Raw genomic sequence first — 56,845 nt, 5'->3', positions numbered from 1 at the left:
TCTCCTTATCCTCGGATTTCATCTGCTGAGAGATGGAAGGCAGAGGAAGTGGTGGGGGTATGTTTAGGGATCTTGAAATGATTGTCGCTTCGATCAAGGATGCACTCGTTATGGCTTGTAGTATTTGCGGAGATGGTGGGGATTTTCCCTTATATCCAGTCTCTATCTTTTTCAGTTCGTCCGGTTCACCCGAGATAAATGCTTGACCTTTCATGCTTATCTGAGCAATAGAAGGGGAATAGTTTATGGTCACTATAAAGGGGATTACCAAGTTTTCTCGTTTAAATTCAGCACCGATGATATTCACATTCGTGGAGATCTGTACCTGAGGCGGACCGGTCTCCCCGGGCTCCATCAATCTTTCCGCCGAGATGTATGTGAGATTTACTCTGATTTGCATTCCATTCACCCTGAAGAAATTGGGTGAAACTCCCATATATATGCAATTTATTTTTACCCCTACGGCGAATCATTGAAGCCGGCGGTATGGGGATTACTCTTAAAAGGTAATACTCTTAATGCTCCGCTTTCACTCTTTGTTTTGATGGGTTTATAGGGAAGAAATAAAAAGGCAGCCTTTGAAGGAGAAAAGATGAAGCGTCTTGACGTCATATGCTTGGGAGAACTTTTGGTGGATATGATTTCGAAGGATGGAGGTAAGACTTTCACCTGTTGTGCAGGAGGTGCCCCAGCAAACGTTGCCGTTGCGTGTGCAAGACTCGGACTAAAAACCGCATTCATCGGGAAGGTTGGAGATGACCAATTTGGAAGATTTTTGATAAAAACTATGAGCGAAGCTGGAGTCGATGTCGATGGAATCTTGAAAGATAAAATCGGGACTACTCTAGCATTCGTCTTCGTTGATGAAACGGGGGAGCGGAGGTTTGAGTTTAGAAGAGGCGCTGATGCGAATCTCAAACCATCGGAAATCGACAGAGAAAAGCTCGCGGGCTGCAGGATTTTCCATTTTGGCAGCATTTCTATGATTTGTGAACCCTCAAGGAGTGCAACTTTGAAAGCCATAGAAGTCGCAAGGAAAAACAGGGCGATAATTTCCTTTGACCCTAATCTCAGGCTGAACTTGTGGGATAGCGAAACTAAGGCAAAGAGGATGATCGTGCAAGGTCTTATGATGGCTGATATTGTCAAAATGAATGACGAAGAGTTACGCTTTCTTTTTGGGGAAGACATAGAGAGAGGGGTCAACAAGGTTTTAAGATACGCGAGGAGGGTTTTCCTCACACTGGGTCCAAAAGGATGTTACTACGCGGAGGGGGATCAAAGAGGATATCTGGGTGTGCCCGACGTTGAAGTGGTAGATAGAACTGGAGCAGGAGATGGATTTATGGGAGGCGCTATTTATGGAACTCTGAAAGGATGGGATGTGAGAAAAACTGCCATCTTCGCCAACGCGGTGGGAAGCTTGGTTGTGACAAAAATCGGAGCAATGCCCTCCATGCCAACACTCGAGGAGGTTCTGAAGTTCATAAAAAACCAGAAAATAAGACTTGATTTTTAAATGTTCGGATTATTTAACCTCCTCGTTTTAAAAGCCAGTTGATGTTTAGATACGGAGCTGTCTGCGATGTTGGGATTCTCTCTTCTTTCCAGAATTTCAGAAGGGTACGTCTTCTCCTAGATGGAGACCTTTTCATACCTTCAGTTACGTATTCTTGGCTGGCCAGAGATAAACTGATTCAAGTAAGAAAGCACGTCATAAAATATACATTTGTAAACCAGCTTTTGCGAAACGGCGAAATCTTCGCCCTTTATCTGCCAGAGATCTTGGACGAGCTGGCCAGAAGATTGCTTTTCCTCGAGGAACGAGAAATATCTCTTACGGATCTCAGAACGATTTTATTAGCTTCTCATTTAGGATTTCCGGTCGTTTCCATTGAGGAAGAGCTCTGCTCCGAAATTTTGGAGGGTCTAAATGCAAAACTCGTAGGGAAGGAATTCTTAAAAGGCGAACATCAATTACTCCGCAGAGCCGTTCAGCAGTATAGGCGTTTTCGGACAACCGGCTCCCTTCCTTGCACTCAAGAACCGATCGAGAGCTGCATCACTCTCAATTTCTTTCATGTCGATCTCTCACCGGTTCTGGACGAGTATGCGGAGGAACAGGTGCTTCCGTCAGATGTCATACTAAGGCTCGATGAGTGCTCTTCTTTCGCAGTTCTCTCAATTCCGACGGAAAGCGAAAGCTCGTAAAGTCTTGCTGCTTCTTCCAAGCTAAATTCAAAGGAGATGGGTGATGATACTCGCCTGATTCTAACGAAGATTGGAACGTTCACGGCTTCTCCAACGACAAGTGCTTCACCAACAGCTAAACTAGATATAGATTCTGCCACCTCCCCGGTCACCATTTCGGAAGATTTCTTTATGTGTTCAAGATCATATGGATTCGTTATCCTTAAGATTATATTCGTGTTCGTTTGCGAGAGCAACGTGGTCGAAAGCCTAACAGGTCGCTGGGAAATGACAACGAGCGAAATGTGGAATTTTCTTCCTTCCCTTGCGACCGTCTCCAGAACATGTTTAGAAATCGCTGCTTCCGTTGGGGCAAAAGTGTGTGCTTCTTCGATCACCAGAACTATCGGTGGGACTAGTCCTCTCCTCCGCAGATGGAAAATCCTGTTAACAATGTATGTCAGCAGAATCTGCTTCTTCGTCAGACTCGTCATCCTTTCCATGTTCACCACAACTGCGCGTCCTGGAAAAATCAGCGAGTCCCATCTAGGACAGTCTTCTCTGCCGAAAATACCAAGAGATTGTAAGTCAAAAAGCCATCCTTCCAACGCCCCTCTCAGATTCTTGTTTAATCCTTCCAACTCCCGTAGACGATTTATGATGTCCCAGATCTCGAAAAATCCTTTCTTCGATTTGAGATCATCGAGTATTTGAGCGAGCTCTCTGGCTTGGCTGCCAGTCATTTCTGGAATGAATTCTCGGAAATGCCAAACCGTCAGCTCAGAAGTATTTATTTTAATGTTCTCTGCCTTAACCTCAACAACCTGTCCGGGAAAACTTCGAACCAGATCAGAATATTCCCCGTGAACGTCAAATATCAGAACTGCTGGCCTCCCTCTCTCCGGGTTTCTCTTCAAAAGCTCCTCCACAATCACCTTTGCGCAGTTACTTTTTCCTGCACCGGACATCGCGAGCACGGCGAGATGTTTCTGTAAAAGACGAGTTGGGTTAAGTCTAACTAGGAGATTTTGCTCCTCGAGTTCCCCAATTTCTAATCCATCTTCGTCTAAACCGAGCACAAATCTAAGTTCTTCATCCGTTAAATCGAAAACAACTTTGCCTGGCGATGGTGGCAAGGAGGGTCTTCTGAGAAAACCCTCTTTCAAATATCCAAAAACCCAAACCTCTGCGATGGAATATTCCCACATGCTCGTCGGAAAAGCCGCGCTCAATCCTCCCCCTCTTTCATATTCCCACACAGCATCGGTCTTTTGGAAATACCTGTTCATTCTCACAACGTTCTTGACATAACCGTAAGCCCAGTTTCCGTCGACTTCTACTTTCACAAACTTGTTTAGTCCAACCACAACTCCTTCTTTTACCACAAAGCAGAATTTTCTGGGAGTGGGCCCATCGGGCGTAGCGATGACAGTACCTAGCTCCACCAGACCACCTCACAGAGGTCTCCGATCCCGCCTCGTCAAGAATCTTGGACCAATAACATCGAAAACCCTTTCTTGGATCCATTCCGCCTCCTCTCTTAATCTCGCTCTGAAATCTGCCTCCACCAGGACGGGTGGAATCGAAAACCCAAAACCGAAAGAAAAGAGGAATTCCAAGATCGAGGAGAGTTCATCCGCAACTTCTTCAGAATTCCTGGTTGCTAAAAACTCAACACGAAACGGCACATCAAACTGCGACATCCTCGCATAGAATACGTTAACTTTTCTACCGAAATCCTCAAGACCTCCCAAGGTTTGCGGAGGAAATTCCTCGGTGTAAGGGAAAGCGATCGTACGCTCTTTCTCGGATAAGATTTCATCGAGAATAGCGATATCGCGGTAGCTGAGAAGAAAGTCTTTATCTTCTCCGTCCAACTCTGCTAACTCTGCAAGCATTTGACAAAATCTCTTTCCCCTGCTATCCTTCACAAGGCCGGCCAACAAAACGCCCTTGCTTTCTGCTTCCTCGAAAAGCCTTCTATATGAGGTTATAAGCTCGTCATATTGCTCGGCGTACTCCCTGCAATCCTGAAATCTCTCTACATATTGCGGAAGAATCGATCCATCTAACAAAACGAGTTGCGCTGCCCCTTTCCCTATCACTTCTCTAGCCCTAGAAACTTCTAGTATTTGTCTTCTCATGCCTGCCAATGAGTCCGTCTTAACTTTGTCTAACGGCTCCTTGACCAAAAAGAAATGAATTGGGGCTGGACCTGAAGGAAAATATTCAACCGAAGCCAGTCTACCTGCTAGATAATGAAAAACGACGGCCACAGCTCTGATCGCGACAACATCTAAACCGTTCAACTGCAACTGCAACATTCCTCCGTCCACTCCACAAACAGAAATTTCGTCCATGGTCAACTTTTGTATCCTCATTTTCAGCTTGGAGAAAACATTTTTCTCCAGAATTTTCTTGATAAGCTTCATCCTTCTGATCTCGTAGAATCTTATTTCCTCGACGAGCTTCATAATAGAGTCTTCCAGAGTAATTTCGTTCATCGTCTGGTAGAAGCTCCGGGATAACTCTTAAGTTATTTGCGGGGAGAGAGGGGTGGGTGAACATATTCCGTCAAAAATCGAGAAACTATCTGCTGGCTTGAAGCTCATACGACCGCTGAACTGTCTGCTGGCGGGCATAGCTGTCATCATCGGAGCTTTTGTAGCCGGAGGTAAAGCAGACTGGTATTTCTACCTGCTCGCCTTTTTGACCGCGTTTATGATTTCGGGAGGCGGAAACGCCATCAACGATTTCTTCGACAGGAAGATCGACAAGATCAACAGGCCGGATAGACCAATACCTTCTGGAAAAATAAAGCCGGCTGAAGCTGTTAAAATCTCCAAGATTCTATTTCTCACTGGATTTGCGACCGCCACGCTCATGAGAAACATGCCATGCTTGCTTTTAGCCGGATTCAACGCTCTCATGCTTGTAGCATACTCGGCCCGACTCAAGCGAACCGGATTGCCAGGCAACATTACGATCGGATATCTCGTTGGATCCACATTTCTTTTCGGCGGGATTGCACTCTATCCTTTCAGACAAGAGTTTCTACCGGCGTCCTTGCTTTTGCTTGTTCTTCTATCTTTCTTCTCGACTGTTGGAAGGGAAATCATAAAATCCATCCAGGATTTCGAGGGAGATAAAAGACTGGGATTAGAAACATTTCCAATAAGATATGGTAAAAGAACTGGTGCGGCCGTTGCCAGTATATTTGTTCTTGTTGCCATCTGCTTGTCTCCCTTACCGCTTGTTTGCGGCATATTGAGAACAGGTTACGTTCTCTTTTTACCGATGTCGTTGTTCGCTTTCATCACGGCCATAGGTGAAATTGTGAAAGCCCAAACAAAGAAATCTGCAGCGATGGCCTCAAACTATTGTAAACTCGGGATGTTTTTCGGTCTGCTCTCTTTCATGGCAGGCACAATTTTTTAATCCTCTAGCCACTCCCATGGGTTGAACTCCGATGGTGGAATGAATAAAATTTCAGCAAAACCGTGCTTAAGCAGCTCCGCATTCGCGTTTATCCATTTTCCATCCACTAGCACATAGACGACCGCCAGAGTTCTGCCGTAGAAATCATGTGGTTTCATGTCGTCAACGTTCAGACCTACTGTTGACCCAGGAGGACACAGGTTTTCTAAGAATTCTTTAGCCTCTAACGCCCCGGGCTCAGGAGGATCGTGGTAAAGCTCTGGAGCGTTTATTCCGACAAGCCTTACCCTCTCACCGTTGTTTAATTCAATTGTGTCCCCGTCGATCACCCTTTTGACTATTACTATTCTTTCCACAAAGCTTGGGAAATTTTCGGAAGTTTTAGAGCGCCCAATCCTGAAAATGAAATAGCACAATAAGCCTGCCAAGACGAGGGCTACAAAAATCAAAAGATATTTTCGGTTTTCCAATTGATTCACCGATTAGACCCAATCTATTTCTTTTAAAACACTTTTTCTTTCGGTCGGAATAAGCTTGGGAAGCTTTCCTTTCATTCCAGCCATTTTTCCGCGAATTATTAGACACCCTCTTACTTCGTCTATCTCGTCGGCTTTTTCCAAGCCATTTTTTATAGATTGTTCGATGTCTTCTCCTGTCACCTCATTTGCTATTGCAGTTGCTGCCGCATCTGCAACCGAGGCTTCGTCTGCTACTACTACAACTGCGTCTGCCACACCAAAACTTATAGAATGACCAACGGTTCCGGAACTCGTGCATATGCCGATTGGGAGATCTCCACTTGTTATCCTGAAGCCGATGGTACCCGAAAGTGGAGAATCCCCGGCGAAGATTCCGACCGAAAAATCGAATTTTCCGGACGCCGAGATGTCTCCACCGTTCTCAACAATAGCCCCACCCACCTCGGAAGCTGCTACGGAAGCAACCTGAGCGATAGCTCCTGCTACCGCTGCAAAAGGTCCGACACCTGCGATTTCAGCTGCTCTCAACATAAGAGAAACCACCTTTGGCTTCTCAGGGTCCCTAATTTTCAGCGGATGGAGAGAATATCTGAACTCGGGATAACGCAGAACGTATCCTTCTATTTCGAATCTAGCTTGCTTAGCCGCCTCAATGGCTGCAAGAATCGCTTCTTTGGATTTAGCCTTAATGAGCAGAGTTGTTTCTCCTCGTCTCCATCTCGCCGTTAGAAAGGTTACCACCTCCCGATCTTGAGAGCTCTCATGGGGCATGTCGGAATGCATGCCTCACAATAAACGCACTTTTCTTCATCAAGCTTCAAGGAGAAATCATTTGTGAGACGTAAAGCTTGCGTCGGACATATCGAAACGCAAGCGCCACAATGAACGCAGCGCGACTCATCGAGCTTTATGACTCTTCTGATCTCTTCCACCTCAACACCCAAATCTCTGAGTTTCTGAAGGAGTCTTTCTAGCTCATGCTGAGGTGCGTCCACAGAAATCATTATTTCTCCACCGGAACTGTCGATGTCCGCGTAGAGGATGTTGACAAGGAGTCCAGTCTCTTTTATAGCTGAAGCCAGCACCGGTTCCGTTGCTTTCGTTGCTGAATATTTCAGAAGAATTTTCTTTTTCATGAAATCACCTCCTCTTCCCGATCAGCTTGGAGATGTCGTCGGTAGTGATTATTCCAACAACCCTGCGGAAGGCGTCAATAACTGGGACCCCCGAGATGCCATGCTCATCTAGTTTTCTGGCGACCGATTCGATAGGTTCATTCTCTACGGCCGTTATCACCTTTCTCGTCATTATCTCGGCAACCTTGTTTTTGCCAGAACCTATAGAGATGGCTAGATCCCAAGAAGTGACAATACCAACTAGGGTCCCTGAGTCGTCTACCACTGGTAAGTGATCGAAGCCTCCCCTAGCTAGAATTCTTGCAGCCTCCGCTATCGGGGTTTCCGGCTTGCAGGTTATAACCTCCCTCGTCATCAAATCTTTGGCCACAATAACCCTTTCCGGCTGACGCATTGGTTTGAATTCCCTCTCCGTCGAAAGTCTTGCGACGGGCTCGGAAAGCAAGAATTCTCCCTTTTCTATGAGCTCCTTAAGCTTCTCTGCAATCTCCCTCGAGATTTTTATGCTGCTAAGCGGGCTAACGGGAACATCCTTTCCGTAAATCTCCACTTTACCGGACTTTAACTCAGCATAGCTGACTTTCCTGATAATCGGCCTTTCCCGTCTCGGAACCCCATAGTCTAGAAGATCTATCATTATTTGCTCATCGCTGATTCCGGCAGATGCGGCAACTCGCTCACTGATAATCGGAATGGGTATTCCGATTCCCACAAAAAGCGACGTCCCGTACTTATGTACTGTCGCACCACGTAGATATTTTGCATCCATCTGCTTTAGATCTCCAGCAACCATTATCGTTCCACGTTGCTTTTTTGGATCGTGCTGCGTTCCTTCGCCTACTATATATCCCTGGGCACCGGCTAAGAAAATCCTAGTTCCGATTCCAATAGTTTCGTAGTTCGGATCTTTCGCGAGCGGACCAAGCTCACCCGTTCCCGCAAATGTCACGTTTCCGAATTTCGGAAGAAGCGTGCCCATATATGTGTAAAGCGTTTCGTCTGTTGAATTTGTCGCTGCGACGTATCGCTGGTAAGCATTTCTTGGGTTACAGAGGATCGCCTGGTTCAGATCGTGAATCGTGAACGTAAGCTTTATTTCTCGTCGCGGATAACAGTCGGTCCCATATGCTTTGGCCTCCAACTCTATCTCTCTCCCGCTGACTAAATCCTCGATGACGTGGCCGCCGCCGTACTCAATGCCCTTGCTCCTGGAGAGAGCCGTTGCACCTATGTACACATCGACTGCAGCTAGGCCAGCGTAGGCCGGAACGTCATTCAGGTAGACTTCTCCTCCTCCGAATTTTATCGGAGGATCCGAGTGACCGAAGTTTAGAAATGCTCCAGAACTACACATGAGGCCGAATGTTCCTGTGGTCACAACGTCAACTTCCTTTGCGGCTGCCTCGGCACCTTTTTCCCTGACCAATTCTACCATCTCTTCCGCCGTGAGAATTACGGCATCCCCTCGCTTGATTTTCTCGTTTATCTCCGCGATGGTCCTCTTTATTTCTATCACCTCCCTTTTACTTGGGATGAGTTATTTTATAAAGATGATTTATTCCTGCTGGTTATACACATCCTTCAAGCGATTTTTCGACGAACAAGATGGGTTCAAACATGTTCTGTAAGGTCGCTTGCCACTTCTTCTCACGAGAATGACCGGCCAACCACAGATCTTGCAAGGAGTATCTAGAATTTCTATGCTTCCCTGCTGAGGTAGTGGCAGAGAAAAGTCGCAGGATGGATAACCCTCACAGCCGACAAACCTCTTCCCGCTCTTTTGTGCAATCACCATTCTCAGATTTTTTCCACACTTTGGGCATTTTCCAAAGGATTTTCTCAAGGCAAGCTTGTAAGCCTCAATCAATCTCTCTCCGACCTCTTTCTCCCTCGCTTTCATTTCTTCCAGCAAAGTGGAGAGTTCTCGCTCAGCTTTTTTGACAACGTCTTCCCAATTTGCCTTTCCTTCCTGAATTTCCATCATCTCCCGCTCGAATCTGGCGGTGAGTTCCTCGCTCAGAATTGCCGGACATATCCTAAGACTTTCAACCACGGTTTCCCCCAGCCGTGTAACCGTTATCTGTCTACCCTGAATATACCCGCGCTGGTAAAGGGTTTGCACAATGGGGCCTCTGGTCGCCTCCGTCCCGAGACCGCGCGCCTCCATCTCTTTCACGAGCGATGCTGGGTTAAATCTGGGCGGCGGTTGTGTCCTTCTTTCCTCCAACAGAATGTTCTTGACTTTCAGCTCTTCGCCTTTCTCTATCTCCGGAATCATTTGTTCCTCGTAGGAAACATACTTTCCGTAGGATTCAAGCCATCCTGGATCGAGTATTCTTTGACCGCGGAGGAAGAACCTTTGACCGCCTATGTCCAAATCTGCATGCGTGCTTTCGAGCATAGCGGGCTTGCTGAAAACAGCGAGGAATCTGCGGACGATCATGTCATACAGCTTTTGATGGGTGCTTGGGAGCTCTTCAGGTGGCTCGCCCGTCGGAAATATGGCCGGATGCGCCGGGTCCGTTTTCTTACCTTCGACCGGGACTAATTTTTGCTGTCTCAGAAGATCTAGAGCGATTTCAGCGTAGTCTGGTGAGATTTTCGCAATTCTCTGTAGAATATCGCGGTAGCCTATCGAGCTGGGGAGCTTTTGGCTGCTCGTTCTTGGATAACTGATAAGCGCGGCTTGATAGAGATCTTGGGCGATCATCTGCGTCCTCATAGGTGTGAAACCAAAACATCTGTATGCCTCCGACTGGAGCGTTCCTAGATCAAACGGAGGTGGAGGATTTCTGTTTATTTTTCTGCGTTTGACTTCGACTACCCTCGCCGGTTGCCCAAGGCATGCCGAGTAGACTTCCTCAGCTTTTTCTTTCTCCCAAAATTTTTCTGTTTCATGTTCAGCGATGAACTCTTCCCCGCCGATTTCGATCACGGCTTTCAAAACCCAGAAGGGAACCGAAACAAAGTTCTTTATTTCTCTCTCGCGATCGAGAAGGATTTTAAGAGTGGGGGTTTGAACACGACCGGCCGATAACTTTACAAATCTATTTCCAGCCTTCTCGGCTGCAGAGCTTAGAAATCTTGAGACGTTCATCCCCCAATACCAGTCGAGATAATGTCTTGCGAGACCGGCATTTATAACTTCAAAGTCTAATGTGGGCAGCATATTCTCGAAAGATTTCTTTAACTCTTCGCGGGTGAGCGTGGAGAACTTCATCCTCCTCGCTTTGGATATGACATCACTCCCGCAGATGAAGCGGAGAACGTTGAAGGCAATAACGCTTCCTTCGACGTCAAAATCACAGGCACTTATAAACTCCTCTGCGTTCTTTGAGAGCTCTCTCAGGGCTTTTATGAATCTAGCCGCATTTTTTGCGTTTTTCTCGACCTCATGGATGGGCACCCATTTGAGGTCAAAAACCGGATAATCTTTGAGAGACTTTATACTTTTTAGAGTAAACAAATGTCCCATCGCCGGTGCGACGACGAAGAGCTTTCCGTCTCTTTCAAACTCGCAATATGGGATACCCATCAGCTCTTTCTGGGTAACCTTTCTCCCGGCTATCGCTTCAGCTATCTTAGGAACAGCTGACGGCTTTTCGCATATCACGAACACCTTCTTCATTACCGCACCCCTCGTGAGATAATAAACTTGGAAACGTTAAGTTAATACCCTTTGCGTGAGATATGGTTATTTGCGATGAGAGGGGAGTTCCGCGGCTACGAGGGCAGCGGGATTTTTTATGAACGCTGGGCAAGGCCGCGGAGACACTGGAGCTATGACCGCCGAGAAACCGCGCGGACGGGTCCTTCGGGGAGGAAGTGGCGAACCGTCTGCCCATGACCCGAAGACAACCCCTGTGCGGAACAGGCGATCAGGTCCCCGTGGAATCCCCGCCATGAGGGTTACCTGGCGGAGAGCGCCGAAAAGGCAAACGATGAAGCCGGGGGTTAGTGTGTCGGGGAACAGCGGGGGCCCTCCTATTTGGATTTTAGAAATCGATGCAGAAAGAAAAGGGATAATCTAGAAAGTCTTACTCTTTGCACCATTTGACCAAATCTTCGAACAACTTTGAACCATCACAAGGCTTGAGCTTAAATTCGTTTCCCCTTTTCCTATAGCGCTGAACGACAAGATCTGGATCTGCCTGCTTGGGTTCGAATTCCTCTAGCTCATCTAAACCCACTGGCATGGAAATGAGACCAGTTCGGTGATGCATGGAATAGGGAGCCCTGACGTCTCCCATCGGCTTTATTATGGAGGCGTCGAGGAGGACTTTGTCTTCCCTCTCTTCTTTTTTCGCCGTTTCCGAGGTTGTGAGATTCGGGAGTTTTTTCGCTACTCTGCTTTCGACAAATCTTATGATATCCGAGTAAAAGGTGAAAAAGTTTCGTTCCCTGCGTTCCGTTTTCAGCTTTTTTGGTTGGTAATCTGTCGGCAGATCGTGAGGCTCGAAAACCGCCCAAAGCTGGAAGCCACGGGAACCGCTGAACTTCAACGCAACCTCGATTCCGTAATTATGTAAAACTTCGGCGGCTGTCATGACAACCTTCTTCGTCTGCTCGAACTCTACTTTCTTTCCGGCGTCAAAATCTATGACGAGCCAGTCGGGCCTATCGCTTCCAATTCTGTGAATGTAGGGGATGAAATCGATGCCGTGAATGTCCAGCCAGTATTGTATGTCGTCCTCGCTCTTTATCGTTATCCAGCGGGGACCGAGTTTCCTTTGAAGCCAGGCACGGTCTGTAAAGAGCCTGAAAACTGAAACGTATCTGTCCTTGCAGAACTCTAGGATGGTTTTAGAAACATGGGGGTAATATCGCTTTGCCCGGTAGACCTTTAGATAGTCTTGATTCAGATGATCTTTAACTTCTCTCCATCTTTTCTCGAAAAAGTCGCGGCCCTTTTCCGTGAGAGCGTACTCCCCTCCTTTCTCCTGCACGAGACCCTTTCCGATCAATGAATCTAAAAGCATCTTCGTCTCTTCCAGAGAGAAATCCCTTCCTCCGTCCCTGCAGAGCTTTTCCCTTATGTGTTCGAGATCTACGAATTTTCCTATCCTTTTGATGGCTAGGGTCATCAGGATGTGATCTTGGGGAGTGACCGTCAAGGAGATCACCCCTTACCAGCGACCTTTGTCAGGATATCCTGCAGGACTTCGCCGAACTCCTTTTCAGCACACTTCCAGCAGATGAAGATTCCTTTGGCTTCGCCAGGTCTAACAAACTTCACGTAGGCCGAGTCCATACTCATTATCTGTATCTTCTCCCCACAGATCATGCACTTCGGTCCTTTCAGCCTCATCGGGATAAACTTGGAATTTGGAAGAATTAATATCTTCGCGATAGCTAAATACGCCCGAATGAGGATGTTTTTGAGATGTTACCGTTGCTCAAACCGAAGAGTCTAAATCTGGAGGAGCTAAAGCAGATACAGCTAAAGGTTGCCCAGCTCGTGAAAAGAGAAAACGATTTTTCTAAAATCGAGAGAATTGCAGGTTGCGACATCTCGTTCAGCAGAGGTGATAAGGCTTATGCGGCCTGCGTAGTGCTGGATTACAGGACGCTTGAAGATTTGGAGGAGAAAATCGCACCTGTCAAGCTAACATTTCCCTACATTCCGACATTCCTTGCATTCAGAGAACTCGAGGGACTTCTGAAAGTTTTGACTGGCAGGGAAGCGGATGTTTATATGGTTGGAGCACAGGGGCTCGCGCATCCGAGAAGAGCTGGGCTGGCCTGCCATCTTGGCGTTGTGATCGATAGGCCTACTCTCGGGGTGGCGAAAAGTAAGCTTGTTGGAGAGGGGAAGATTCCCGCAGATAAAGCCGGGGCTTGGGAACCTTTGATCGATGGGGATGAAGTCGTCGGCGCTATTGTTAGGACGCTGAAAGGGGAGAAACCGGTCTACGTGAGCATTGGACATAAAATTTCACTTGAGAGCGCCATCAAAATAACACTCGAAACATGTAGGGGGAGACGATTACCTGAGCCTATCATGCTTGCCCACGAGAGAGCGACCAAAGCCATGAAAGAAGATGAGAAATAGCCGGTGCCTTTTCCGGTATTTTATAATAACGTGGAAAACCAAACACTACCAGAAAAGCTGGGGAGGGAAAGAATGAAAATCGGATTATCCACACTCTTGTTCCCGAGGTATTCTCTGGAGAAAGCTGTGGAGGTCTGTGCTGAACTCGGAGCAGAGTGGGTGGAAATCATCTGGGATTTTCCGCACTTTGCGCCTGGATGTGAGAAACCCGACCTACAGAGAATCGGTCGAATAATTAGGGACGCCGGCTTGGAAATTTCTGTTCACGCCAGCTTTTGGGATATCAATCCGGCAAGCATTATTCCTGAGGTCAGGAAAACAGCGGTTAAAAGAATTAAGTCTGGGATTGAAGTCTGCGCAAAGCTGGACGGGGGTCCCGTTGTGCTTCACGCTGGAAAATGTCCAATCCCTGAAGTGGAGTGGATGTGGAGGAAAGCTGGAGAGATATACGAAAAGACCATGAGAGAAGTTTGTGCATTTGCAAAACGGCTAAATGTGAAGATTGCGGTTGAGAATGGAAGCTCGGCCTTTGGGCCTTACGCTGTGCTTGAGGAATTGCCTGAGCTTTTGAAAAAATTCGATGTGGGGATATGTTTGGATATTGGGCATGCATATTTGGTCGAGAGAAAAAGGTCGAAATCTCCGGAGAAAAAGATTGCTGAGAAAATCGAAAAACTTTGCGAAAAAATCGTTCACGTGCATGTCCACGATAATAGAGGGTTTAAGGACGATCATCTCGTACCGGGTGAGGGAGAAATCGATTTTAAACCTATTGTGGCTGCTTTCTGGAAAATCGATTATTCGGGAGCGTTGATAGTGGAGCTTTTTAATCCGGATGAACCTGAAAAAATAGGGAGGAAGGGAATTTCAGAGGTGAGAAAACTTTTCCGGAAATCATAGACGAAGAGGATTAAAGTGGAAGACGAGACCTCCCACGGCTACGGCGAGCATGAATGTGCCAAAAGCTGTTGAGAGTGCAATCTTCCAGCCCAGTTCTCTCCTTATGACGGCGACTGTTGCCACGCATGGAATGTATATGCTCAGAACGAGGACGTAGACGTAGAGCTGTAACGGTGTCATGAATTCCAGAAGGTTGCTTGTCCCGGCAACGGTCACCAAGAGAACAAGACCGCCTTCCTTTCTTAGGAAACCGTAGAGGAGGGGAATGATTGTAATGGCTGGGAGTCCGAGAAGACCTGTGGTGAGAGGAGAGAAAACCGGCACTATGGCATCGAGAATTCCTCCGACTTGCATGAGCCCGATGATGAAGCTTGAAACGAGGAGAAGAGGCATGGCGAGAAATAGGAAGTGTTTCATTCTTATCCACGTGTTTGCAAGGATGGGTTTCCAAGCTGGGGCACGGAGTGGCGGAACCTCCATGATCATTCCTGGGGTTTTTCCGGGAATCCAGCGATTGAGGAGAAATCCCACCAGAAAGATGAGGAAAAGGATTATGGCGTATATTGTTAGAGCGTAGAGAACGCCAAGATAGTTTCCGACCAAACCGAGGATGACCGCTGTTCTGGCTGAGCAGGGGATCATTGTGATAAGAATACTTGCGATAACTCTTTCACGCTTGGAAAGGAGGGTTCTCGTCGCCATGATGGCCGGAACGTTGCAGCCGAAACCGCCGAAGAGGGGAATCACAGCTCTTCCGTGAAGTCCTATCTTGTGCATAAGGGAATCGAGAAGAAAGGCGATTCTTGGAAGATAGCCGACGTCCTCGAGAATTCCCATAATGATGAAGAATGGAAGAATGTATGGTATGATGACTGCGAGGATTCCTTGGATTCCCCAGTTGAGTCCTATGTTCAGAGCCTCGCCTAGCTTGCCCATATGAGAGAAGGCTGAAGTGAGAGATGGGGAAATGTGATTTTCCCATCCATTTGTGAGAATGTCCTCGATCAAACCGCCGAAGTATATGAGAGTTAGAAGCACGAGAACGAAAACCATTGCAGCTATTGGTAACCCGGTCTTTGGAGATGTCAGAATTGAATCTAATCTTTCTAGCTTGGATTTCCTCGGCTTTTTTATTTCGGTGATGTTTTTTGCGATCATGGCGGCGAGGCTGTGTCTTTCGCGGGCGATGGTGATGGCAAGCGGCTCCTTGCGGATGTTTTCTATTTTTTTCACGAGTCTTTCCGCTTCTTCTAGGACATCCTCGCTTCCTTCGATTTCGGCGATCGTCTCTATGATGTGGGCATCTCCTTCAAGAATTCGGAGAGCAATGGTTTCTGGCGGAAGATTGTATGGGATTTCTCGGAATTTACGTTTTATCACGCGGGAAAGTTTGCCGACTGCGCCCTCGAGGTCTCCTGAAAGCTTGGGCTTCCATTCTGGTTTGGTGCTTTTTTGAGCGATTGTGATGGCGACATCGAAGACTTTAGAAATGTTTTTTCCGCGAGTCGCAACCGTTGGAATCACTGGGCTGCCGAGAATTTTGGAAAGTTTATCTGGGTTGGGATGAAGACCCTGCGATTCGGCTAGGTCGACCATGTTCAAAGCGATTACGAGGGGGATGTTTAGCTCAAGCAGTTGGAGCGTGAGATAGAGACTTCTTTCTAGATTGGAAGCGTCGAGGATATCGATTACGACGTCGGGGCGCTGTTCAAGTATGGCCTTTCTGGCAACGATCTCGTCCTCTGAGAGTGCACCAAGTGAGTATATTCCTGGCAGGTCAAAGAGCGATATTTCAAAGTCGTTTCTTTTCACCTTTGCTTCGTGAATTTCCACCGTTGTCCCAGGGTAGTTTGAGACGATCACGTCCGCGCCGGCGATTTGGTGGAAGAAAACGCTCTTACCTACGTTTGGTGTTCCAACCAGGGCTATCTTCAGGGTTTTCTTATCCCCCAGCGCCATCTGTGTCTGAACCTCCTCCAGACGGCTGGACTTGCGACTTCTATATTTCTCGAGAGATCTCCGCTCAGGGCGACGTTTGTTTTACCAACTTTTATGATCACGGAACCTCCTGGGGATTTCCTCTGCACCTCTACCTCGGCTCCGGGCAAAATGCAAAGGGATAGAAGCCTTTGAACGGCCAATCTGTCTTCTGGAATCCTGAAGATGATGGCTTTTTTCCCCTCACCCACCTCGCTGAGGGGGATGGTGCCTATGTCGGGCGTCTTCCCTTCTCTGTCGGGGATGGGGGCGCCGTGAGGGCATGAGGGGGCTCCAAGGACCTTCTCCAGTTTTTCTGCGAGTTCGTCGTCGATCACGTGCTCGAGCTCGCAGGCTTTCTCGTGGACGCTTGGAAGATCGCAGCCGAGAATGTCGCTCAAAAGTCGTTCTGCCAGTCTATGTCTCCTAACTATCTTCGCCGCGGAGGCTTCTCCCTTTTTTGTAAGTCGGACTCCTTCTTTCGTTTTGCTGGTCAGGCCGCGTCTGGAAAGTCTGTTTATCATCTGGACTACGCTTGGGGATTTTACCTTGAGCGATGAAGCCAGCTTGGAGATTTTTGCATCCTTGCCTGTGCGAGTTTCTCTGTAAATCGCCTCTAGATATTCTTCCTCGGACTGTGAGAGACGTTTTCTCATCGAGAAAATTAGGTGAGCCTAACATAAAAAGTTAGGTTTGCCTAATGTTTGAAGGTTTCTCTGTCTTTTTCATTCCAAATTTCTTGAGGTTTTTCGCTTTCCAATAAAACGAATATCTGGAAATTGGGAATCCATCGTGAAAAACCAGTATTCGAAAAGTTTTTTCTCCATCTCTTTGTAGTTTGGAAACTCCTCTCTGATTTTTTCCCAGAATTTTTTCGAATGACCTTTTTCAGCTAGGTGAAGAACCTCATGACAGACAACATACTTTAAAATATCATATGGTACGTGAACAAGCCGGAAGTTAAAGCTCAGGTTACCCGAGGAGGAACAACTTGCCCATTTTGTTTTCTGGTTTCTTATGTATATTCTTCCGAATCTCAGACCAAATTTTGATGAATAGTGGTTCACTAACTTCCTCAGCTCCTCTCTCAGAATCTTTTTTAGAAAGTTTCTTAGTTTAACCTGGTCTCTTTCTTTCATCAGGTCGAACTTTTTCTGTATCCCGTTCAGGAAAATGACGAGGGGTATGCCCGGCTCGACTTTATAGAAAGAGCCGAAGATGAGAATCCCATTTCCGCTCAAGGAGTTTGCTATGTTCTCCTTTGCCCTCTTGATTTCTTCATGCCTTTTAAGTATCCACTGGAGATTTCTTTCCAGAATGGGTGTTTCGTCCTTTACTCCTTTTGGAAGAATTATCTTTAGCTTCCCGGTTTTCAGTTCCAAACGCGGATATTTCACTTTCCTCCATTCGACAGTATAAGGTATGCTTTCTCCTTCTATCCTCAGCACTTTATGAAGTGGCCTTGAGTCCGTTGATGATCTCCTCACAGAGCTCTTCCCTCCTTTTAAGTGGGATACCTTTCTTTACCATGAACATTCTTATATCTCGCACGAGTTCCTTTAGGATACTCATTTTTCGAGTCCATCCTGGGAATATTTTTCCAGTCTTCTCCCATTTTCTCCAGAGACTCCGGACTTCTTGGACTAGATCCTCAGATTCTCCCAGTTCCTTTTCAAGAACTTTGAGAATGAAGTATTCTGGCTCTGAGAATCCGAGCGTTTTTATTCTCTCCTCGGTTTTTCTCGTTTCCTGCAAAATGGAAACTGCTTCGTTATAAGCCTCCTCGACCGAAATCTTTTTGTTTCGCCACCTTTCAACTAGTTTTTCCACGCGTTTGGCGATTGGTTCATAAATAGGACTGAACGGACGGTCTACGCGGATATATTTGTTTAGACCGAAAACCATGTTATAAACTTGGTCTTCTAAACCCAATCTGCCCAACCGTTCAAGATATTCTTTATCAAGCGTTAAACTTGGAAACTCTTCTTTCATTTCTATTTGGATGGCCTTGTGAACGCGCTCAACAACTCTTGGATAGAATTTTCTAAAGTTTTCTTCCATTTCCTCTGACTTCTCCTGCTCCACCCATTGGCGATGAAAGTTGTAGACTGCGGCCAGCCATTTGAATCTCTCCACAGTCTTCTTGTCCAGCCCGAAGGGGAGAAGAAACTCGTAAAGATTTCTAGCCTGTTTGTACGTTTGGGAGAATTTTCTCTGCTTTTCTGGATAATGAAAGAGCAGTTTTGCTGCGGCTTTAAGAGTTTCAAAATCGGTTTTTGTTTTATCCACACCCTCAAGGGTCTCCTCCGCATCGCTGATAAGCTTTCGAAGCTCATCTATCTTTTCTTCCGGCTTGAAGCCTACGTACTGAATATCCTGCTTTTCGTAAATGGCCACGGCTTTTTCGAATTCTTTGAGAATTCCGACATAGTCTATGATGAGACCCGCTGGTTTTAGTTCTTTGAATGGACGATTGGTTCTTGCTATTGCTTGAAGAAGCCTATGTTCCTTCAGCGGCTTGTCTAGATACATCACTTGGAGAATTGGAGCATCAAAACCTGTCAGAAGTTTGTCCGTGACGATTAAAATTTTCGGATATTCCCTTTCTTTGAACTTCTCGATTATCTCATCCCAGATTTCCTCAATCTCCTTGCCATGATATTTCTGCCTCAACTTTTCGTAATAGGATTTGATCGGTTCGGGGTCCGTGCGAGGATTGAACGTCATAACAATCTCGGAGTATTCCGGTCCCAGCAGCCGATCGAGAGCCTCCTTATAATAGATGCACGCTTTTCTTGAAGCCGCCACAACCATGCCTTTGAACTTTCCGTCCACGTTTTCCTTGAAATGAGTGGCGATATCGCTGGCAATCTTTTCTATTCTTTCTGGATTCTCAAAGAATACAACGATCTGGGTCAATCGTCTGCTGATTTTTCCTTCTAGGGCGAGGCGGAGGGATTCTTCGGTGATTTCCTCCAGCTCTTGCTCCAAAAACTCTTCCAGTAGTTCTTTTTCTAGGCCGACCTCTTTTTCCATCCTAGTCTGGAAAACAATGGGGAGGGTAAAACCGTCTTCAATTGATTCTCGGACAAAATATTTGTGAAGATAGAGTTCGCCCTCCTCGGGATAAGCAAAAGCGGCGAAGGTATCTCTCTTTTTCGTGGAGAAAGGAGTTCCCGTGAAAGCGAAGAAGAAAGCTTTCTTGAGTATGCCTCGCATACGGCCGGCATACTCTCCGTACTGCGTCCGATGTCCCTCGTCTATTAAAACGATGACGTTTCTCCTGTTTGAAATGTTTTTCATGTCCTTGTCCTCAAAAACGAGATCGGCAAGCTTTTCGCCGAACTTGTGAATGAGAGTGATGAACATCCCCCTCTTTCCTCTTCCCTCGTCATAGGTCAGAATCTGACGGAGGTGCTCGATCGAAGAAATGACCTCAGGTGAGGGTATGCCGAGGTCTAAGAAAGAAAATTCTTTAAACAGTTGCTCCTCAAGCTCCTCTCTGTCGACGACGAAGAAGATGGTGGGGTTTTCAAGCAGGGGGCAAAGGTAAAGTTTACGGGCGGCGTAAATCATCGTGAGGGTTTTTCCGGAACCCTGCCAATGCCAGATCAACCCCTTCTCTTTTTTTTCCTTCTCAGACAGGTTGTTAAGGACTCTTTGGTAGATTTGGTTGGCGCCTTCGTACTGGTAGTAGTAGGGCAAAACTTTTGTGAACTTTCCATGCTCTTCCCTCGCGAAAATGAAGTTTGCAACAAGATCGAGGAGAGCGTCTGGATTTAGGAGGAGGTCAAGTGTTCGATCCAGGGACTCGGGAGTATCTTTCCCTTTAGGGAAGTAGATTTTGACATCCTCGGCTCCTAAGACGTTCGGGAAATATCTGGTGGTCGCGGCGGCGGCTATGCTGAACTGGACATACTTGAAGAGTTCTGGGACAGCCTTTTCGTAAGATTTTATCTGTTTATAGGCAGTTTCCCAGTCTCTGGTCGGGTCGGTCGGGTTTTTGCACTCTATTGCTACAAGCGGGATTCCGTTTACGTAGAGGACTATGTCAAGTCTACATCTTTCTTTAGGCCCGTGGAAAGGTACTTGGTCGCTTACGATGAACTCGTTTTTCTCCTTTGGGTTTTCGTAATCGAGCAGAGAGACATATCTGAGTTCTCCTGTTTTTTCCAGTTCTATTGGGATTCCTTCTTTTAGGAACTTGAGCAGTCGCTTGGAACCATCAAATGTGGATGGAAGGCTCCTGAGTTCTAGCAGAATTCTGTCCAGATCCTTTTTTGTCAGGGTTAGGTGGGGGTTTATTCTGTGGATTGCTTCAAGAAGATGCCTCACCAAAAGCGGTTCGGAGTAGTCTTCTCGCTCTAATTCTTCTCCGGGAACATGCTTCCAGCCTTTTTCCTTCAGCTTTTCTATGATGTAGCTTTCAACAGTGGATTTTTCGGTAAAGATTGGCATTTTCACCCTCTCGCACAAATTTTTTCTAGACTTTTCATAATAGAACCGATAGAGATCAAAATATCATCGAGAGAATCTACTATACCCAGCCCTTCGTGATAGTCAGCAAATGTTATTTTGCCTCCAGGGTATCGACTGTAGGAGAAGTGCGGAAAGGTGATTATCGCCAGAGCATATAGTTGCGAAAACGTTAGAAGTTCATTGATTATTGAACCGATCTTCCTTTCTATCGCGTTAAATTTTTTCTTGATATCTTCAACTATCTCTGGTGAAACCGCAGATCTTAGTCTTGCAATAAACCCTACTTTGAGGCGTTTGAAATTTTCCCTTGTTTTCCTGATGTCAATTTTTCTAATGGCGTCTTGGATGTCTTCGCATCTTTTTATAAAATGGTTTATTTCATTTTTTGAGAGTTTTGCCAATTCATCCGTTTTTTGTAGTAATTTTTCGAATTTTTGAAGAACTTCTTTAACAGTTATTTTGGGAATTTCTGGACATGCAAGAAAAACCGTATCGACGAATTCTGCAGCGCCTCTTTTCTTCAACAACAAAATAAAAGCCTTAGGTGAGATATGACCAACAACTTCGGTCCCGACTTTATTTCCTCGTTTTTTATACGATTCTTCTTCTTTTATCAATCCCATGTGGAGCGCGTAAGCTTTAGTTATTTTTTCTACGGTCTGTTGTAAATGAAAAACGGCGAGGGAGGGAAATTTTTTACTCAATAACTTAGCGGCTTCATAATCTTGCTCTGCGCAAAGGTAGTACCCTCTAACGATGGCGCTTGGATTCAAAGTCAAGTTATACATTACTGTCATGAAAAATTCTAAAATTCGTCCTGCCTTTTCTTTTTCTATTTCTACTCCGAGATAACTCTTCATAACTTCACGAAAAATTTCGTATACTTTGGTCTCTTCATTTTGTTTTAATTTTTCGTCCACGATCACTCTTTCTTTTTCCAAATGTTGGTCAATCATATCTTCACCCTCTTTTTCCCGGTGAGCAAATCGTTCATCAGACCCCTCTTGATCCGCTCGAGTTTTTCCTTCCTTTTTCTTTCGAGTTCGAGCTTTTTGTCGACGATTGAGAAGATCTCGGCGATCTTGCGCTGCTCGGGGAGGGGTGGGAGGGGGATCTTGAGAGATTTTAACAAAGGCAGGTTTACGTTTTTTAAAGTACTTCCTTGAGCCTTTTGCAGGTGTTTCCAATAAAGTGAGGATTGGAAGAAATAGTGAACAAATTTTGGATGTATGCTTGGTTTTAGCTTCACTTTTATCAGATATGATCCGAAAATCACGTTGTCAAAATCTCTATCCACAAGAATAGAAACGCCCACAGTTCCAGCCCTTGCTACAATCAGGTCTCCTTTCTTCAGAAGATATCTAGTTAAGTTACCCCTCCTTTCAGTGATTTCACAAAAAGGAAGTTTTTCCCAGTCCACAGAATACTCTTTGATATCCGTAGTTCTCAACATTTTTACTCCAGTATCCTTATCGACAGCTTTAGCGGTTATACCGTAGAAAAGTTCTTCTGTAATTTTTTTGTCTCCAAGCCTGACAACCTCCCACTTCCTCGGAATCCTCCCTATCTCCGTGTCCTTGAACTCCCTGTGCCCTATACCCCGGGTGAGCAGCCTCTGCATCAGCCCACGCTTCAACCTCTCAGTCCGGGCTATGGCTTCGTCCACCTTCTGGATGGCTTGGTCGACTGTTGAGAGGATCTCGGCGATCTTACGTTGCTCGGGGAGGGGTGGGAGGGGGATTAAAAATGATTTAATGACTGAAAGATTGAGTGATGGCATTGTAGTTTTAGAAAGGTAACTACTTGTTCTGAGGCTTGACAAATAATAATATAAAAAGTTTGTATCTACGTTATTTGAAAAAACTTCGACAACAACTAAGTGGTTTACCACATAGGAATCCTCTCTTAGTATCGCCCTTTTTTCAAGCCTTATAGACTCCCCGCTTTTCGGAAATATTATAGAACCTTTCTTGAATTTTTTCAATTTGAGTTCCTCAACAGCCAAGTCATTTACAAAATCGCAAATAATAGGATATTTATTTTCTAGCAATGTACTAAGGTGCTGAACTCTTATGAAAGGATATTTCCCATTTTCAAAATATTTTTTATCTTGCGGTGCTGTATTCCCCGAAGATACCTTAGAAATATCCCCAAGCCTGACAACCTCCCACTCCTTCGGGATACTACCGATTGGCGTTTGTTTGTAACCGGTTTTCAAAACAATGCCCCCATTAATTTAACAACTCGCTCGAAAAACGAAGCTATGCCAGCAATAGTTGCAAGTGGCTTTAGTTTTTCCCAAGCTTGCTTTATTATGTTCTTGTCAGGTTCCGGTTTCATCAACTGGGATTTTATTGTTTCAATTTCCGCGATGTAGTTTAATTTGTCAACATCTTTGAGTTGATCACTTTTTCTTATGATCTCTGAAAGCATAGACAGTTCTTTGTATAAATCAACATAGTTTACATTTACAACTACATTTCCGTCCCCTAAGACTGTGACCCCACCTATATTAGTTATGTTTATACCAGCAAGCGATCTCTCTATCCTTTGGAATTTGGATTGTCCTTCAAAATAGTTGATACCCATATCTGAAATTTTGAAGATACCTTTCTCCTGTTTCTTTATAAACCCTCTTGGAGTTTTAAACTCGGATGTTTCTTTCTCTACCTTTACCCAACCGCATTGGATTAAAAAATCAAGATTGGGCACAATTTCTTTTTCACTTAGTCCATATTGCTTCTTAAGTTGGCGTTTCAACTCGCTTATGCTTTTTCCCGTGGCTTTTAGACTCCTAGCTTTTTTGTGAACTTCATATAATTCTCTTAGAATTAACTCGCGAATCTCATCATTTGATCTTTTCATTTGTTTAACCTCCAACCTCCCTCAAATATCCCTGAATCTTCTCCTCAACCTCTGTAATTTCCTTCTCAATCTTGCGGAGTTCCTCCCACTCCTTCGCCACGTCTATCTCCTCGACCTTCTCCTCCGGAAAGACGTACAGCGTGACGTTTAGATTGTAATCGTTCTCCCTCACCTCCCCCAGCGAAACCACTCTGGCGAAACCCTCAACATCCTTGAAGTTCCTGTAGGCCTCAGCGATCTTCCTTATGTTTGCCTCCCCAAGCCTGTTCAGCTTCCTCACCTCTGGATGCTTCTCATACTCCTGGCTCGCGTTAATGAACAGGATCTTCCCCTTCCTCTCGGCTGGCTTATGTTTACGGAAAATCAGAATGGCTCCCGGGGCTCCGGTGTTATAAAAGAGCTTCTCCGGCAGAAGGATCACGCACTCCAGCAGGTCATCTCTCAGCACCCTCTCCCTTATTGCCCGCTCCTTCCCTCCCCTGAACAGACAACCGTTGTCTATAACAACCCCAACCCTTCCGTTTTTCCCGTCGGCGGAAGCCAGCATATGCTGAATCCATGCCCAGTCCGCAGACTGTTTGGGCGGGAAACCGTAGACAAACCTCTCTCCCCAGAACTCTCCCTTCTTCAGAACCTCCTCGTGATAACCATCCTGATTCCAAGGTGGATTCGCCATCACAACGTCGAAAGTCTTTGGCCTGTTCCCCTCAATGAACTTTGGATAGAGAAGCGTATCACCCCACTCAATGTTGACATCCCTAATATCGTGGATGTACATATTCATTTTGCAGAGAGCGAAAATCTCCCGGTTTGCCTCCTGTCCGTACAAGGAGAGCTTTCGGGTTGCCTCCCTCCCCTCCTTTTCCTCCACATTCTTGAACGACAAAATGAGCATTCCACCCGATCCGCACGCTGGATCATAAACAGATTCTCCAGATTTCGGATTCAAAATCTCAACGAGCAGTTTTATGACCTCCCTTGGTGTGTAGATTTCTCCCTCTTTCGCCTTTTCCGGAGCAAAGTACCTCAAAACCCATTCATACGCGTCTCCGAGCACATCGGGAGAAACGTGGTGGAGCTTGCGAGAACTGAAGAGTTCAACAAGCTGCCTCAAAATCTCCGCATTTTCCGAACTTCTCGCAAACTGGAGAAAATCTCCCCTATCCACCACATCCTTCAACTCCGGGTTGCGTTCGGCGAGGGTTTTGAGACATTCAGCGAGTCTCTCCGGGAGTCTAGCCACATCTTTGCGAAGGTTTTCCCAAAGGAACTTCTCAGGCAAATCAAACTCGTGGTAGATGCTGCTCTTAGCTTCCTCCTCGGCTTCTTCCTCCGAAAGTCCATTCCGGAGAAGCTGCTCGTAAACCTGTTTAAACTCCATCTCCCACTTATCACTTATTCTCTTGAGAAAGAGCAGAATGAGAATGAACTTGTAATCAACACGAGTTCGTATGAGATCCGCGGCTCTTTTTAGGAGCGATTCTAGCTCATCCCTTGTCAGCTCCTCTGTTTCAGGCTTGAGAATCTTGACTTCTTTTAGGCAGTATATCGTTTTCCTGGCGTCAGTAGGATCCGGTCTCATCTCGAGATAACCAGCATGCTTTAACTCCGAGAGAACTGCAGCAACTGCTTTCTCATCATCACCAAATTTTTCTTTTAGGACATCTGTAGCTTCTCTACGGGTAAATTCTCTAGTCCCAAAAGTTTTCATGAGCAAAATTCGCCTATTTTCTAGCCATCTGTCGATTCTTTTTGCCAAATTAATCTTATAATTTTCTTCTTTCATGCATATAAACTTATCTGATAAGCAGCTTTAATTTCTGCTTATCTAATTGAAGGAGAAATTAGACCTTGCTGAAGGAAACTAAAGAATTTCCCATTCCCAATTATCAGGTGATCGAGTAGGTAAACGCCAACCATTTTTCCAGCCTTTGCAATTTTCCTCGTTACCTCTATATCCTCCTCGCTGGGTTCCACACAACCTTTCGGATGGTTATGAACAAGAACAATGAAAACCGTCGGATATCGAAGAGCCACGGCAAGCACTTGACGGGGATGGAGGGGAGCCGAGTTCTCGCTTCCCTCGGAAACAATTTCCTTTGCGAGAACGTTGCACATCGAATCTAGCATTACAAGCTCCACCTTTTCGCTATCATTCGAGAAATCTCCTTTTACGAGAGCAAATATGTCATGCGGCGATGATATCCGAACACCTGACAAAACAACCCACAAGCTGATTGAATGAAGCTCCTTTATAAACAACGAAATTTAAAAAACTACTCTCGTTTGTGGGATCTTGTTAACTGCCCAAGCGTATTTTATGACAAAACCCTAATTTAGTTTTGTGGGTTCCATGAAAAGGTGGAAACCGTTTAGAAGATTTATGTCATTGCTGGAGGAAGCAAAAGAGAGTAAAAAAAGGCTCCGCTTTGGACTACATTTTGTGAATGCCTCGGAGATAGCAGAACAGTTTTATTGCGAGAAAAAAGTGGAACTCAAATACACCTACGGGAAGATTCAGACCCAAGAAATGGAAAAGGGTGATGAAAAGCATGAACTGACTCTTTCCGGCATGATTCCTGTAAAAAGAGAGGATCTCTGGAGAGACATATTTCAAAAGCCAACGGTTGGGGCTTCTATGCTTCTACTCGGAAAGTACCGGGAATGCGTAATCGCAGGTAGACCGGACTATATACTCTTCAGGCGCAGAAAACCCACGCTGCTCATCGAATACAAGTTTTCCAGAAAGCCGAAGATTTTTCCGAGTTATCACGTTCAGGCTCTGGTTTACGGATATCTTCTCCATGACCTTGGCTTCGAAACTTCTGAGCTGAGATACGCCATCTCTGTAGCACCACACGATCTGAACAGAGAAAAGATCGAGAGTCTCAACCAGACAATATGCATGCTGAGCATACCTGAACTGTATAAAAAAGAACCGGTTGATCTCGACATTCCTGGACTAGTGGTCTGGATGTACCCCTTCTCGCTGGAAAGCGCAATCGAAAAGCTTGAATGGGCGATACCGTTTTGGGAGGAAAGAAGAAACGCCAAACCGACCAGAAAAGCTGAAAAATGTGGTGCGTGCGGATATCGGGAAAAGTGTACGAAAGCGGCCCCGATTCCAGTGTTCTCCAGTCATCCTTAAGCAGGCGATTGAAATGGACTCATGGTCCCGCGGGGGAGATTTGAACTCCCGACATGCCGGTTTCGGCCGACGGGTCTACAGCCGGCCGCTCTACCAAGCTGAGCTACCGCGGGCCCATTTCTACATCTATTCACCGATTTTTAGAATTTACGCACACGAAACTATGCACAGCTGTGCACTGCTGTGGTGGGATTTCCCGTGATCAGCGGGGGCGTTGTGCACAGCTGTGAACTCAAACCTGACGCACTATCTCGAACGAATACCACGTTAGTTCCGGTCCTTCAAACTTTTTGAGAAGCATTAGAAATCTCACAGAATATCGTTTTTCCACGAGATAGACCGAACCCCCAAGTTTACACCAGCTGTTTCGCGGAAGCTCATCCAGCAGTCGCCTGAGATTTGCGTAAAACCAACGCCGAGATTTTGAGCTCTCCTTAAGCTCCCACGTGAAAAGAATTACTCGACCGTGCACAGCTGTGCACTCCCACCGATCCATCAGTTGAAAGCGGTTTATAAGGGAATGCACAGCTGTGAACTCAACCCTAGTCAAATTTGTGAATGAAGCGAAATTATGCACAGCTGTGCACTACCCAACAAACTCGTGAAGTCTCCGAAGAGCTCGGATTTTCTCCTCCTTCCCAGCTTCCATTCCCTCTATCGCCTCTTCGAGAATCTCGATCGTCGTCTGATATGTTTTCCTATCAACAGGATACGGAATCCCGTCCTTCCCTCCATGCGCGAAGCTATACCTCACAGGATCCTTCCAAGATGGCGGCTTCCCATAGATAACCGCTGAGACAAGAGCAAGAGCCCTTATCGCCTTCGGACCAATTCCCTTTATTGCCACTAGCTCTTCATAATTCTCAGGCTGAATCTCGTAAGCCCTCTTAAGCGCCGCAATCGTCTTTTCCGTCAACTCCGATATCCTGTGCCCCGCAGGCATGAGAAGAACCTTAACCTCCGGCTTCTTCTCCAGATACTCATCCAAAAGCTTCTGCTCCGCACCCCTAACATAAGAGAGAAGTCTCCTCGGGTTCTCCCTCACCAAATCCACGCTCGTCTTCCTCGCCTCTTCGCTCTCCTCAGCCGTCATATCCAAAACAACATCCTCCTTTCTCTCTCCAGCTATCCCCGAATGCGGCTCCTCCACGAAGCTCTTCAAACCCTCCGATATCCAATGATACCGCCTAGCAAACTTCTCCCTCATCCCCTGCTGAACAACCGCCCAGTCCCCATCCTCACTCAAAACGAAAGTATGATGGTAAAGCTGATATCCATCCTGAACACAAGCATTGTCCACCTTCGCAACCATCCTACTCGCATACTTCAGCCTCTCCTTCTCCGCGGTCGAGAAAGAGAACTTCTCCGCAACCTTCTCTATCTCGTCCGGCGTCCTCCTTGAAACCAGACCCTTTCCGCCGCAGACGACTATCCCAAGATCCCTCTCAGCAAGTGCCTCTTTAAGAGCACCCATCGTCACAGTCGTCAAACCAGAGCTATGCCAATCATAACCCAAAACACAACCAAGAGACTGGAGGAAAAACGGATCTCCCAGCCTGCGGAGAAACTCCTTCCTCCCGTACTCTCTGACGATGAGCTCCGCAATAGCGCCCCCAAGTCTCTTCATCCTGCCGAAAAGCCAAGGAGGACATTTCCCGCCATGAAGAGGAAGCTCCGCAACACCCACTCTTTTCATCAGCTAAACCTTGGAAAAAGAAAAGAAAAAAGAAACTGTGGAGGGCCAGGTGCCGGAAAATAGTCACTTCAAAAGATAGTAACCGGCAGCCTTCTCCCTCGCCACCCTCTTCGCATAACCCTTGTTCACAAGAGTCATTAGAGCGTTGTTCACCACGCTCTTCGGAAGACCACAGGCGCGCATTATGTCGTCCGCGGTCTTCAGAGAGTTTGGCGAGGTAGCCCCGAGCTTCTTCATCGTCTCATAAACTTTCAGCGTCCTTGGATCCAGATCTGTTGTCATATTTTCACCTCTGCAATTCTTCTTTTCTCGATAATAAAAAGCATCTCTTTTTAAATATTTTTCATGTTTCTTGATTTTGATGAGTGAAATACTGAAGATATCCACTGTCTGCATTTCCGTGTTCTTTGCCCGACTTCTGCAAAACACAATCGGAACGGTCAGAGACATATGGGTTCTCAGAGGCCAGAGATTTCGTGCTTCTTTTCTGAGCTTTTTAGAGACCACAATCTGGTTCATCACCTTTGGGGTCGTTTTGAAGAACTTCCTCGATGCTCCTTTCAGTCTCGCCGGCATCAGCTATTTCATATCTTTTTCCCTAGGATACGCACTCGGAACTTACCTCGGCGTAAACATTGAGGAAAAAATGGCTGTAGGTCATGTCACAGTTCAGGTCATTTCAGTGACCAAAAGCAGAGAAATCGGACTGGCCCTTAGAAATGCAGGTTACCCAATGACAATAATCAAAGGACGCGGATTGCGCGGAAACAGACTAATCTATCAGTCAGTCATAGCCCGAAGACATCTTTCCGACTTCCTCAAACTTGTTAGAAAAACCGACCCCGAAGCCTTCATCACGATAATGGATACAAAAGGGATCATCAAGAAGGGAAAGGTCAGGACTTGAGAAGATCCAAAACTATTTCAACAACATCTTCAACCGATTTTTCAATATCTTCAGAGCTTTCCACACCAAGCTCAACTTTGGCTGGTTGAACTCCAACGATATAGACCTCCTTCGGCTTCCCTGTCAATTCTCTAAGAATCCTGACAATAAAAATTGGAGAAAGGCCGTGAGTAACCAAACCTGAAAAATCCTCAATTTCTTCCAAATTTTTCACAAAAATCTCCCCGGGTTTTGCCCCCCAATCGACGGCATCCACTATTATCAGAGTCTCCACCTCTTCTATCCTCGAGATAAGCGGAGAAAGATCCGAACCACAGATCTGAACATTTTTCAAGCCCTTTTTCGTTAACTCCTTTGCGACGAGAAGACCAAAAACATCGTCAGAGGCGAAGAAACTGCCCAAACAGAGTACAAATTTCACTCGTTCAACCTCACAACCCTAACAAGATGCGCCGAGCAGGAAATGCACGGATCATAAGCCCTAACAAGCATCTCAAGGTGAGGCTCGAGATTATCCACTCCTCTCTCCAAAAGTCTCTGCGCAGATATCCTCAGATATTTCTCAATGTTCGCGGCATTTTGAGCAGTGGGAGTGACTATGTCCGCACGAGCTATCTTTCCCTCCCCGTCAACCTCATAAAAGTGATACAAAATTCCACGAGGGGCTTCGACTGCCGCCACACCCACCCCAGCCTTTATCTTCATCTCCCCTCTAGGTTCCCCTATGCCATGATCAAGGAGCCATTCGATGAGCTCAATAGCTCTCTCAACCGAATACACGAGTTCCAACGCCTGCGCGAGGTTATTCGCCAGAGGATTCTTCGGATCCAGCTTCTCCCAAATTCTATCCGCCAGCTCCACCGCTTCACCCTTTAGCTTTCCCCTGTTGAGAAGGATTCGAGCGAGAGCTCCAACCATGAAGGACTCGCCCTGATAATATGAGTGCTTGGCGGTTGAGTGAGGAACAACCCTCTCATTCGTTAGAAGTCTATAATTCTCAACAGGTCTCCTCTCTCCATTCGATATTAAAATGTGCTCACCCGAAAAACCGTAAACCTCCCCGGGATCAACCGCCATAAACATATTTTCCTCTCTGAAGACCTCTGGAAGATCGAAAGAAGCAAACAAATCCACCGCAAGCCTTGCACCATCCATCGCTTCCGCCAGACTCTTTTCAAGCTTTTCTAATTCCTCCTGGGTCGGAACTCTCGTATATCCACCCGGCTTTACCGTACATCCGTGAACCGATCTGCCCGTCAGAACCTCCTTGATCACGTTCCCCGCCTTTTTGACCTTCAAACCCAAGGCCACCTCCTTCCCATACTTGGAAACCATAGAAATTGCATCTGGATAACCAAGAAAGTCTGGAAGAGCTAGGAGGAAAAGATGAAGAGCATGGCTCGATATAACATCCGATATAAGCTGAAGCTCTCTCAAAACTCTCGTTTGTTCACTCGGCCTAAAGCCTATGGCCTTCTCTATCGCGTTCACACATGCAACCGAGTGTGGATCCGGGCAAATCGAGCATATTCTTGCAACTATGTCCGGCGCCTCGTCTATGCTCCTTCCAACAAGAATTTTCTCAATAAACCTTGGTCCTTCCAAAATCTCCATCTTCACCTCCCGAACGTTCTCCTTATCAACAACAACTCTTATATTGCCGTGACCCTCAACTCTCGCCAGATGTTCAACCAGGATTTCCCTCATTTTTTGACCTCCACAAGTTTCTCAATATCCTTATATCTCTTGGCGAAAAGCTCCATCCTCTTCACGATATCTTCTTTTCTCCAGCCTTTTTCCACAAGTGTCGAAACCTCTCCAGCGACATTCGCCTCCTCCCTCACGGGGCCTCTGCAACCTATGCACGGTGTTCCGTAGTATGGACATCGGGCTTTGCAGCCCCCAACACTGATTGGACCCAAACATGGCTCTCTCTTCTCCACGATAAGACATGGTATCTCTTTGATCTTACACTCAACACAAACAGGATAATCCTTGATTTTAGGCTCAATCCCCTCCAAAAGCTCGATGAAGAGTCTGACAAATTCGTCTTGCTCAATCGGACATCCCGGAAGTTCATAGTCCACCTTCACACACTCGGATAGTGATTTATGCTCCCCCAGAAATCTGAAGTAGTTCTCCTCAACACCATAAACTTCTTTCATCAATGTCTTCCAATCCTCGCCGGTTGTGGAGGCCTGAATCCCTCCCCATACGGCACAATCTCCGATCGCAACGAGAACATCAGACTTCTCTCTTATCGACTTCAGGGCTTCCAAGTTTTCCTCAGTTGTCACAGAACCTTCAACAAAAGCGATGTCAACTCTTTCTGGTCTCTTCACACTGCTCGCTATCCTGAACTCGACCAAATCGATTTTGCTAAAAACATCAATTAAAATATCCTCCATATTCAAAATGTGAAGCATTTCGCCAGCACAACCCGTTAATTCGTAAAACCCAACCTTCGGCTTCATATCAAGCCCCTTATCGTAAGAGCATCGACACCCGTAAAAACCGGACCATCTTTACAAATATATCTGATTGTCGATGCACCGCCCACGATACAATGACCACATTTACCCATTCCACACTCCATTCTCCTCTCAAGCGTCATGTAAATTCTCTCGGGGGGTATTCCGAGACCAACCAACTCCTTAAGCACAAATTTATACATGATCGGCGGGCCACAAACCACCGCACACGTTCTATCAGCTCTCAAGTGTGGAAGAAGACACTCTTTGCAGAGAACGGTTATCACCCCTTTCCTAACATTGTGCGGATATTTCTCCGCAATCTTCGCGAGCAAAGGATCATCACGCTCATAAGCGAGCAACACAACCGGTTCTGTCTGGCTCTCAAGCATTTTAAAAACCTCTTCTCTAAAAAGTGCGTCCTGATAACTTCTGATCCCATACATGAGAATTACTTTCCCGTATTCCTCTTTCTTATCCAGAACATATTGGAGAACCGAATTCAGCGGTGCCATTCCAAGGCCTCCCGCAGCAAGCAGAACATCCATTCCTTTCATCTTCTCCATCGGGAACCCGTTTCCGAATGGTCCTCTAACCCCGACCTTATCGCCCGGCTTCATAGCATGTAAAGCTTTTGTCACTCTTCCCACCTTTCTCACTATTATCTCGAGAGGTCCAGATCTTGTGGGCGATTTACATATGGAAATCGGTGCCTCTCCAACTCCCATTACGCTGATTTCTACAAACTGCCCAGGCTTAAAGCTCAGAGTGCTACCATCAAGAAACTCAAGCTTAAACATTTTTTCTATCGCCGTCATCTCAACGATTTCAACTATTTTTGCCAATTTCGGCACTTGAAGGGGTGGGAGAGACGTCATATCGTCATCACCGAAAGATGCACAAGGTTGTTTAAAACTTCCACATGGTCAATTCCCGCCGGACAAAAGGCGCTGCATCTTCCACATCCAACACAAAAGAGTCCACCAGATTTCCACTCGATCGAACTCTTACAGTTGTATCTGTGCCTAAATCTGTCGAGCCTTGTTGGACGGAAGTTTAAGCCACCGGCAACCAGAGCATGGCTTCTCAGAAAGCATGAATCCCACCTTCTCGTCCTTGTGCTTTTTTCAAGCGAGAGATCTCTAAACTCATCGATCGAATAACAGCGACAAGTTGGACAAACGAGAGTACATCCTCCACAGGCAAGACATTTTTCAGCATATCTCCCCCACACCTCGCTAGATGGGTTCGAGTCTACTATCTGCGCAAGACCCTGAGCATTAAGAGTTTTTTTGAACTTCAGATCACGCTCAGAAAGCATTTTTCTTAAGACTTCAAAATCCGTAGAAGTCGGATTCTGCAGGTTAAGACTTAAAAGAAACTCCTCACCTGCTCTGCTTCCCGTATCGATGAGGTATCTATCCCCGAGGTCGTACAAAAAAAGATCATAATTATCCTGAACAGAGTCAGCACCCACAGATTTACAGAAGCAAAAATCGTCTGGTTCGCATGAAATCCCAACTATAAATGTGTTTTTTCTCCTCTCCTCATAAAAGAGATCGACCGGCTCTTCCAAAAACACATTGTCTAGAATTTTAATCGCATTAATATCGCAAGCATGAACACCAAACAAAACCACTTTTTTAGTTTCCGTAGTAACCGGAGAATAACCCTTATCCGGCGTAAACCTAAGGATCTCCTCACAAGTCTGAATGAAATATTTTTTTGGTGGTATCATCGTTCTTACGTAAGAAAACTCGATTTGTTCAACGGACTCTATCTTGGAAAAAGCGAAGATAGTTCCGCGTCTAACGGGAGCGTGCACCTCTCCAAGCTCTTTCAGCTTTTCAAAAAAATTTCTCAAATTCTCTTTCGGGAGTATCTTGTGCATCAGATGATCACCTTTTCGTTTTATCATTTTTATGATGAACCGCAATATATAACCCTTACTCAGACAGATGGTAGCCCCGGCCGGATTCGAACCGGCGTCGCCGGATCCAGAGTCCGGCAGGATTGACCGCTACCCCACGGGGCTCCAATCTCTATCTGGAACCCGTCAATAAAATCCTATTTTTTTATCTCGCGCAACCTAGCGTCTATCACCTTTGCGATGTCCGCTAGACCCACGACAACACACGGAACATTCTTAAGCCTCGCAAGTTCCCCAACTCTGGGCTCCTGAGAAACCAATATATATCCTTGCTTTGATGCAAACTCCACAACTTCAACATCTGAAGCTCCTCTGAGACCAACATCGTCAACTGTTAAAACATTCCAGCCGAGGACTTGTAGGAAGGGCTTAAGCCCCATGTACATTTCGTCAAGCAGCACGGTCGTTTCCGGCATCAAAAATATTGGCTTTTGCATTGTTTTTTATTTAATGGTTGGAAGGTTTCTTTTGGGGGAAGGATATGCCTAGAGCAATTTGGAGAGGAGCAATATCTTTCGGTCTCGTCAACATACCCGTCAAGCTTTACAAAGCAACGAGAGACAAGTCTATCTCATTTCATCTAATTCACAAGGAGTGCAAAACACCGGTAAAATACAAGAAGTGGTGCACAAAATGCCAGAAAGAACTTGCAGACGAAGAACTCGTAAAGGCATTCGAGCTTGCTAAAGATAAGTTTATCGAAGTAACAGAAGAAGAATTGGAAGGTATTAAAGTTAAAAGCACAAAAATCATTGAAATTTCGAATTTCATTGAAATTAGAGACATAGACGTGACTTACTTCTCTGAGCATTACTACGTCGCTCCCGAGGAGGGTGGAGAGAGAGCTTATGGATTGCTTTTCCATGCTCTCGCAGAGACAGGGTCCGCTGCTCTCGGGAAGCTCACCCTTCGGAATAAAGAATATCCGGTTGTGATAAGGCCCGGACAGAACTGTCTTCATCTAACCCTTCTTCACTATTTCGACGAAATCGTTCCTACAGATGAACTGACAGAAATCCAGAGAATTCCGGAAACCTCGGATAGGGAAAGAGATCTTGCTAAAAAGCTGATAGAGCAGATGAAAGGAGAATTTAGACCAGAGGAACTTAAAGATGCATACCGGGAAGCGTTGCTCGAATTGATCAGAGGAAAGGCTGAAGGAGCTGCTATAAAACTTGAGAAACCGGCCGAAGCACCGACAACCGTGGATCTCATGAAAGCCCTAGAGGAGAGTTTACGAATCGCTGAAAAGAAGAAGGTAACCGAGGTATGAACTCAGACTGGCCACCCATCATAAGCCCGATGCTTGCAAGGCTGGGAAGCGAAAATGATCTCAGCAAACCCCACTACATCTGGGAACCTAAGCTCGACGGAACAAGAGCGATCGTTTACAAAAAAGGTGAGAGGATAAAAATTCTGAACAGAAGAAAGAAGTGGATTGAACACAGATATCCTGAACTTTCAGGCATTCACAGAAACATCCTCGCCGACCCCTGCATTCTCGACTGCGAGATCGTTGTGCTCGATAAAAACAACAAGCCAGATTTTCAACTCTTGCAGCTTAGAGAACAGCAGGAGCATCCACTCAAAATAGAGCTACTTTCCAAAATGTACCCGGCTGTTATTTTCGCGTTCGACGTTCTGCTTGCCAATGAAGAAGATATGACAAACAAACCACTCAGAGAAAGAAAGCAGAAACTTTCAGAGATCGTGAAAGAAAGCGAACGTCTGAGACTCTGCATGTATACTGAGGATGGCAGAAGACTGTGGGAGAGCGTAAAAGCGATGGGATTGGAGGGAGTGATGGGTAAGAAGCTCGAGAGCACCTATCAGCAGGGGAAGAGAAGCGAGGATTGGATAAAGGTCAAGACTTTCAAGACGATGGACTGCGTGATTTTGGGCTATACGCCGGGGGAAGGAGAACGGAAGGATTACTTCGGAGCACTTGCGATAGGAGCGTACGATCGTGAAAAGTTGATTTTCCTTGGGAAGGTTGGAACTGGATTTGATGAGGAAACAATCAGATATCTCACATCAGAACTCAAAAAAATCGAAGTTCCAGAAAAACCAGTTGAAGAGGAACCACCTTACGAAGTCCGATGGGTTAGACCAGAGTTCGTCTGTGAGGTGAGATTTCTAGAAGTAACTGATGACCTCAAGTTAAGAGCCCCTGTTTTTTTGCGCCTAAGAAGAGACAAATCTCCTGAGGAATGTATTTTCGAGACCCAAAAGTGACCAAAAGCTTAGATATAAAGAGGCTTTTGATGACGGAGCAATCCCTTTTAGCAGACTCCTTTCTTTTCTTCCTTCTTTTTCTTCTTCGCGGACTTGCAGGCCATATTTCTCAAAGAATTATTTTTTTGTGGTGATATAAATTTTTAGTTCTCTCTCGCAAAGCTCTGAAAAATCAGGGCCCTTTCTAGGCTTTCCTATTCTCTCCGCTAGAGCATGTGAAACAAACGGAAGAGCAATTGTGGCATCACAATAACATGTGATCTTCTTTCCCTTTGGAGAGGTCTTTCCCCAACTAACCGCTTCTTCTAGAGTACATCCGCTGAGTCCTCCCCACTGTGGAGAATCCGTAGTAATCTGAATAGCGTACTCATGAGGATGAACATTTTTCCAACCGTGTAGGTATTCCCTACCCACTGCAACAAGCTGAACGAAATCTTTCGGGACCCCTCCTCCTATGTAAATCACGCCCGTCTTGCTGTCTTTAAGAGCATGAACGAGTTCTCGAAAATCCTCCATCATGTCTATCATCAGATTATTCTCCGCACAAAGGGAAGCTATTCCATATCCGCTATCGACAAGGGCTGGACAGTAGACTGGGACCTTATGTCTGTATGCTGCAGAGAGTATACAATAAATTCCGCGCTCATCCAGCCATTTACCAAATTTATAGAGGAACTCCCTAGTTGTGTACAGTTTGTTCACATCGATAGACTTCATGAATTCTGCAATCAATTCCTCCATTTTCCGGTATTCGAGCTCGTCCGCAAAAACATCGTAGAATCTGTCTATTTTGTGACGCAGCAGATCCTCGTCATCAACGAGGTGAGAACCCTTCCAATAGCCCGCACCCATGGCATCAAGTATGTCCTCGGAAATATTTGCACCGGTGGAAACCAAGATATCGATATATCGATTTTCGATTAACCAACAGATAATCTTCCACATGCCGGTTGTGCTCATTGAGCCCGTCAATCCCATTATTATCGTGAGATCTTTTTGCTTTATCATCTCCTCCCAAACATCAACGACTTCTGCGAGCTTTCTTCCTTGAAAACCTGTGTCTCCCATCTCCTTAAGAAGTTCGGAGATTCTCTTTCCTTTGACTTCTATCGCTTTCACCTTTTCCACAAAGTATGGTGTGGTTCTCATAATAACCTGAGTTATTCACAAAGAGAGTTAATAAATTTTTCTAGTAAAATTTTTGAAAATTTTGACGATGGTGGGCCCGGTGGGATTCGAACCCACGACCTTCACCGTGTCAGGGTGATGTCATAACCACTAGACCACGGGCCCTCCGTAGAGAATATCGTAATGAGATAAATAAATCTCTTTGCAAATTCTATTGTATGCTCAGGAAACGAGTCGTAACATGCTTCGTAGAGTGCGAGGGCAAGATTCTCTTGCTTAAAAGAAGCGAAAAAGTTGGAACTTACCAAGGTAAATGGGGCGCCGTGGCTGGCTACATCGAAGAGGGAGAAACCCCTAGAGAAGCTGCCGAAAAAGAAATACGAGAAGAGACCGGCATTCAGGATTTCGAACTGATGGCGGAGGGAGAACCATACGAGTTTAAGGACGAGGAACTCGGGATTATCTGGGTAATTCATCCTTTTAGATTTCGTGTAAGAAATCGAGAGGTGAAGATTGACTGGGAGCATGTGGAGGCAAGATGGATTACCCCAGAGGAAATGAAGTCCTTAGACACCGTCCCCCATCTTTGGGAAAGCTGGCTGGCTGTGTCCGAGCAAAAATGATGATTTATGGAACTCTTTCGACTTCGAGCTTTTCGCCTTCTCTCACTTTTTCAAGAATTCTCAGATCTCCAATAATTCTACCTATCACATTCACAGGACTATAGGGCTTGATGACCTTTGAGGAAGGACTTAAAGGAGTTGGTCCGAAGAACAGACAGAGAGAGGGACCATCTGGCCAATAAGCCACATCACCCAGATTCACCGTTTCATCTGCATTTTCAAGAGCTATCCGAAACGGTACCTCAAAATAGACCTCTTTTCCCCACAGCTCCGCTCGAGTCTCGAAAGGTATCGCCCTCATAAGAGCCTCAGCCGTCTTCGGATTTTTGTCAAAACGGATTTCGCACAAAATCTCCACACCGGACTCAGATGTGATTTTTATAATTTCCCTTCGTTTCATACAGTTCTCCAAAGTTCATCATTTAGTCAACGTTAAAAACTGTTTTGCGAGTCGTCCATCAACTCTGTTAATATGGAATTCTCATCACTGCCTTCTCCTAAGAGAGATTAGGATAAAAAGAAGGATTATGATAATGACGACGATCACAGCTATCAGGATCTCAGTCCTTGGCTTGGCCTCTGGTTTAGGCGCAGCTGCGGGGAGACCGGAGATAGCAAAAAGAGAGAAACCTCGCAAGTTTGCACGGAAGTAGACGTAGCTTTCATCTTCTCCGACCAACGTGATCGGTATGTTTTCCCATATGTTTTCAGATGCGTCGAATCTCTTTAGGAAAATCAGATTTTCAGAGATGTTTGAGGAGGAAATCCAAGAGCGGCTTACGGCAAAAGTCAGGGAAACGTTTTCTACCTCCTCCAGGTTCTCCACGGTTATCAAGAGATATCTGTAGACTATTCCTGGGGCCGAAGGAATTCCCTCCGGAGGACTGAAAAGTTCTAGAACAAAGAGCTGGGCTCTTTCCCTATAGTTCTCGAGGATGATGTCAATCCGGTTTAGAGAGATGTTTTCCAAGAAAACCGGCCAGGAGCCGGGCTGGAGGTTTTCTAAAATAAAAATCATCGGCTTCAAGTTTTCTGAAATGGTTGTGTAAAGGACAGCGGTTGTGCCTTTGAACTCCAGTCCTTTAACGAATCCGATGACGGAAAGTTGCAGAATGCCCGGGGAATCTGGAAGCGCAAGAGCCTGGGAGCTGAATCCTAGAAGAATGTCTGGGATTCCGTTCCCGTCATGATCTCCGACTGACGTCGGAGCGCTAGGATCAACAGGAATTTGCTGAAGCCTAACGCTGCCAACATCTATCTCTTCCACATTCTCCTCCGGGATCTCTATGTAGCAGAAGATCCAGCGTGGCAGGGAACCTCTGTAGATGACATCAGGAGTTATGTCTATCCTGGCCTGAAGAGGGGAAACGGTTCCCTCACATGCAGCTTGGCTTCCAGTATGTGTGGAATCTCCTGCGAACATAGCTCCGATTTCAACAGATCCGCTGACCGACGGTGCGAAAAACGTCACCTCCATTCTCCCGTAGTTGTCCGTGAGACCGCTCATCGGTTCAATCGAACCGGAATTTGTGCTCCAAACTATCTGCTTCCCTTGGAGCGGATTTCCAGCGTTATCCAAGAGGATTGCGGTCAGTGTTGTCCTTCCACCAACTCTGACTGTGAAACTTGGCGGTGAAATTCTCAAGGTTGTTGGGATGAGAGGAGTTGGAGAAACCGTACATAGGGCGTTTGCCTGACTCCCCAAATAGCTTGCATCACCAGCAAATGTTGCCGTGATAGTCACATTTTCCACTCGCGTGACAACAGGAGCCGTGAAGGTTGCGATTGCCCTCCCAAGGTTGTCTGTCACGCTCGTCTGGGTTATTGTTCCAGCGGTTGTGCTCCACGATATCGTCTTTCCGGAAAGCGGGTTCCCTCCGTTATCCCTCAGAATGGCTGTTATCTCTCTAGAACCTCCTGAGACAATGGAGAAGGCAAATGGCTCGATCGTTATGGATGTTGAGATCTGGGCAGGTGGAGGAGGCGGTGGGGGCGGTGGAGGTGGAGGTGAAGCCGTCATGAAGGTGAAGTCCCTTGATATCTCAAGGTTGTTTTCACTGTCGGTTGAAAGGACGCGGAAGTGGTAGATTGTTCCAGGTGAAAGGTTGGAGAGGTTCACCTGATGGTTTTTCGTCACACCATCGGTGGCGGTGTATCCGTATGCCGTTGTTGGTCCGTATTCTACAACGGTTGTTGAGTCCTCATCAGTAACCCAAGTTATCGTTGCAGATGTCTGCGTGATGTTCGTAACAGAAACTGAATGTATGTGAGGAATGCCGTCTGCTGTTGTGTAGACGTTTGCCTCGAAAACAGAATTTTCTCCATTAAATATGATATCTCGATCCGAGCTGTTCTCAATAACGTTGTAGGAAATAACCAATCGACTGCCGCTGTCAACTCTAATTCCGGTTTGATTGTTCCGCAAATTGTTGAAAGTCACGCTGCCACCTAAAATCATATCGAGGTATATTCCAAACTCTGAGGTGTGCTCTATTGTGTTCCCGGTGATGATAATGTTGTCCGTTTCGGATGCATTAATACCATAATTGCTGTTCTCAACGAAGTTTCCGCTGAAAACAATGTTTTCCGAAGTTTTCACCAAAAAACCATCTTCTTGGTTATTCCTCACTATGTTCGAATGGAAAAGATTGCTATTCGAATCCCGGATTACGCAACCTTCAAGGTTATTTTCGATCCTGTTGTTGCTAACCTCGCCACCTTTCAAAAAGCTGGCCTCCAGACCTAACCAGTTGGCTTTGAGATCGACATTCTCGATTTCTATGTTCTCTACGCTGAAAAGCAGAATTCCCTGACAGTTTTTCTCAAATTTGACATCTTTAACCTTCGCGCTGCTCAGATTAATGAGGCCCAAGTAACCCGGCTGATCGCCCTGCTCAATCGTGATGTTGTTTTCGTTTATCAGATAGATGACCGGTTTCCCGTTTACCGAGTTCGAGTTATCAATATCATGTAGGTAATGAGGAAGCTCCCATCCTTCGACGCCAAAATTATAGAGACAGTTTCTTGCTTGGTTCGCTCGGAGTGTTAGATTTCTAGACCACCAAATTAAAATGCCAAACATGCCGTTCTCGGAGATGCTATTTTCTAGTCTACAGTTTTCAGAAAAACACATAATGAGACTGCGTGCGGCATGATTTCTAAGCAAAACGTTTTCGGTAAATACGAGAAGAATAGATTCCGGTTGTAGATTTTCCGCCCTCACATTCTCCAGACCTACGAGACCTAGAAAGCCCGGATCGTTGTCTTGGTTAATCACTATGTTGTTTTCTCCCACCAGATAGAGAATCGGTTTTCCGTTGAGTTCGTTCGAGTTGTCGATATCGTGGTCGTAGTAGTCCATCTGGTAGCCGCTGACGAACAACCCATACCAAACGTTATTCTCGAGTTTGTTGCCTCTCAAAATGGTTTTTTTCGCCGTGTCCAAGCGAATCCCAAATGCGTTGTTCTCGCAGGTATTGTTTTCCAGCCTGTTAAGCTCCGCATTATTGTAAACGCCTATCCCGGTGTCCGTGCTCCACAGGATTTTGTTGCTGCGGAGGATGTTAGATTTTGATCCAAACAGATACACACCGGTCCGGTTGCTATCGACCTCGTTGTTCTCAACTATATTATTTAACGAAGCCCAGACGATTAGAACGCCAAATTTATTGCTACGTATAGTATTGTTTAGAATGTTGTCCTTACTCGAGTACATAAGATATATTCCCTGCTCATTATTTTCCACTCTGTTACCGGAGATCACAGCGTCCTTAGACTGATATAGATACATTCCTTGATAACTGCTCAAGATATCGTTGTTTAGAATTCTGTTGTTATCCGAGTAGAAAAGATATATGCCGTACTGAACGTTTCCTTCTATCTTGGTGTTTTCGATCAAATTGCTCTTTGAACTATCAAAATAGATGCCTGCGAGCAAATTTCTCTCTATTACGTTGTTTTCGATCAGAATGTTTTCGGAGTAGTATGAATAAATTCCATAATTGCCATCCACTATCGTATTATGCAAGACAGTGGTTGTTTTTGTCGCTAGGTAAATTCCATAAGTGTTTCCCTTTAAATCGTTCCCCGTGATTTCTGCCTTTGAGTTAGATACGCGGATGCCCTCCTCATTATTCTCCAAAATGTTTCCGAAGATTGTGGTATTATCCGACTGTCCATAGACATAAATTCCTTTACTTGAAAACTTCACCACGTTCGAAAAGATTTCGTTATTTTTATAACTTACCTCTATGCCCCAATTGGAATTTTCAATCTTATTTCCAGAGATCTTGTTCCACTGACAATTAGTGCTCATTAGCAAGACCCCGCTAGTAGCTACTTTAGTAATAAAGTTGTTTTCTATTCTATTGTACTCGCAAGAAGTGCTCATGGTTATCCCGCTAATAACATTCGTTATTTTATTGTTTGAGATGAGATTGTTGTCGGATGAGTATAAATACGCGAAGCCGGAACTGTCTTCTACTGTATTATTTTCCACCGTGATGAAATTAGACCAATTAATGCGCATCTCTGAACTTTTCTTAATCGTGTTATTTACTATCCTGTTGTTATCCGAATAACTCGTTATACTGAGAGAGGAGTTATTGTTGTTTTCCAGCCAGTTCCCAGAAATTTTGTTGCTTTTCGCATTGTAGGAGAGAGAAATACCAGTTGGGTTGTTTCTTAAGATATTGTTCTCAATTGTGCAATTTTCAGGGCTATGGAGATATATGCCCGCGACCACGTTGTTCTCGATAGTATTCCCACAGATAAACGCTTCATTCCAATGTTCGGTGTATATCCCATAATAATTGCCTCCTCCTCCGATAATATTTCCGGTAATAGAAATATTTTCAGAATAGCCGTAACTGACAATCACATACTGAGCAGAAACGTTGATAAAGCTGTTATTTGAAATCCTGCTATTAGTGAGTTTAAAGCTCTCAACTCCCGCAAAATTTTCGATGTCTCGAATCGTGTTTCCCGCGATAACCATATTGTCGCACTGATAGAGATATATGCCAAGGCTCGCAATTCTCACGATGTTGTTTGAGATTTCGATGTTATCGGAATAAGTGACACATACACTATAGTAAGATCTTTCCAGTTCGCAGCTAGAGATCAAATTGTTGGGAGAGTTTTGTAAATAGATGCCATATAAACCCCTAGCAATGTAAGATCTCAGAATTCTATTGTTGGAAGATTTGAAAAGTTCGATTGCATAGTATCCATTTTCAACCATTACGTTCTCGATTTTGCTTTTTGACGTAAAAGCTAGCAGAATGGACTCAACGACAATGTTTTCAACCCGCATGTTCTCGGAGTTCACCAGACCGAGCCATCCCACTTTGTTGTCCTGGTTGATCACGAGGTTGTTCTCCTTCCCTGTCAAATAGAGGATTGGCTTTCCGTTCGCGAGATTTGAGTTGTCGATATCGTGAAGGAAATGGAAGAGGTACCCGCCCTGTATAACGAGGCTGGGTCCTAATTTCATCACATTTTTCCGCATTTTTATATTTTCGGAGTGATCTATCCATATCGCCGAGTATGAAGAGTTTTCAACCAGATTATTTTCTAAAAAGTTGTTCCCGGAGTAGTAAAAATAAAAACCATAATCAGATTGTCTAATCTGATTGTTGCTCAAATAGTTGTTTTCGGATGACTCATCAATGCATATTCCCGTGTCCCATGACCTTTCTATGTTGTTCCCGGAGATTGTGTTGTTGTCGGAGTAGTATAGATCAACACCGTAGTACTCGTTGTTCTCCAAATTGTTTCCCGATAGAGTATTATTTTCTGAATAAATGAGCAAGATGCCGGTGCCGTTGTTCGCCAAGATGTTGCCGAAGAGAAAGTTGCTGTTGGAATTGTCAAGGTAAATACCGGTCTCGTTGTTCTCAACGACGTTCCCCGAGAGAGTGTTATTGTCTGAGGAGTATAGATAAATACCGCACTCGTTGTTCCCCACGATGTTATTACTGAGCCTGCCGTTAACCACGTTTTCTAGATAAATCCCATAGTAAGCACCGCTCCCGTTCTCAACCAACACATTTCTGATTACGAAATATGCAGTGGTGTTTTTAATGTGGATCCCGTGTCCCGTGGAAGCATCGATTTCCCAGTTCTCGATTATGTAAGGATCTGTTTCGGTTCCAGAACCCGAGCGAACACCGTTTGCAGGCGTGAAGTTTTCATTCCCAACTATGTATATCGGAGCGTGAGAGTCAGGCGATGCGGAAACCGTTCTCGCAGAAAACAGAAACACAAACGAAACAGAGAAGGCGAGAAGCGATATTAAAAGCAATGTACCAAAAAAGGTGCTCAGCACATTACTACCACTTTCATCCACGTTTGCACCAAAACCAATCCCTTTAGGGGTATTTAAACACCTCTTATTCAACAAAAAATAGAATTGGTGGACCGGGCGGGATTTGAACCCGCGACCCCTCGCATGCCAAGCGAGTGCTCATACCAGGCTGAGCTACCGGCCCCTATTCTCTCTTTTTTCGTCACATGACTTTAAGTTTTTCGAGGAGTGTGATTTAAATCCAATGATATCTGCATTTTCATAGATGAGCATAGAATTTGGATACGTCGAATACGAGCCATCAACTGTGCGCTTCGTCTTCCGCAGATTGGAAAGACCCATTGCCACTTATATCTTGACCGCAGCAATAATTGGAGTTTTCATCCTTCAGATCGTTGCAGAAGTCAGTCTTGGCGAAAACTACTTTATTTCTGGAGACAGGAATTCTTTTCTTTACTATTTGTGCCCATCAAGAAGAACTCTGGCTGAGAGACCGTGGACTCTCATCACATCGATATTCGCACACGGGGGGATTCTCCACCTGCTTGTGAACATTATCGTCTTCATTTCCTTCTCCCCGATGCTAGAGATGAAAATAGGAAAGGCAAACTTTCTCGCTATCTTTTTCCTCTCAGGCGTAATTGCCGCACTCGCTCAGCTTTCAGTTAGCCCTCCAGACGTCATCGTCCTCGGGGCCAGCGGAGCGATTCTTGGACTACTCGGAACCCTAGCGGTTATCATGCCTAGACTCCCGGTCCTCCTTTTTTTCTTCATTCCGATGCGCCTCTGGATGTTCATCACGGGCTTTGGAATTCTCTCGGCCCTCATGGCTCTTACTCTTCCGCAAAGTTCGGTCGCGAACCTTGCCCATCTAATTGGAATAGTCGTCGGAGTTCTCGCCGGAATTTACGTTAAAAGGAGGAGATCCCGCCTTTACAAAAGATATGTCGAGTATCAAGATTTCATGTTCGGGACTTGGTGAACATGATGAGGAAAGTAGATGAAATCGTTGAAAAAATCGTAGAACTCAAGGAAAAGAAAAAAGCTGTCATTTTAGCACACAATTATCAGATCCCGGAAATCCAAGATTTGGCGGACTTCGTTGGAGATTCGCTAGAACTCGCACTTGCGTGCACGAAGATCGATAAAAATCTAGTTGTTTTCTGTGGTGTGGACTTCATGGCCGAAACTGCATCTATTCTCAATCCAGAAAAAAAAGTCCTTATCCCAGATGTGGAGGCCTCATGTCCTCTCGCCGCACAACTTCCCCTACGCGTTTTACTCGAAAAAAAGAAGGAGCACCCCGGAGTTCCAGTTGTGCTTTACGTAAACACGACAGCAGAAGCTAAAGCGGAAGCTGATGTGATCTGTACATCGGCCAACGCTCCCTCAGTCATTAACTCGCTCGATGAAGATGTCGTTCTGTTTGGTCCAGACAGAAATCTCGCCTGGTTCACCCAACAGAAAACCAAGAAAACAGTTATCCCGGTTCCATATGATGGATACTGTTATGTCCACAGAATGTTCAAAGTTGAAGACATCCTTCTTCTAAAACAAAAATATCCGGATGCAGAAATTTTGGCCCATCCAGAGTGCGACCCAGAAATCCAGCAAATAGCCACACATGTTTGCAGCACGAGCCAGATGATAAAGAGAGCTCGCGAATCTAACGCGAGAACCTTTATCATAGCAACAGAAATCGGGCTTCTCCATCGACTGAAAAAGGAGAATCCAGATAAGAAGTTCATCCCTGCCTGCCCCGATGCAATCTGTCAACAGATGAAAAAGCATACGTTAGAAAAACTCTACATAAGTCTAAGAGATGAAAAATATGAGATAAAAGTCCCGGAAAAAACTGCTGAGAGAGCTAGAAGAGCGATAGAAAGAATGTTCTCTCTTACGAGGATCCGTCAGGATTGATCCTGGAAACGATATAAACCAGAACAACCTTTGCGTTTTCCTCCACAGCCTCTGTTAAAATTTCGGCCTCCTCGAGATCTCTGCCAAACGCAACCAACCCGTGACCTAGAAGTATTACGACTTTCTTCGAGGATTCTGAAGCAACAGCCCTTGCGAGTTCCTCAGAGCCCGGGGGAGCGCGAACCATTGGAATATCATAACCTACGAGCATTTTACATTCCTCGGTAACAACTTTGAATTCTCCAGACAAGGAAAGACCAATCGTAATCGGCGGATGAGAATGAATTATCGCTCCAACCTGCTTGTTTCTTCTATAAACCTCCGCGTGCATCATCCATTCTATGGATGGGATTCTTCCTTGGAGGACTCTCCCGTCAAGTCCCATTTTCACGATTCCTGATGGTTTCATTTTGTCCTCAACGGTTCCGGAGGGTGTTATCAACATCGTGCTGGCATTGAGCCTGCAACTCACGTTTCCGCTTCTGGCGGAAATCAGACCACGCTCGTATAGTTTTTTAATCACAGATGTTATTCTCTTCCGCAACAAGTCTTCCATCGAGATAAATTTTTTTCAGGCGGGATAAAAGCAATTCTACACGAGTTTTTATAGAATTAATAAATCCTGAATGTTAATTATTTTCTGGGAGTCATGGGGCATAAAAAACTGAAACTCGCAGTCATTCTGGCTTTTTTTATAATTATTGCCGGGGCTGGAATTTCGTCCCTGCTAAACAAGATCTTTGAAGAAACTGGAAAAGAAAACAATAGAAACATTTTTGACCATTGGGAGTGGTGGTGGGGAAATTACCCTGAACTCGGAGAAGGATCAGTTGTCTACGAGGTGTGTCCCGTAGATGAAAATCTGCTGGAAGACATAACTCCCCTAGGACATATTTTCTACAGAAAAGATATTCCGGGAGCACATCCCATTCCTACAGAGCACACTTATTGGACCATCCGCAGTCCCTGTCAAGTAGTTGCCCCTACAGGTGGGGTAATCACAAGGATATGCATGAGCGCACAAGACGATTATTCCGTGGAGATATCCCACACGAACACTTTCAGGAGTAAATTCTACCACATAAGGATTCTCTCTTCCAATATCCTGGAGAATGTAGGAGAACTGCATTATGGGTCTAACTCCGTTTACATCCCCGTTAAAGCCGGAGATCCGATCGGGATACCATGGCTGAGGTTCGACTTCGGGGCATACGATAGAACCGTAAAACACTTCATTCACCCTGAAAAGTACTGCCCAGAAATAGCTTCCGCCGTGTGCCCACTTGATTATTTCAAGGAGCCCCTTAGGTCGAGACTGCTGAACCTGACGCTAAGGGAGATCGAACCGAGAGGAGGACAGCATGACTTTGATGAACCGGGAAAGCTAGTCGGTAACTGGATCCTCGAAAACACACTAACCACTTGCGATAACGACGGATGGAAGAAATTTGTTGCCTTTGTCTATGATCTTCTCGACCCCAGATATCTCGCGGTGAGTTTGAGCGCGGAGGCTCTTCCGCCATATGGTGGACTTTTCCGAGTGAAGGGGAACGGTCCAGACTTCAGAGAAATAGACGTCAACTCCGGAGAAGTTGTATACAAGTTGATGGAAACGCTGGAGGGTGTGGAGCGGCTGGCCGAGCTCTATCCTGACAGGTGGTTCGTGTCACAGGAGTTCGTAGTTCAATACACACTGCTTGTAAAGATGATAGACAATGAGAGAATCAAACTTGAGGTCTTCCCGGGAGATGTCCCGAACCCGACCTTTACCGAAAACGCGAAGTACTATACCCGGTGATCCGATTCGATTAAAAACAATTTGGAGAATGGTGGGCCCGGTGGGATTCGAACCCACGACCTGCAGTGTGTGAGACTGCCGTCATAACCACTAGACCACGGGCCCTCCGTAGAGAGTATCATGGTGCAATAAATAAATCTCTTTGCGAATGATTACCTTTTTCTGTACTTGAGAAGGATTAGGATGATCATTTTGATGACGACGATCACAGCTATCAGAATCTCCGTCCTTGGCTTGGCCTCTGGTTGAGGCGCGGCCGTCATGAAGGTGAAGTCCCTTGATATCTCAAGGTTGTTTTCGCTGTCGGTTGAAAGGACGCGGAAGTGGTAGATTGTTCCAGGTGAAAGGTTGGAGAGCTTTACCCGATGGTTGGTTGTCATACCATCCGTAGCCGTGTATCCGTATGCCGTTGTTGGTCCGTATTCGACAGCGGTTGTTGAGTCATCATCGGTAACCCAAGTTATCGTTGCAGATGTTAGGGGTAATGTTTGTAACAGAAACTGAATGCCCTCCATTCTCAACCAACACATTTCTGATCACGAAATACGCGGCGGTGTTTTTAATGTAGATCCCGCCTGCCGTGGAAGCATTGATTTCCCAGTTCTCGATTATGTAAGGATCTGTCTCGGTTCCAGAACCCCCGCGAACGCCGTTTGTAGGCGTGAAGTTTTCATTCCCAACTATGTATATCGGAGCATGTAGGTCCGGAGATGCGGAAACCGTTCTCACCGAGGACAGAATTACAAACAGAGCAGAGAAGGAGAGAAGCGATATTAGAAGCAATGCACCAAAAAGTGCTCAGCCTAAAACTTACAGAATTCCCAAATCCCTCAAAAGTTTTTTAGCCCTTTCCTCACCGAGCATGACAAAGAGCTCAAGCCTTGCCTTCTCATCCCATCTCTCGAGAAGCTGGCGAACCCTCTCGAGCTGATCAGCCCCAAGATCTTTAGCTGCCTCCTCCAAAAGATGCTTCCTCCCCTTCAGAACATCCTCAGGTCTTCTCACCGCCATGTTCCTCACCAACCATGACGAGACCTTTGTCCGCGTCTACAACGACTTTGTCCCCGGTTTTTATCATACTCACATCTATCCTGTCTACGCAGGGGATGTCCGCCAGTATAACTCCAGTAGCAACGATCGTTTCCGTTTCCTTATTCAGAATGGCGGCGGGAGCAACGCCATTTGACTTCAATGCGTATATCACATAAGATCCGACTGTAGAGCCCTTTCCGTTCGGAAAAACGAGAATTTTTCCCTTCACACATTTTCCTTCCAGCTCGTGCCCCTTTTCTATAACTATCCCTGTCTTCGGATCAACTCCTCCGTAAAAGCTGAGCGGCTCGCGAGAAACAAGAGCTTCGCCTTCTGCTTTTCCAGGATTCACACATCTTCCACGTAGTATCATGACATTATCACCCTGAAATCATCTCAACAAGCTCGTCGGTTTTTCTGAAGATAACTTTTTGTTTGCAGAAGCCTGGCAGATAGTTTGCCGCCTTGCCAGAATTCACAGCCGTCGTCTGGAATCCCATACGCTCGATGGGGGCAACAACCGCACAAGTATCAGCAACTACCTTTCCTCCAGCCCTTTCGATGATCTCCGTATAACCCATTCTCGTTGCCATGTCCTTTGTGGCTCTGGACGTGCATATCCAGAGAGATTTTCGAAGCTTCCTGCCTTTTAACATCTCCGCAACTCTCGCTATTTCCATCAGAGAGGCATGCGGGCATCCTAGAATGACGATATCTGGCGAATCTCCGCTATTTAAAGCCTCATAGGCCTTCCGGAGTTCCTGTTCTCCAACTTCTATTTTTTCTAGACCATCCTTCTTCACACGATCGGCTTCTGGGGTTATTCCCTCTATATGATAGAGCGCAACCGCGCCGGATGCCGCCATGGCTGCCCCAAGAGCTTTCAACTCATCAACATTTGCTTGCCGGATGCCGCGAAAGTAGGGAATTCCATCCTTCACGATTTTACCGACATAGTATCCAAGCGCCCCAAAATCCGCTATGTCTTCGAGATTTACCTTCACATCAACAGCCAATGTCGGATGCCGATTCTCATCCAAATGTAAACCGTAGTTTGGAGTAACACCACATATCGCAGCCGCAAGAGCCGAAGGTCCACCTTCTCTATTAGTTCTAGCACCAAGAACCGAGTTTGCAAATGAAACGGCTGAAGACTCCGACCAGGCGATGTGTTCTCCAAACCTTGGCAGGTTGCCAACTAAATACGGCGTACAGGTCGCCGTCATCATCACCCCCATTCGCCTGAAGGCTTCGATTATCCTGAGCTGTTTTTCGGCAAAGTCTTCAGGAAATCCGAGCTCTCTCCAGTCTAAGAGATCCATTCCTGGCGGATTCAGAGTGGATGGAACTCTCACCTTGACGCCGGTTCCAGCTATGCTCTCCAAAAACTCGAGACCCGGATCTCCTATCGATTTGTAAGAGACTCCAGCGATCTGAACGGAGGTGATTGGAATCAGCCTGTCCGCACCATAAACCTCACCTAACCTAACCAGAAGTCTCATCATTCTCCGCGGAATTTCGCCCTCTTCGCCCTCAAGAATGCGCTCCTGTTCCTTCGTTAAATACATTCAAAACAATATCCTCCAATTACCTAAAAAATTCGTCGAAACGGAGACACCTAACCTTCGCACACGGAAAATATAAAAACACGAAAAAATGATTCATTACGATGTCGGTTCCCCCAGAAATCGCTTGGTTAATTCCCGTCGTGATACCTTTTGTTATCGGACTTCTCATCGGCGCGATAATAAAACGTACAATCAGCGTTCTGCTTCTCGTCATCGCACTGATCGCTATTCTTGCTTTCACCGGCTACATCTCACTTTCCGTAGAAAGTCTTTACGAAAAAGCCACGAAATATCTACCAAAAATTTCTAGTCAGACCGAAACGTTGAAGAATCTCCTCCCCTACACTTCGATATCTTTTATAATCGGCCTCGCCATCGGCCTCTGGAAGGGCTAAATTCATAGATAATCTTTCGGATCTAGTTTGATCGGTAGTGGTGGCTTTTGGAAACTTTTGGGATCCTTATCCCAAGGAATCGTCAGGTCAAATCCAACCTTCGTTGTCATATACGTATGCGGATCAGCCGATGGGTCCAGCGAAGACCCCTTTTCCTTTTTCATCACGATATCCCTGTCGCCCTGAAAACGTGTTGCCATCGCCCATTCAACCTGATGCGGATCGTGGATATCGATATCATCATCCACGACCCAAACATGTTTCAGAGATTTATGGCCACGGAAGGCTGCTTCGATCGCCTTCTTCCCGTCATCTGGTGCTTTCTTCTTTATGCTTACGACAGCATGAAGCCAAGAACATCCGCCAGGGGTTATTAGAACATCCTTACACTCACAGACTTTGTTAACCTCTCTAAATATCGTCGGTTCCCTTGGCATTCCCATCAACACCTTGTGCTCAAGACCTCCTGGAAGTAGGGCGTGATAAACGCTCTCTCCTTTTTTCAGAAAGATTTTCTTTATGCGCGCAACTCTCTGCTTTCTTACAATGTCTGGAGTTTCCGTGAGATCTAGGAAAGGTCCCTCGTCATGCTCTTCCTCCGTCATCTCCGCGATCATCACAATCTCGGCCTCGGGCACAAGATGGCCATTCAGCTCGAAAACTCTGACGGGTGCCAGAGCATTTGCTATGTCCAACTCGCTCTTCCCGAGCTCTACAGAAATCGCTGCTGCGAGAGCAACCGCCGGTTGGTTTCCAATGCATATCACAAATTCCTTAACTCCCCTCTTCAGAAACTCGTTGAAGTCTCTAGGAAGAATTCTCATCACAACTTTGTCCTTGTCAATAACCATCATCCTGTGGTATGACATGTTGACGCCGAGTTCCGGATGTCTGGCCACAACTATGCCAGCACTTATGTATGGTCCACCATCAAACGGATAATGAAAAAGAATCGGAATTTTTGAGAGATCCGCTGGAATTTCTTCATAACCTTTGAAGGGCTCCGATGTAACCGGTCGCGGATTATCAATCGCGCGACTAACAACCGTAATCAGATCTTCTCTCTTCACACCAAGACCTACCGCCACAAGCTCTCTGGTTGAGAAAACGTTCGCTGCGATTCTCATCTCATAACCTTTCACATTTTCGAAGAGAAGCGGGCGCCCATCCAGCATTTTCATCAACGTGGAAGTCTCCAACCGCACATCGACAGGTTTCTTTATTTTTACGAGAAGGCCCCTCTCATCGAGAATCTTCAAAAACTCGCGAAAATTCATAACTCTCACCATATCTTCGTTTTGAGAACTTTGTAACCTTCTTTCTCGATCGCCTGAGCAACCTTTTCCTGTAAATCTTCACCAGGCACGAGGGCAACTATATTTCCCCCCCATCCTCCGCCGGTCATCTTCGCTCCAAGAGCCCCCGCGTCCAACGCGATTTCGACGAGTCTGTCGAGATCCCGGCTGGAAACCCCAATTTCCTGCAGAAGCCTATGATTCTCAATCATCAGTTCTCCAACTTTCTTCAGATCCATCGAGAGCAAAGCTTCCCTTGCCTCATATGCGAGTTCTCTTGCTTGAGCAAAGATTTTATCGAACTTCTCTTTCTCCCTGTTCATCCTTTCCCTGACACTTGCCACAACCTTTGAAGTGTCCGCCACAATTCCGGTGTCTGCCATCAAAATTTCCACACTTCCAGCAAGTCTTAATCGTTCAATCGTCGGTGGATTTCCCCTTATGAACCAGAGAACCCCACCATATGTTGCTGCGGCGTTGTCGACACCGGAGGGTGATCCATGATATGCCTTTTCACCTTCGTAAGCTATCTCGTTTATCCGATCATCATTGAGATTCAGATTGAACTCGTCGGATAGCGCCCGAGCGAGTGCTACACATGAGGCCGCACTGGCTCCTATCCCGCTCGCCGCAACCAGATTCCCACCAAATGTTATTTTCAGACAAAAATCTCTCGGCTCGATGTTCATCGCTGCAAGAATCCTGTTTATCGAGTCCTTCTGCTGCTCGAGCTTATCCTCTTTATAACCTGGCGTGGAAGGTCTGAGATCCTCAACAATCCAGCCGGAGCCATGGGTTCTTTCTACCCTACATGTCGTATATCTGTCGATTGATGAAACGATACAGGGTATGCCGTAAACTACAAAATGCTCGTTAAAAAGTATTACCTTTCCATAACCTTTTCCTTCTCCCATTCCCCTCTTTGCTACTCGTGATGAAAAGTCTATAAATCTTGCGCCAATCAAGCAGTTGAGACCCTATAGAACGAAAACCGCGGCTGCAACCACGGTCGTCCACATTCCCTCTTTAACAAATGCTGTCTGCGTGATATTGGTAGTTCTAACTATCTTTCCGGAAATCTTCCATATCTGTTTGCGTTCGTCCCAACTTTTATCGGCGTCGAACGGCAGACCAAGAGTGCTGGCAAGCATCGAAGCGGCAAGATTTTCCGCATACTCGCCTGCTTCTTCCGCAGTCTGTCCATAAGCATGGTGCTCACTTATGTAGCCGTACATATTTCTATCTGCGGGCAAGGCACAACCAATGCTCGCAGAAAGAAGTCTCCTCCTCTCGTTGCTACTACACTTGGAAAGAATAACAAAAACAATTTGTCCATCCTGTAACATGCTCAAACCTTTCTCCTTTGAAATAACCTTACAACCTGGTGGAACTATACTTGAAACCGGAACTAAATTGAACCTCGCTATTCCCGCATTCTCAAGAGCATTTTCAAATGACCTGAGCATCTCAGGATCATGCCCAACTCCACGGGTGAAGAAAACATAACGGGGGACTAAATTCAATTAATTTCAGTCCTCCTCGCTCGTTGTTTCTGTTTCTTCTTCACCCTCACCCTTAGGCGGCGAGATTTCTTTCTTCGCTGCGGCGATAACATCGTCTATCCGCAAAATCATTGTAGCGGCTTCAGCAGCCGACTTTATCGCCTGAATCTTCGTTCTAAGGGGTTCGACTACCCCAAGTTCCTTCATGTCCGCCACCTTTCCTCCGTAAACATCAACACCGGTCCATATGCCTTCCGGCTTCTCGTGCTTCGCTCTGAGCTCTACAATTATGTCAATTGCATCAAGACCCGCATTCTCAGCCAGAGTCTTGGGAATTATCTCCAGAGCGTCGGCAAATGCGCCGATCGCAAGAGCCTCCTTTCCTCCAACCTTCTGAGAGTAATCTCTCAGATGCTTAGCAACCTCCATCTCCGGCGCTCCACCTCCGTAGACAATTTTTCCATCCTCAATGGCTGCGGCAACCACACAAATAGCATCATGTACAGCCCTCTCAACTTCATCTACAACATGCTCGCTTCCTCCTCTAATCAAAATTCCCATCGCTCTCGGGTTCTTACAATCCCTTACGAAGGTCATCTTATCCTCCCCGATTTTAACTTCTTCAACTAGACCTGCCGAACCGAGATCCTCGGGTGTGAGATCATCAATGTTCGTGACTATCCTGCCGCCAGTTGCTCTCGCCAGCTTCTCCATGTCGGATTTCTTCGCTCTCCTCACTGCGTATATCCCTGCCTTTGCTAGATAATGCTGCGCAATATCATCTATTCCCTTCTGGCATATCACAACATTCGCCCCAACCGAGATTATTTTGTCAACCATTTGCTTCAAAATCATCTCTTCTTCCTCTATGAACGCCCTGAGTTGCTCCGGAGTTGTTATTCTAATTTCCGCATCTGTTTCTGTCTTTTTTATCTCGAGTGGAGCATCGATGAGCGCGATCTTTGCGTTTTTAACTCTCTTCGGCATTCCCGGATGTACCCTTTCCTTATCAAGAATAACTCCGTGAACAAGCTCAGAATCTGATATACTTCCACCGGCTTTCTTTTCCACCCCAATGTAATCTATATCAACCTTATAACCACCGTCTGTTTTATCGGCAATTTGTCTCACGGCTTTAACAACAAGATCGGCAAGGACTTCTCTTCCACTCTCCGCCTTCTTCCCAGTCATCGCGGTCGTGGCAATTCTCTTCAACATCTTCTCATCTTCTATGCTCACGGGCACGGCGATAGTGTTCAAAACTTCCTGCGCTTTCTCCGCTGCCATTCTGAAACCTGTGGCAATTATCGTCGGGTGAATAGCCTGATCGAGAAGTTTTTCAGCTTCCTTCAGGAGCTCCCCAGCAATCACAACAGCAGTAGTCGTACCGTCTCCAACCAGATCATCCTGTGTTTTAGCTACCTCAACCATCATCTTCGCAGCTGGATGCTCGACTTCCATCTCCTTTAAAATTGTCACACCGTCATTGGTTACAACGATATCTCCTAGCGTATCCACAAGCATCTTATCCATCCCCTTCGGCCCCAGCGTAGTCCTCACTGCTTCAGCAATAACCCGGGCTGCCAGAATATTCATTCGCTGTGCATCTCTTCCAAGTACCCTCGTTGTCCCTTCAGACAGCACCAACACCGGTCTTCCTCCTAGTACCGCGCTCATGGTCAACCCTCATTTGTAGAAAATTAAAATCACTGAATTTAAATTTTACGCTTACGCTCAAATGACCTATTCCCATCTTGGCGAATGTGAGATTCTCTCTATCAACATTCCCTCTATTCTTACTGGTGGATGGGTTCTGGCAAGATCTAGCGCTTCGTCTAGTTTGCTTTCATGTTCGGCATAAATTTCTAGAATTGGATCTCCCTTCTCAACCTTCCTGCCTTCCTTCATCAGAAGTTTTATCCCTGCACCCTTGTGCTCCGGAGCCCCAGCCGCCCTCGCTATCTCATTTATCCTGTGGTTGTCTATTTGCTTTATATAACCGGATACCGGAGCCCGCAAAACTTCAACCTTGTCTCCAACCGGTATATCATCAATTTTGACGTTTGGATCTCCTCCCTGCGCCTCGATTATCCTTTTCATCTGCTCATAAGCCTTACCAGATTTTAGAATTTCAAGAGCCATCTGTTTTCCAAATCCTATTGGCGTAATACCACCGAGTTCCAACATTAGACCCGCAAGTCCTGTAGCTTTCTCTATGAGACTCCCTGGACCGTTCATTCCCATCAACGTCTCAAGTGCTTCTCTAGCCTCCAATGCTGGACCGACCGCATAACCGATCGGTTGCCCTCCATATGTTATCGCGGCTTCAAGCTGAACTCCAAGCCTACGAGCCAATTCGATGAAATCATGAGCAAGTCTGCGAGCCTCTTCTATCGTTTCCACTTTGGCACCAGAACCAGTTGGGGTGTCTATCACTATTTTCTCGGCTCCAACTGCTAGTTTTTTTGCCATTACACTAGCCAACAGCTGTGGTGTAGGATCGATCGCGAGTACTCTTTCCGCCCTGATGATTATGTCGTCGGCAGGTGCCAACCTGAGCGCTCCACCCCAAACTAAGACTGCTCCGATTTTTTCGACTATTGCCTTTATTTCCTCAAGCTCTAGGGAAACTGGAGCTAAAACTTCCATGACATCGGCCGTACCGGCTGCGCTGGTTATCGCCCTCCTGCTCGTTTTCGGAACAGTAAGCCCTGCAGCGGATACTATTGGAACTGTCAGAAGAGCATATTTGTTTCCAGGTACGCCGCCAATGCTATGAACATCGAGAATCGGCCGACGCTCGATTTCCAGTTTTTCTCCACTCTCGACCATGCTTCTTACCATAAAGACGATTTCATCCACTGTCATTCCCCTTGTGTAAACTGCTGTGACAAATGCTGCAAGTTCGGTCGCCGTCAGATTATCTGCAACAATATCTCTGATTATACTATCAATCTCTTGCTGTGTCAAAACCTTGCCATCGAGCTTTTTCTTTATCGCGTTGGCAGAAGCTGGTCTCGGGGCAAGCGTTACCTTGACCTCACTTCCCGCCTCCAAACCAATCTCGCACGTCGCCTCTTTACACGTTCCTAACTCTCCGGGGGCAACAAGATTTCTAGTTGTGTTCGTAATTATCGTAAAAGTCCCTTTCTGCGAATAGACTTTTATTCTACTCCCGGCTACGTGCCCTATTTTTTCCGCATCCTCTTCATGCATGATTGCGATTGGTTTACCCGTCTCGATATCGAGCGGTTTGATTCTCAAAGTGATGGTTTTCATTTTCAACCACCTTTCAGCAAAATTTTATTTGGTAATTCTCTCTTTATATCCTTTGACACAGGCTTCCTTGATAGACTTCGCCAACTCGAAAACCT

Annotated in this window: 56 protein-coding genes and 5 tRNA genes (2 of these 61 only partly in view); 13 read left to right on the top strand and 48 right to left on the bottom strand. The window is 45.9% G+C overall.

Annotated elements, in window-relative coordinates:
- Window positions 1-400, bottom strand: the 5' portion of a protein-coding gene (locus QXF64_04425; protein ID MEM1689725.1) for a hypothetical protein. 20 nt of this gene lie to the left of the window's left edge; only the first 400 of its 420 coding nucleotides appear in the window; its start codon is at window positions 398-400; the stop codon falls past the left edge of the window.
- Between the two features lie 192 nt (window positions 401-592).
- On the opposite strand from QXF64_04425, the gene QXF64_04420 reads away from it, so the two are divergent.
- Window positions 593-1,519 carry a carbohydrate kinase gene (locus QXF64_04420; GenBank protein MEM1689724.1) on the top strand — a complete coding sequence of 309 codons (927 nt, stop codon included), beginning with the start codon at window positions 593-595 and terminating at the stop codon, window positions 1,517-1,519.
- Window positions 1,520-2,078: 559 nt separating this feature from the next.
- Here the strand turns inward: QXF64_04420 and QXF64_04415 are convergent.
- Window positions 2,079-3,635 carry an ATP-binding protein gene (locus QXF64_04415; protein ID MEM1689723.1) on the bottom strand — a complete coding sequence of 519 codons (1,557 nt, stop codon included), beginning with the start codon at window positions 3,633-3,635 and terminating at the stop codon, window positions 2,079-2,081.
- A 9-nt stretch (window positions 3,636-3,644) separates the two neighbouring features.
- The gene (locus QXF64_04410) at window positions 3,645-4,694 is read right to left on the bottom strand and encodes a DNA double-strand break repair nuclease NurA (GenBank protein MEM1689722.1); all 1,050 of its coding nucleotides are present in this window, start codon (window positions 4,692-4,694) and stop codon (window positions 3,645-3,647) included.
- Window positions 4,695-4,746: 52 nt separating this feature from the next.
- Between QXF64_04410 and QXF64_04405 the strand changes: the two genes are divergently transcribed.
- A complete protein-coding gene (locus QXF64_04405; GenBank protein MEM1689721.1) occupies window positions 4,747-5,628 on the top strand; it encodes a UbiA family prenyltransferase in 882 nt (293 codons plus the stop codon).
- Here QXF64_04405 and QXF64_04400 read toward each other — a convergent pair.
- From QXF64_04400 to QXF64_04370, 7 genes are all read right to left on the bottom strand, one after another.
- The gene (locus QXF64_04400; GenBank protein MEM1689720.1) at window positions 5,625-5,984 is read right to left on the bottom strand and encodes a thermonuclease family protein; all 360 of its coding nucleotides are present in this window, start codon (window positions 5,982-5,984) and stop codon (window positions 5,625-5,627) included. The genes QXF64_04405 and QXF64_04400 overlap by 4 nt on opposite strands.
- Window positions 5,985-6,110: 126 nt before the next feature.
- Window positions 6,111-6,878, bottom strand: coding sequence for a UPF0280 family protein (locus QXF64_04395; protein MEM1689719.1), 768 nt, complete (start codon window positions 6,876-6,878; stop codon window positions 6,111-6,113).
- Window positions 6,842-7,243: a 4Fe-4S binding protein gene (locus tag QXF64_04390; protein ID MEM1689718.1), complete on the bottom strand. Its 402-nt coding sequence runs from the start codon at window positions 7,241-7,243 to the stop codon at window positions 6,842-6,844. The genes QXF64_04395 and QXF64_04390 overlap by 37 nt, the downstream gene beginning before the upstream one ends.
- 4 nt (window positions 7,244-7,247) lie before the next feature.
- Complete coding sequence (locus tag QXF64_04385; GenBank protein ID MEM1689717.1) at window positions 7,248-8,759, bottom strand: homocysteine biosynthesis protein; 1,512 nt, start codon at window positions 8,757-8,759, stop codon at window positions 7,248-7,250.
- A gap of 39 nt (window positions 8,760-8,798) precedes the next feature.
- Window positions 8,799-10,871, bottom strand: coding sequence for a DNA topoisomerase I (topA, locus tag QXF64_04380; protein ID MEM1689716.1), 2,073 nt, complete (start codon window positions 10,869-10,871; stop codon window positions 8,799-8,801).
- Window positions 10,872-11,280: 409 nt separating this feature from the next.
- The gene (locus QXF64_04375; GenBank protein ID MEM1689715.1) at window positions 11,281-12,357 is read right to left on the bottom strand and encodes a hypothetical protein; all 1,077 of its coding nucleotides are present in this window, start codon (window positions 12,355-12,357) and stop codon (window positions 11,281-11,283) included.
- Between the two features lie 5 nt (window positions 12,358-12,362).
- Window positions 12,363-12,551 (bottom strand): hypothetical protein, encoded by a 189-nt coding sequence (locus QXF64_04370; GenBank protein MEM1689714.1) that lies wholly within the window; start codon window positions 12,549-12,551, stop codon window positions 12,363-12,365.
- Between the two features lie 75 nt (window positions 12,552-12,626).
- Between QXF64_04370 and QXF64_04365 the strand changes: the two genes are divergently transcribed.
- Together QXF64_04365 and QXF64_04360 are read left to right on the top strand one after the other, a co-directional pair.
- Window positions 12,627-13,295 (top strand): endonuclease V, encoded by a 669-nt coding sequence (locus tag QXF64_04365; protein MEM1689713.1) that lies wholly within the window; start codon window positions 12,627-12,629, stop codon window positions 13,293-13,295.
- A gap of 72 nt (window positions 13,296-13,367) precedes the next feature.
- Window positions 13,368-14,195 (top strand): sugar phosphate isomerase/epimerase, encoded by an 828-nt coding sequence (locus QXF64_04360; protein MEM1689712.1) that lies wholly within the window; start codon window positions 13,368-13,370, stop codon window positions 14,193-14,195.
- On the opposite strand, the gene feoB is transcribed toward QXF64_04360, so the two are convergent.
- The 9 genes from feoB to QXF64_04315 all read right to left on the bottom strand — a co-directional run bounded on the left by feoB (window position 14,190) and on the right by QXF64_04315 (window position 25,748).
- The gene (gene feoB, locus QXF64_04355; protein ID MEM1689711.1) at window positions 14,190-16,154 is read right to left on the bottom strand and encodes a ferrous iron transport protein B; all 1,965 of its coding nucleotides are present in this window, start codon (window positions 16,152-16,154) and stop codon (window positions 14,190-14,192) included. The genes QXF64_04360 and feoB overlap by 6 nt on opposite strands.
- On the bottom strand, window positions 16,127-16,828 hold the full coding sequence (locus QXF64_04350) for a metal-dependent transcriptional regulator (protein MEM1689710.1): 702 nt from the start codon (window positions 16,826-16,828) through the stop codon (window positions 16,127-16,129). The genes feoB and QXF64_04350 overlap by 28 nt, the downstream gene beginning before the upstream one ends.
- A gap of 69 nt (window positions 16,829-16,897) precedes the next feature.
- Window positions 16,898-17,659, bottom strand: coding sequence for a SprT family zinc-dependent metalloprotease (locus QXF64_04345; GenBank protein ID MEM1689709.1), 762 nt, complete (start codon window positions 17,657-17,659; stop codon window positions 16,898-16,900).
- Window positions 17,622-20,630, bottom strand: a complete 3,009-nt coding sequence (locus tag QXF64_04340) for an HsdR family type I site-specific deoxyribonuclease (protein ID MEM1689708.1) — start codon at window positions 20,628-20,630, stop codon at window positions 17,622-17,624. Before QXF64_04340 ends, QXF64_04345 begins: the two co-directional genes overlap by 38 nt.
- A gap of 2 nt (window positions 20,631-20,632) precedes the next feature.
- Window positions 20,633-21,607 carry a hypothetical protein gene (locus QXF64_04335; GenBank protein ID MEM1689707.1) on the bottom strand — a complete coding sequence of 325 codons (975 nt, stop codon included), beginning with the start codon at window positions 21,605-21,607 and terminating at the stop codon, window positions 20,633-20,635.
- The gene (locus tag QXF64_04330) at window positions 21,604-22,869 is read right to left on the bottom strand and encodes a restriction endonuclease subunit S (protein MEM1689706.1); all 1,266 of its coding nucleotides are present in this window, start codon (window positions 22,867-22,869) and stop codon (window positions 21,604-21,606) included. The genes QXF64_04335 and QXF64_04330 overlap by 4 nt, the downstream gene beginning before the upstream one ends.
- Window positions 22,866-23,516 (bottom strand): hypothetical protein, encoded by a 651-nt coding sequence (locus tag QXF64_04325; GenBank protein MEM1689705.1) that lies wholly within the window; start codon window positions 23,514-23,516, stop codon window positions 22,866-22,868. The genes QXF64_04330 and QXF64_04325 overlap by 4 nt, the downstream gene beginning before the upstream one ends.
- Window positions 23,517-23,520: 4 nt before the next feature.
- Entirely contained in the window at window positions 23,521-25,275 is a 1,755-nt protein-coding gene (locus QXF64_04320) for a class I SAM-dependent DNA methyltransferase (protein MEM1689704.1), read from the bottom strand.
- 65 nt (window positions 25,276-25,340) lie between these two features.
- The gene (locus QXF64_04315; GenBank protein ID MEM1689703.1) at window positions 25,341-25,748 is read right to left on the bottom strand and encodes a JAB domain-containing protein; all 408 of its coding nucleotides are present in this window, start codon (window positions 25,746-25,748) and stop codon (window positions 25,341-25,343) included.
- Window positions 25,749-25,869: 121 nt separating this feature from the next.
- Between QXF64_04315 and QXF64_04310 the strand changes: the two genes are divergently transcribed.
- Window positions 25,870-26,664 (top strand): PD-(D/E)XK nuclease family protein, encoded by a 795-nt coding sequence (locus tag QXF64_04310; protein ID MEM1689702.1) that lies wholly within the window; start codon window positions 25,870-25,872, stop codon window positions 26,662-26,664.
- Window positions 26,665-26,686: 22 nt separating this feature from the next.
- Here the strand turns inward: QXF64_04310 and QXF64_04305 are convergent.
- The 4 genes from QXF64_04305 to QXF64_04290 all read right to left on the bottom strand — a co-directional run bounded on the left by QXF64_04305 (window position 26,687) and on the right by QXF64_04290 (window position 28,642).
- Window positions 26,687-26,777: transfer RNA gene (locus QXF64_04305), tRNA-Tyr, on the bottom strand.
- Between the two features lie 119 nt (window positions 26,778-26,896).
- Window positions 26,897-27,160, bottom strand: a complete 264-nt coding sequence (locus tag QXF64_04300; GenBank protein ID MEM1689701.1) for a hypothetical protein — start codon at window positions 27,158-27,160, stop codon at window positions 26,897-26,899.
- 90 nt (window positions 27,161-27,250) lie between these two features.
- The gene (locus QXF64_04295) at window positions 27,251-28,360 is read right to left on the bottom strand and encodes a DUF763 domain-containing protein (protein MEM1689700.1); all 1,110 of its coding nucleotides are present in this window, start codon (window positions 28,358-28,360) and stop codon (window positions 27,251-27,253) included.
- Between the two features lie 63 nt (window positions 28,361-28,423).
- Complete coding sequence (locus QXF64_04290; protein ID MEM1689699.1) at window positions 28,424-28,642, bottom strand: helix-turn-helix domain-containing protein; 219 nt, start codon at window positions 28,640-28,642, stop codon at window positions 28,424-28,426.
- Between the two features lie 79 nt (window positions 28,643-28,721).
- On the opposite strand from QXF64_04290, the gene QXF64_04285 reads away from it, so the two are divergent.
- Entirely contained in the window at window positions 28,722-29,267 is a 546-nt protein-coding gene (locus tag QXF64_04285; GenBank protein ID MEM1689698.1) for a DUF5698 domain-containing protein, read from the top strand.
- On the opposite strand, the gene QXF64_04280 is transcribed toward QXF64_04285, so the two are convergent.
- From QXF64_04280 to QXF64_04250, 7 genes are all read right to left on the bottom strand, one after another.
- Window positions 29,257-29,688: a hydrogenase maturation protease gene (locus tag QXF64_04280; GenBank protein ID MEM1689697.1), complete on the bottom strand. Its 432-nt coding sequence runs from the start codon at window positions 29,686-29,688 to the stop codon at window positions 29,257-29,259. The genes QXF64_04285 and QXF64_04280 overlap by 11 nt on opposite strands.
- Window positions 29,685-30,974 (bottom strand): Ni/Fe hydrogenase subunit alpha, encoded by a 1,290-nt coding sequence (locus QXF64_04275; protein MEM1689696.1) that lies wholly within the window; start codon window positions 30,972-30,974, stop codon window positions 29,685-29,687. Before QXF64_04275 ends, QXF64_04280 begins: the two co-directional genes overlap by 4 nt.
- Window positions 30,971-31,741: a hypothetical protein gene (locus QXF64_04270; GenBank protein MEM1689695.1), complete on the bottom strand. Its 771-nt coding sequence runs from the start codon at window positions 31,739-31,741 to the stop codon at window positions 30,971-30,973. Before QXF64_04270 ends, QXF64_04275 begins: the two co-directional genes overlap by 4 nt.
- Complete coding sequence (locus QXF64_04265; GenBank protein ID MEM1689694.1) at window positions 31,738-32,616, bottom strand: FAD-binding oxidoreductase; 879 nt, start codon at window positions 32,614-32,616, stop codon at window positions 31,738-31,740. Before QXF64_04265 ends, QXF64_04270 begins: the two co-directional genes overlap by 4 nt.
- Window positions 32,613-33,629: a 4Fe-4S dicluster domain-containing protein gene (locus tag QXF64_04260; GenBank protein MEM1689693.1), complete on the bottom strand. Its 1,017-nt coding sequence runs from the start codon at window positions 33,627-33,629 to the stop codon at window positions 32,613-32,615. Before QXF64_04260 ends, QXF64_04265 begins: the two co-directional genes overlap by 4 nt.
- A 68-nt stretch (window positions 33,630-33,697) precedes the next feature.
- Window positions 33,698-33,773, bottom strand: a tRNA-Gln gene (locus QXF64_04255).
- Window positions 33,774-33,805: 32 nt separating this feature from the next.
- Window positions 33,806-34,084: a DUF5615 family PIN-like protein gene (locus tag QXF64_04250; GenBank protein MEM1689692.1), complete on the bottom strand. Its 279-nt coding sequence runs from the start codon at window positions 34,082-34,084 to the stop codon at window positions 33,806-33,808.
- Between the two features lie 65 nt (window positions 34,085-34,149).
- Between QXF64_04250 and QXF64_04245 the strand changes: the two genes are divergently transcribed.
- Both QXF64_04245 and ligD read left to right on the top strand, forming a co-directional pair.
- Window positions 34,150-34,941: a Ku protein gene (locus QXF64_04245; GenBank protein MEM1689691.1), complete on the top strand. Its 792-nt coding sequence runs from the start codon at window positions 34,150-34,152 to the stop codon at window positions 34,939-34,941.
- Complete coding sequence (gene ligD / locus QXF64_04240) at window positions 34,938-35,903, top strand: non-homologous end-joining DNA ligase (protein MEM1689690.1); 966 nt, start codon at window positions 34,938-34,940, stop codon at window positions 35,901-35,903. Before QXF64_04245 ends, ligD begins: the two co-directional genes overlap by 4 nt.
- Before the next feature lie 117 nt (window positions 35,904-36,020).
- Here ligD and QXF64_04235 read toward each other — a convergent pair whose 3' ends face one another.
- Complete coding sequence (locus QXF64_04235; GenBank protein MEM1689689.1) at window positions 36,021-37,052, bottom strand: deoxyhypusine synthase; 1,032 nt, start codon at window positions 37,050-37,052, stop codon at window positions 36,021-36,023.
- A gap of 68 nt (window positions 37,053-37,120) precedes the next feature.
- Window positions 37,121-37,196, bottom strand: a tRNA-Val gene (locus tag QXF64_04230).
- Window positions 37,197-37,249: 53 nt separating this feature from the next.
- Here QXF64_04230 and QXF64_04225 point away from each other — a divergent pair.
- Window positions 37,250-37,654: an NUDIX pyrophosphatase gene (locus QXF64_04225; GenBank protein MEM1689688.1), complete on the top strand. Its 405-nt coding sequence runs from the start codon at window positions 37,250-37,252 to the stop codon at window positions 37,652-37,654.
- Between the two features lie 4 nt (window positions 37,655-37,658).
- Here the strand turns inward: QXF64_04225 and QXF64_04220 are convergent, their stop codons facing one another.
- The 3 genes from QXF64_04220 to QXF64_04210 all read right to left on the bottom strand — a co-directional run bounded on the left by QXF64_04220 (window position 37,659) and on the right by QXF64_04210 (window position 44,145).
- On the bottom strand, window positions 37,659-38,054 hold the full coding sequence (locus QXF64_04220; GenBank protein MEM1689687.1) for a cyclophilin-like fold protein: 396 nt from the start codon (window positions 38,052-38,054) through the stop codon (window positions 37,659-37,661).
- An 84-nt stretch (window positions 38,055-38,138) separates the two neighbouring features.
- Window positions 38,139-43,919, bottom strand: coding sequence for a NosD domain-containing protein (locus QXF64_04215; protein MEM1689686.1), 5,781 nt, complete (start codon window positions 43,917-43,919; stop codon window positions 38,139-38,141).
- Window positions 43,920-44,067: 148 nt separating this feature from the next.
- A tRNA-Ala gene (locus tag QXF64_04210) sits at window positions 44,068-44,145 on the bottom strand.
- Window positions 44,146-44,226: 81 nt separating this feature from the next.
- Between QXF64_04210 and QXF64_04205 the strand changes: the two genes are divergently transcribed.
- Together QXF64_04205 and nadA are read left to right on the top strand one after the other, a co-directional pair.
- Window positions 44,227-44,943, top strand: a complete 717-nt coding sequence (locus tag QXF64_04205) for a rhomboid family intramembrane serine protease (GenBank protein ID MEM1689685.1) — start codon at window positions 44,227-44,229, stop codon at window positions 44,941-44,943.
- Window positions 44,944-44,948: 5 nt separating this feature from the next.
- Window positions 44,949-45,881: a quinolinate synthase NadA gene (gene nadA, locus QXF64_04200; protein MEM1689684.1), complete on the top strand. Its 933-nt coding sequence runs from the start codon at window positions 44,949-44,951 to the stop codon at window positions 45,879-45,881.
- Here the strand turns inward: nadA and QXF64_04195 are convergent.
- The gene (locus tag QXF64_04195; protein ID MEM1689683.1) at window positions 45,859-46,437 is read right to left on the bottom strand and encodes a class II aldolase/adducin family protein; all 579 of its coding nucleotides are present in this window, start codon (window positions 46,435-46,437) and stop codon (window positions 45,859-45,861) included. The genes nadA and QXF64_04195 overlap by 23 nt on opposite strands.
- Window positions 46,438-46,530: 93 nt before the next feature.
- Here QXF64_04195 and QXF64_04190 point away from each other — a divergent pair, with 93 nt between their 5' ends.
- On the top strand, window positions 46,531-47,679 hold the full coding sequence (locus QXF64_04190) for a hypothetical protein (GenBank protein ID MEM1689682.1): 1,149 nt from the start codon (window positions 46,531-46,533) through the stop codon (window positions 47,677-47,679).
- Between the two features lie 29 nt (window positions 47,680-47,708).
- Here QXF64_04190 and QXF64_04185 read toward each other — a convergent pair.
- From QXF64_04185 to QXF64_04160, 6 genes are all read right to left on the bottom strand, one after another.
- A tRNA-Val gene (locus QXF64_04185) sits at window positions 47,709-47,784 on the bottom strand.
- Between the two features lie 47 nt (window positions 47,785-47,831).
- Window positions 47,832-48,194, bottom strand: coding sequence for a fibronectin type III domain-containing protein (locus tag QXF64_04180; GenBank protein MEM1689681.1), 363 nt, complete (start codon window positions 48,192-48,194; stop codon window positions 47,832-47,834).
- A complete protein-coding gene (locus QXF64_04175; protein ID MEM1689680.1) occupies window positions 48,124-48,408 on the bottom strand; it encodes a hypothetical protein in 285 nt (94 codons plus the stop codon). Before QXF64_04175 ends, QXF64_04180 begins: the two co-directional genes overlap by 71 nt.
- Before the next feature lie 81 nt (window positions 48,409-48,489).
- Complete coding sequence (locus QXF64_04170; protein ID MEM1689679.1) at window positions 48,490-48,690, bottom strand: hypothetical protein; 201 nt, start codon at window positions 48,688-48,690, stop codon at window positions 48,490-48,492.
- A complete protein-coding gene (locus QXF64_04165) occupies window positions 48,671-49,084 on the bottom strand; it encodes a DUF126 domain-containing protein (GenBank protein ID MEM1689678.1) in 414 nt (137 codons plus the stop codon). Before QXF64_04165 ends, QXF64_04170 begins: the two co-directional genes overlap by 20 nt.
- A gap of 7 nt (window positions 49,085-49,091) precedes the next feature.
- Complete coding sequence (locus QXF64_04160; protein ID MEM1689677.1) at window positions 49,092-50,279, bottom strand: aconitase X catalytic domain-containing protein; 1,188 nt, start codon at window positions 50,277-50,279, stop codon at window positions 49,092-49,094.
- A gap of 101 nt (window positions 50,280-50,380) precedes the next feature.
- Between QXF64_04160 and QXF64_04155 the strand changes: the two genes are divergently transcribed.
- Complete coding sequence (locus QXF64_04155; GenBank protein MEM1689676.1) at window positions 50,381-50,674, top strand: hypothetical protein; 294 nt, start codon at window positions 50,381-50,383, stop codon at window positions 50,672-50,674.
- A 2-nt stretch (window positions 50,675-50,676) separates the two neighbouring features.
- Here QXF64_04155 and QXF64_04150 read toward each other — a convergent pair whose 3' ends face one another.
- The 6 genes from QXF64_04150 to trpA all read right to left on the bottom strand — a co-directional run.
- A complete protein-coding gene (locus tag QXF64_04150; GenBank protein ID MEM1689675.1) occupies window positions 50,677-51,951 on the bottom strand; it encodes a UbiD family decarboxylase in 1,275 nt (424 codons plus the stop codon).
- Window positions 51,952-51,956: 5 nt separating this feature from the next.
- Window positions 51,957-52,883: a mevalonate kinase gene (gene mvk, locus QXF64_04145; protein ID MEM1689674.1), complete on the bottom strand. Its 927-nt coding sequence runs from the start codon at window positions 52,881-52,883 to the stop codon at window positions 51,957-51,959.
- A 63-nt stretch (window positions 52,884-52,946) separates the two neighbouring features.
- Window positions 52,947-53,492, bottom strand: coding sequence for an arginine decarboxylase, pyruvoyl-dependent (locus QXF64_04140; GenBank protein MEM1689673.1), 546 nt, complete (start codon window positions 53,490-53,492; stop codon window positions 52,947-52,949).
- Between the two features lie 6 nt (window positions 53,493-53,498).
- The gene (thsB, locus tag QXF64_04135; protein MEM1689672.1) at window positions 53,499-55,148 is read right to left on the bottom strand and encodes a thermosome subunit beta; all 1,650 of its coding nucleotides are present in this window, start codon (window positions 55,146-55,148) and stop codon (window positions 53,499-53,501) included.
- Window positions 55,149-55,214: 66 nt separating this feature from the next.
- Complete coding sequence (locus QXF64_04130) at window positions 55,215-56,750, bottom strand: AMP phosphorylase (protein ID MEM1689671.1); 1,536 nt, start codon at window positions 56,748-56,750, stop codon at window positions 55,215-55,217.
- A gap of 24 nt (window positions 56,751-56,774) precedes the next feature.
- Window positions 56,775-56,845, bottom strand: the end of a protein-coding gene (gene trpA, locus QXF64_04125; GenBank protein ID MEM1689670.1) for a tryptophan synthase subunit alpha. The gene runs 748 nt beyond the window's last position; 71 of the gene's 819 nt are visible here — the last part of the coding sequence; the start codon falls outside the window, past its right edge; its stop codon occupies window positions 56,775-56,777.

The organism is Candidatus Hadarchaeales archaeon (genome assembly GCA_038823825.1).
Classification (GTDB): Archaea; Hadarchaeota; Hadarchaeia; order Hadarchaeales; family Hadarchaeaceae; genus JAVZGN01.
Note: the sequence above shows the minus strand (reverse complement) of the source record. Positions and strands in the feature narration are given on the sequence as shown.

Excerpts from the sequence above, each read along its gene's own strand:
- QXF64_04420 (MEM1689724.1), top strand. The coding sequence starts at position 593 with ATGAAGCGTCTTGACGTCATATGCTTGGGAGAACTTTTGGTGGATATG.
- QXF64_04410 (MEM1689722.1), bottom strand. The coding sequence starts at position 4,694 with ATGAACGAAATTACTCTGGAAGACTCTATTATGAAGCTCGTCGAGGAA.
- QXF64_04395 (MEM1689719.1), bottom strand. The coding sequence starts at position 6,878 with ATGCCCCATGAGAGCTCTCAAGATCGGGAGGTGGTAACCTTTCTAACG.
- QXF64_04390 (MEM1689718.1), bottom strand. The coding sequence starts at position 7,243 with ATGAAAAAGAAAATTCTTCTGAAATATTCAGCAACGAAAGCAACGGAA.
- topA (MEM1689716.1), bottom strand. The coding sequence starts at position 10,871 with ATGAAGAAGGTGTTCGTGATATGCGAAAAGCCGTCAGCTGTTCCTAAG.
- QXF64_04370 (MEM1689714.1), bottom strand. The coding sequence starts at position 12,551 with ATGAGGCTGAAAGGACCGAAGTGCATGATCTGTGGGGAGAAGATACAG.
- QXF64_04365 (MEM1689713.1), top strand. The coding sequence starts at position 12,627 with ATGTTACCGTTGCTCAAACCGAAGAGTCTAAATCTGGAGGAGCTAAAG.
- QXF64_04360 (MEM1689712.1), top strand. The coding sequence starts at position 13,368 with ATGAAAATCGGATTATCCACACTCTTGTTCCCGAGGTATTCTCTGGAG.
- feoB (MEM1689711.1), bottom strand. The coding sequence starts at position 16,154 with ATGGCGCTGGGGGATAAGAAAACCCTGAAGATAGCCCTGGTTGGAACA.
- QXF64_04350 (MEM1689710.1), bottom strand. The coding sequence starts at position 16,828 with ATGAGAAAACGTCTCTCACAGTCCGAGGAAGAATATCTAGAGGCGATT.
- QXF64_04340 (MEM1689708.1), bottom strand. The coding sequence starts at position 20,630 with ATGCCAATCTTTACCGAAAAATCCACTGTTGAAAGCTACATCATAGAA.
- QXF64_04335 (MEM1689707.1), bottom strand. The coding sequence starts at position 21,607 with ATGATTGACCAACATTTGGAAAAAGAAAGAGTGATCGTGGACGAAAAA.
- QXF64_04325 (MEM1689705.1), bottom strand. The coding sequence starts at position 23,516 with ATGAAAAGATCAAATGATGAGATTCGCGAGTTAATTCTAAGAGAATTA.
- QXF64_04310 (MEM1689702.1), top strand. The coding sequence starts at position 25,870 with ATGAAAAGGTGGAAACCGTTTAGAAGATTTATGTCATTGCTGGAGGAA.
- QXF64_04300 (MEM1689701.1), bottom strand. The coding sequence starts at position 27,160 with ATGGATCGGTGGGAGTGCACAGCTGTGCACGGTCGAGTAATTCTTTTC.
- QXF64_04295 (MEM1689700.1), bottom strand. The coding sequence starts at position 28,360 with ATGAAAAGAGTGGGTGTTGCGGAGCTTCCTCTTCATGGCGGGAAATGT.
- QXF64_04290 (MEM1689699.1), bottom strand. The coding sequence starts at position 28,642 with ATGACAACAGATCTGGATCCAAGGACGCTGAAAGTTTATGAGACGATG.
- QXF64_04285 (MEM1689698.1), top strand. The coding sequence starts at position 28,722 with ATGAGTGAAATACTGAAGATATCCACTGTCTGCATTTCCGTGTTCTTT.
- QXF64_04275 (MEM1689696.1), bottom strand. The coding sequence starts at position 30,974 with ATGAGGGAAATCCTGGTTGAACATCTGGCGAGAGTTGAGGGTCACGGC.
- QXF64_04270 (MEM1689695.1), bottom strand. The coding sequence starts at position 31,741 with ATGAAGCCGAAGGTTGGGTTTTACGAATTAACGGGTTGTGCTGGCGAA.
- QXF64_04265 (MEM1689694.1), bottom strand. The coding sequence starts at position 32,616 with ATGACGTCTCTCCCACCCCTTCAAGTGCCGAAATTGGCAAAAATAGTT.
- QXF64_04260 (MEM1689693.1), bottom strand. The coding sequence starts at position 33,629 with ATGCACAAGATACTCCCGAAAGAGAATTTGAGAAATTTTTTTGAAAAG.
- QXF64_04250 (MEM1689692.1), bottom strand. The coding sequence starts at position 34,084 with ATGCCGGAAACGACCGTGCTGCTTGACGAAATGTACATGGGGCTTAAG.
- QXF64_04245 (MEM1689691.1), top strand. The coding sequence starts at position 34,150 with ATGCCTAGAGCAATTTGGAGAGGAGCAATATCTTTCGGTCTCGTCAAC.
- ligD (MEM1689690.1), top strand. The coding sequence starts at position 34,938 with ATGAACTCAGACTGGCCACCCATCATAAGCCCGATGCTTGCAAGGCTG.
- QXF64_04235 (MEM1689689.1), bottom strand. The coding sequence starts at position 37,052 with ATGAGAACCACACCATACTTTGTGGAAAAGGTGAAAGCGATAGAAGTC.
- QXF64_04225 (MEM1689688.1), top strand. The coding sequence starts at position 37,250 with ATGCTCAGGAAACGAGTCGTAACATGCTTCGTAGAGTGCGAGGGCAAG.
- QXF64_04220 (MEM1689687.1), bottom strand. The coding sequence starts at position 38,054 with ATGAAACGAAGGGAAATTATAAAAATCACATCTGAGTCCGGTGTGGAG.
- QXF64_04205 (MEM1689685.1), top strand. The coding sequence starts at position 44,227 with ATGAGCATAGAATTTGGATACGTCGAATACGAGCCATCAACTGTGCGC.
- nadA (MEM1689684.1), top strand. The coding sequence starts at position 44,949 with ATGAGGAAAGTAGATGAAATCGTTGAAAAAATCGTAGAACTCAAGGAA.
- QXF64_04195 (MEM1689683.1), bottom strand. The coding sequence starts at position 46,437 with ATGGAAGACTTGTTGCGGAAGAGAATAACATCTGTGATTAAAAAACTA.
- QXF64_04190 (MEM1689682.1), top strand. The coding sequence starts at position 46,531 with ATGGGGCATAAAAAACTGAAACTCGCAGTCATTCTGGCTTTTTTTATA.
- QXF64_04180 (MEM1689681.1), bottom strand. The coding sequence starts at position 48,194 with ATGGAGGGCATTCAGTTTCTGTTACAAACATTACCCCTAACATCTGCA.
- QXF64_04170 (MEM1689679.1), bottom strand. The coding sequence starts at position 48,690 with ATGGCGGTGAGAAGACCTGAGGATGTTCTGAAGGGGAGGAAGCATCTT.
- QXF64_04165 (MEM1689678.1), bottom strand. The coding sequence starts at position 49,084 with ATGATACTACGTGGAAGATGTGTGAATCCTGGAAAAGCAGAAGGCGAA.
- QXF64_04160 (MEM1689677.1), bottom strand. The coding sequence starts at position 50,279 with ATGTATTTAACGAAGGAACAGGAGCGCATTCTTGAGGGCGAAGAGGGC.
- QXF64_04155 (MEM1689676.1), top strand. The coding sequence starts at position 50,381 with ATGTCGGTTCCCCCAGAAATCGCTTGGTTAATTCCCGTCGTGATACCT.
- QXF64_04150 (MEM1689675.1), bottom strand. The coding sequence starts at position 51,951 with ATGAATTTTCGCGAGTTTTTGAAGATTCTCGATGAGAGGGGCCTTCTC.
- mvk (MEM1689674.1), bottom strand. The coding sequence starts at position 52,883 with ATGGGAGAAGGAAAAGGTTATGGAAAGGTAATACTTTTTAACGAGCAT.
- thsB (MEM1689672.1), bottom strand. The coding sequence starts at position 55,148 with ATGAGCGCGGTACTAGGAGGAAGACCGGTGTTGGTGCTGTCTGAAGGG.
- QXF64_04130 (MEM1689671.1), bottom strand. The coding sequence starts at position 56,750 with ATGAAAACCATCACTTTGAGAATCAAACCGCTCGATATCGAGACGGGT.